At 56.0% G+C, this 56,350-nt stretch carries 58 protein-coding genes and 1 tRNA gene (1 of these 59 cut by a window edge); 33 read left to right on the top strand and 26 right to left on the bottom strand.

Annotated elements, in window-relative coordinates:
* Together tcuB and ACR0AJ_RS00605 are read left to right on the top strand one after the other, a co-directional pair.
* Positions 1-339, top strand: the final stretch of a protein-coding gene (gene tcuB, locus ACR0AJ_RS00610; RefSeq protein ID WP_480739816.1) for a tricarballylate utilization 4Fe-4S protein TcuB. 741 nt of this gene lie to the left of the window's left edge; 339 of the gene's 1,080 nt are visible here — the last part of the coding sequence; its start codon lies off the left edge, out of view; its stop codon occupies positions 337-339.
* Between the two features lie 159 nt (positions 340-498).
* Positions 499-756 (top strand): hypothetical protein, encoded by a 258-nt coding sequence (locus ACR0AJ_RS00605; protein ID WP_170348678.1) that lies wholly within the window; start codon positions 499-501, stop codon positions 754-756.
* A 31-nt stretch (positions 757-787) separates the two neighbouring features.
* Here the strand turns inward: ACR0AJ_RS00605 and ACR0AJ_RS00600 are convergent, their stop codons facing one another.
* Positions 788-2,857 (bottom strand): oxidoreductase, encoded by a 2,070-nt coding sequence (locus ACR0AJ_RS00600; RefSeq protein ID WP_170348679.1) that lies wholly within the window; start codon positions 2,855-2,857, stop codon positions 788-790.
* Between the two features lie 59 nt (positions 2,858-2,916).
* Positions 2,917-4,269 (bottom strand): aminotransferase class III-fold pyridoxal phosphate-dependent enzyme, encoded by a 1,353-nt coding sequence (locus tag ACR0AJ_RS00595; RefSeq protein WP_480739814.1) that lies wholly within the window; start codon positions 4,267-4,269, stop codon positions 2,917-2,919.
* Positions 4,270-4,422: 153 nt separating this feature from the next.
* On the opposite strand from ACR0AJ_RS00595, the gene ACR0AJ_RS00590 reads away from it, so the two are divergent.
* The 7 genes from ACR0AJ_RS00590 (at position 4,423) to argE (ending at position 11,782) form a co-directional block, all read left to right on the top strand.
* Positions 4,423-5,250 (top strand): helix-turn-helix transcriptional regulator, encoded by an 828-nt coding sequence (locus ACR0AJ_RS00590; RefSeq protein ID WP_480739812.1) that lies wholly within the window; start codon positions 4,423-4,425, stop codon positions 5,248-5,250.
* Positions 5,251-5,537: 287 nt separating this feature from the next.
* Positions 5,538-6,818, top strand: a complete 1,281-nt coding sequence (locus ACR0AJ_RS00585) for a flavin-containing monooxygenase (protein WP_480739810.1) — start codon at positions 5,538-5,540, stop codon at positions 6,816-6,818.
* 17 nt (positions 6,819-6,835) lie between these two features.
* Positions 6,836-7,252, top strand: coding sequence for a RidA family protein (locus ACR0AJ_RS00580; RefSeq protein WP_480739808.1), 417 nt, complete (start codon positions 6,836-6,838; stop codon positions 7,250-7,252).
* An 89-nt stretch (positions 7,253-7,341) separates the two neighbouring features.
* Positions 7,342-8,016, top strand: coding sequence for a DUF1028 domain-containing protein (locus ACR0AJ_RS00575; RefSeq protein WP_425080652.1), 675 nt, complete (start codon positions 7,342-7,344; stop codon positions 8,014-8,016).
* Positions 8,017-8,031: 15 nt separating this feature from the next.
* Positions 8,032-9,528, top strand: coding sequence for an aldehyde dehydrogenase (locus ACR0AJ_RS00570; RefSeq protein ID WP_170409851.1), 1,497 nt, complete (start codon positions 8,032-8,034; stop codon positions 9,526-9,528).
* A 25-nt stretch (positions 9,529-9,553) separates the two neighbouring features.
* Positions 9,554-10,492, top strand: a complete 939-nt coding sequence (locus ACR0AJ_RS00565; RefSeq protein ID WP_170348685.1) for a LysR substrate-binding domain-containing protein — start codon at positions 9,554-9,556, stop codon at positions 10,490-10,492.
* A 141-nt stretch (positions 10,493-10,633) separates the two neighbouring features.
* A complete protein-coding gene (gene argE / locus ACR0AJ_RS00560) occupies positions 10,634-11,782 on the top strand; it encodes an acetylornithine deacetylase (protein ID WP_170348686.1) in 1,149 nt (382 codons plus the stop codon).
* A gap of 74 nt (positions 11,783-11,856) precedes the next feature.
* Here argE and ACR0AJ_RS00555 read toward each other — a convergent pair whose 3' ends face one another.
* From ACR0AJ_RS00555 to ACR0AJ_RS00535, 5 genes are all read right to left on the bottom strand, one after another.
* Positions 11,857-12,894 carry an extracellular solute-binding protein gene (locus ACR0AJ_RS00555; protein ID WP_170348687.1) on the bottom strand — a complete coding sequence of 346 codons (1,038 nt, stop codon included), beginning with the start codon at positions 12,892-12,894 and terminating at the stop codon, positions 11,857-11,859.
* Between the two features lie 19 nt (positions 12,895-12,913).
* A complete protein-coding gene (locus tag ACR0AJ_RS00550; RefSeq protein ID WP_170348688.1) occupies positions 12,914-13,723 on the bottom strand; it encodes an ABC transporter permease in 810 nt (269 codons plus the stop codon).
* 3 nt (positions 13,724-13,726) lie between these two features.
* Positions 13,727-14,656 (bottom strand): ABC transporter permease, encoded by a 930-nt coding sequence (locus ACR0AJ_RS00545; protein ID WP_170409855.1) that lies wholly within the window; start codon positions 14,654-14,656, stop codon positions 13,727-13,729.
* Complete coding sequence (locus ACR0AJ_RS00540) at positions 14,656-15,747, bottom strand: ABC transporter ATP-binding protein (protein WP_170348690.1); 1,092 nt, start codon at positions 15,745-15,747, stop codon at positions 14,656-14,658. Before ACR0AJ_RS00540 ends, ACR0AJ_RS00545 begins: the two co-directional genes overlap by 1 nt.
* A 1,035-nt stretch (positions 15,748-16,782) precedes the next feature.
* Positions 16,783-16,872, bottom strand: a tRNA-Ser gene (locus ACR0AJ_RS00535).
* A 123-nt stretch (positions 16,873-16,995) separates the two neighbouring features.
* Between ACR0AJ_RS00535 and ACR0AJ_RS00530 the strand changes: the two genes are divergently transcribed.
* The 9 genes from ACR0AJ_RS00530 (at position 16,996) to ACR0AJ_RS00490 (ending at position 24,460) form a co-directional block, all read left to right on the top strand.
* On the top strand, positions 16,996-17,838 hold the full coding sequence (locus ACR0AJ_RS00530) for a DUF2059 domain-containing protein (RefSeq protein ID WP_170348691.1): 843 nt from the start codon (positions 16,996-16,998) through the stop codon (positions 17,836-17,838).
* Entirely contained in the window at positions 17,838-18,638 is an 801-nt protein-coding gene (locus ACR0AJ_RS00525) for a DUF2059 domain-containing protein (RefSeq protein WP_480739804.1), read from the top strand. The genes ACR0AJ_RS00530 and ACR0AJ_RS00525 overlap by 1 nt, the downstream gene beginning before the upstream one ends.
* Before the next feature lie 210 nt (positions 18,639-18,848).
* Positions 18,849-19,469, top strand: a complete 621-nt coding sequence (locus tag ACR0AJ_RS00520) for a 50S ribosomal protein L21 (RefSeq protein WP_170375320.1) — start codon at positions 18,849-18,851, stop codon at positions 19,467-19,469.
* 11 nt (positions 19,470-19,480) lie between these two features.
* Positions 19,481-19,750 carry a 50S ribosomal protein L27 gene (rpmA, locus tag ACR0AJ_RS00515; protein WP_010440093.1) on the top strand — a complete coding sequence of 90 codons (270 nt, stop codon included), beginning with the start codon at positions 19,481-19,483 and terminating at the stop codon, positions 19,748-19,750.
* A 93-nt stretch (positions 19,751-19,843) separates the two neighbouring features.
* A complete protein-coding gene (locus ACR0AJ_RS00510; RefSeq protein WP_480636634.1) occupies positions 19,844-20,452 on the top strand; it encodes a LysE family translocator in 609 nt (202 codons plus the stop codon).
* On the top strand, positions 20,449-20,985 hold the full coding sequence (locus ACR0AJ_RS00505) for a GNAT family N-acetyltransferase (RefSeq protein WP_170358452.1): 537 nt from the start codon (positions 20,449-20,451) through the stop codon (positions 20,983-20,985). The genes ACR0AJ_RS00510 and ACR0AJ_RS00505 overlap by 4 nt, the downstream gene beginning before the upstream one ends.
* Positions 20,986-21,022: 37 nt before the next feature.
* Positions 21,023-22,057, top strand: a complete 1,035-nt coding sequence (obgE, locus tag ACR0AJ_RS00500) for a GTPase ObgE (protein ID WP_170348696.1) — start codon at positions 21,023-21,025, stop codon at positions 22,055-22,057.
* The gene (gene proB, locus ACR0AJ_RS00495) at positions 22,045-23,151 is read left to right on the top strand and encodes a glutamate 5-kinase (protein WP_170358454.1); all 1,107 of its coding nucleotides are present in this window, start codon (positions 22,045-22,047) and stop codon (positions 23,149-23,151) included. Before obgE ends, proB begins: the two co-directional genes overlap by 13 nt.
* 46 nt (positions 23,152-23,197) lie before the next feature.
* Positions 23,198-24,460 (top strand): glutamate-5-semialdehyde dehydrogenase, encoded by a 1,263-nt coding sequence (locus ACR0AJ_RS00490; protein WP_480739801.1) that lies wholly within the window; start codon positions 23,198-23,200, stop codon positions 24,458-24,460.
* Here ACR0AJ_RS00490 and ACR0AJ_RS00485 read toward each other — a convergent pair.
* Positions 24,457-25,053 (bottom strand): histidine phosphotransferase family protein, encoded by a 597-nt coding sequence (locus ACR0AJ_RS00485; RefSeq protein WP_480739799.1) that lies wholly within the window; start codon positions 25,051-25,053, stop codon positions 24,457-24,459. The two genes, ACR0AJ_RS00490 and ACR0AJ_RS00485, sit on opposite strands and share 4 nt — an antisense overlap.
* 42 nt (positions 25,054-25,095) lie before the next feature.
* Between ACR0AJ_RS00485 and ACR0AJ_RS00480 the strand changes: the two genes are divergently transcribed.
* The 5 genes from ACR0AJ_RS00480 (at position 25,096) to tsf (ending at position 28,892) form a co-directional block, all read left to right on the top strand.
* Positions 25,096-25,278, top strand: a complete 183-nt coding sequence (locus ACR0AJ_RS00480) for a DUF3553 domain-containing protein (protein ID WP_170348700.1) — start codon at positions 25,096-25,098, stop codon at positions 25,276-25,278.
* Between the two features lie 98 nt (positions 25,279-25,376).
* Positions 25,377-26,132, top strand: a complete 756-nt coding sequence (olsB, locus tag ACR0AJ_RS00475; RefSeq protein ID WP_170348701.1) for an L-ornithine N(alpha)-acyltransferase — start codon at positions 25,377-25,379, stop codon at positions 26,130-26,132.
* Positions 26,119-26,973: a lyso-ornithine lipid O-acyltransferase gene (gene olsA, locus ACR0AJ_RS00470; protein WP_170348702.1), complete on the top strand. Its 855-nt coding sequence runs from the start codon at positions 26,119-26,121 to the stop codon at positions 26,971-26,973. The genes olsB and olsA overlap by 14 nt, the downstream gene beginning before the upstream one ends.
* A gap of 166 nt (positions 26,974-27,139) precedes the next feature.
* A complete protein-coding gene (rpsB, locus tag ACR0AJ_RS00465) occupies positions 27,140-27,940 on the top strand; it encodes a 30S ribosomal protein S2 (protein WP_170348703.1) in 801 nt (266 codons plus the stop codon).
* Positions 27,941-28,016: 76 nt separating this feature from the next.
* On the top strand, positions 28,017-28,892 hold the full coding sequence (gene tsf, locus ACR0AJ_RS00460; protein ID WP_170348704.1) for a translation elongation factor Ts: 876 nt from the start codon (positions 28,017-28,019) through the stop codon (positions 28,890-28,892).
* A 386-nt stretch (positions 28,893-29,278) separates the two neighbouring features.
* On the opposite strand, the gene ACR0AJ_RS00455 is transcribed toward tsf, so the two are convergent.
* The 3 genes from ACR0AJ_RS00455 to ACR0AJ_RS00445 form a co-directional block, all read right to left on the bottom strand.
* Positions 29,279-30,034 (bottom strand): helix-turn-helix transcriptional regulator, encoded by a 756-nt coding sequence (locus ACR0AJ_RS00455; RefSeq protein ID WP_170348705.1) that lies wholly within the window; start codon positions 30,032-30,034, stop codon positions 29,279-29,281.
* Positions 30,031-30,480 (bottom strand): type II 3-dehydroquinate dehydratase, encoded by a 450-nt coding sequence (gene aroQ, locus ACR0AJ_RS00450; RefSeq protein ID WP_170348706.1) that lies wholly within the window; start codon positions 30,478-30,480, stop codon positions 30,031-30,033. The genes ACR0AJ_RS00455 and aroQ overlap by 4 nt, the downstream gene beginning before the upstream one ends.
* A gap of 93 nt (positions 30,481-30,573) precedes the next feature.
* A complete protein-coding gene (locus ACR0AJ_RS00445) occupies positions 30,574-31,587 on the bottom strand; it encodes an NADPH:quinone oxidoreductase family protein (RefSeq protein WP_170348707.1) in 1,014 nt (337 codons plus the stop codon).
* Positions 31,588-31,704: 117 nt separating this feature from the next.
* On the opposite strand from ACR0AJ_RS00445, the gene ACR0AJ_RS00440 reads away from it, so the two are divergent.
* Together ACR0AJ_RS00440 and ACR0AJ_RS00435 are read left to right on the top strand one after the other, a co-directional pair.
* Positions 31,705-32,523 (top strand): SDR family oxidoreductase, encoded by an 819-nt coding sequence (locus tag ACR0AJ_RS00440; RefSeq protein ID WP_170348708.1) that lies wholly within the window; start codon positions 31,705-31,707, stop codon positions 32,521-32,523.
* Between the two features lie 14 nt (positions 32,524-32,537).
* Entirely contained in the window at positions 32,538-33,560 is a 1,023-nt protein-coding gene (locus ACR0AJ_RS00435; RefSeq protein WP_480739795.1) for a phosphotransferase family protein, read from the top strand.
* On the opposite strand, the gene ACR0AJ_RS00430 is transcribed toward ACR0AJ_RS00435, so the two are convergent.
* Entirely contained in the window at positions 33,557-34,162 is a 606-nt protein-coding gene (locus ACR0AJ_RS00430; protein ID WP_480739793.1) for a DsbA family protein, read from the bottom strand. The two genes, ACR0AJ_RS00435 and ACR0AJ_RS00430, sit on opposite strands and share 4 nt — an antisense overlap.
* Before the next feature lie 164 nt (positions 34,163-34,326).
* On the opposite strand from ACR0AJ_RS00430, the gene ACR0AJ_RS00425 reads away from it, so the two are divergent.
* Complete coding sequence (locus ACR0AJ_RS00425) at positions 34,327-35,547, top strand: serine hydrolase domain-containing protein (protein WP_480739792.1); 1,221 nt, start codon at positions 34,327-34,329, stop codon at positions 35,545-35,547.
* Between the two features lie 48 nt (positions 35,548-35,595).
* Complete coding sequence (locus ACR0AJ_RS00420; protein ID WP_170394098.1) at positions 35,596-36,465, top strand: acyl-CoA thioesterase; 870 nt, start codon at positions 35,596-35,598, stop codon at positions 36,463-36,465.
* On the opposite strand, the gene ACR0AJ_RS00415 is transcribed toward ACR0AJ_RS00420, so the two are convergent.
* The 12 genes from ACR0AJ_RS00415 to ACR0AJ_RS00360 form a co-directional block, all read right to left on the bottom strand.
* Positions 36,462-37,229, bottom strand: coding sequence for an SDR family oxidoreductase (locus ACR0AJ_RS00415; protein WP_480636648.1), 768 nt, complete (start codon positions 37,227-37,229; stop codon positions 36,462-36,464). The genes ACR0AJ_RS00420 and ACR0AJ_RS00415 overlap by 4 nt on opposite strands.
* 112 nt (positions 37,230-37,341) lie before the next feature.
* A complete protein-coding gene (locus ACR0AJ_RS00410; protein ID WP_480739791.1) occupies positions 37,342-38,571 on the bottom strand; it encodes an acyl-CoA dehydrogenase in 1,230 nt (409 codons plus the stop codon).
* 111 nt (positions 38,572-38,682) lie between these two features.
* A complete protein-coding gene (gene phoB / locus ACR0AJ_RS00405) occupies positions 38,683-39,372 on the bottom strand; it encodes a phosphate regulon transcriptional regulator PhoB (RefSeq protein WP_480739790.1) in 690 nt (229 codons plus the stop codon).
* 12 nt (positions 39,373-39,384) lie between these two features.
* Complete coding sequence (gene phoU, locus ACR0AJ_RS00400) at positions 39,385-40,086, bottom strand: phosphate signaling complex protein PhoU (protein ID WP_058281268.1); 702 nt, start codon at positions 40,084-40,086, stop codon at positions 39,385-39,387.
* 16 nt (positions 40,087-40,102) lie between these two features.
* Complete coding sequence (gene pstB / locus ACR0AJ_RS00395) at positions 40,103-40,900, bottom strand: phosphate ABC transporter ATP-binding protein PstB (RefSeq protein WP_480739789.1); 798 nt, start codon at positions 40,898-40,900, stop codon at positions 40,103-40,105.
* A 12-nt stretch (positions 40,901-40,912) separates the two neighbouring features.
* Positions 40,913-42,274: a phosphate ABC transporter permease PstA gene (gene pstA, locus ACR0AJ_RS00390; RefSeq protein WP_480739788.1), complete on the bottom strand. Its 1,362-nt coding sequence runs from the start codon at positions 42,272-42,274 to the stop codon at positions 40,913-40,915.
* On the bottom strand, positions 42,271-43,743 hold the full coding sequence (gene pstC, locus ACR0AJ_RS00385) for a phosphate ABC transporter permease subunit PstC (protein ID WP_480739787.1): 1,473 nt from the start codon (positions 43,741-43,743) through the stop codon (positions 42,271-42,273). The genes pstA and pstC overlap by 4 nt, the downstream gene beginning before the upstream one ends.
* Positions 43,744-43,827: 84 nt before the next feature.
* Positions 43,828-44,868, bottom strand: coding sequence for a substrate-binding domain-containing protein (locus ACR0AJ_RS00380; RefSeq protein ID WP_170348719.1), 1,041 nt, complete (start codon positions 44,866-44,868; stop codon positions 43,828-43,830).
* 194 nt (positions 44,869-45,062) lie between these two features.
* Complete coding sequence (locus ACR0AJ_RS00375) at positions 45,063-46,109, bottom strand: sensor histidine kinase (RefSeq protein WP_170375361.1); 1,047 nt, start codon at positions 46,107-46,109, stop codon at positions 45,063-45,065.
* A gap of 22 nt (positions 46,110-46,131) precedes the next feature.
* Positions 46,132-46,656 carry a gamma carbonic anhydrase family protein gene (locus ACR0AJ_RS00370; RefSeq protein WP_170358490.1) on the bottom strand — a complete coding sequence of 175 codons (525 nt, stop codon included), beginning with the start codon at positions 46,654-46,656 and terminating at the stop codon, positions 46,132-46,134.
* Positions 46,653-47,294 (bottom strand): guanylate kinase, encoded by a 642-nt coding sequence (gene gmk / locus ACR0AJ_RS00365; RefSeq protein ID WP_170348722.1) that lies wholly within the window; start codon positions 47,292-47,294, stop codon positions 46,653-46,655. The genes ACR0AJ_RS00370 and gmk overlap by 4 nt, the downstream gene beginning before the upstream one ends.
* A gap of 17 nt (positions 47,295-47,311) precedes the next feature.
* Positions 47,312-48,202, bottom strand: coding sequence for a YicC/YloC family endoribonuclease (locus tag ACR0AJ_RS00360; RefSeq protein ID WP_480646666.1), 891 nt, complete (start codon positions 48,200-48,202; stop codon positions 47,312-47,314).
* A 231-nt stretch (positions 48,203-48,433) separates the two neighbouring features.
* Between ACR0AJ_RS00360 and ACR0AJ_RS00355 the strand changes: the two genes are divergently transcribed.
* The gene (locus ACR0AJ_RS00355) at positions 48,434-49,108 is read left to right on the top strand and encodes a PAS domain-containing protein (protein ID WP_170394114.1); all 675 of its coding nucleotides are present in this window, start codon (positions 48,434-48,436) and stop codon (positions 49,106-49,108) included.
* Positions 49,109-49,160: 52 nt separating this feature from the next.
* Here the strand turns inward: ACR0AJ_RS00355 and ACR0AJ_RS00350 are convergent, their stop codons facing one another.
* On the bottom strand, positions 49,161-50,531 hold the full coding sequence (locus tag ACR0AJ_RS00350; protein ID WP_170348725.1) for a class II 3-deoxy-7-phosphoheptulonate synthase: 1,371 nt from the start codon (positions 50,529-50,531) through the stop codon (positions 49,161-49,163).
* A 169-nt stretch (positions 50,532-50,700) separates the two neighbouring features.
* On the opposite strand from ACR0AJ_RS00350, the gene ACR0AJ_RS00345 reads away from it, so the two are divergent.
* Positions 50,701-51,705, top strand: a complete 1,005-nt coding sequence (locus tag ACR0AJ_RS00345; RefSeq protein ID WP_170348726.1) for a GlxA family transcriptional regulator — start codon at positions 50,701-50,703, stop codon at positions 51,703-51,705.
* A gap of 1 nt (position 51,706) precedes the next feature.
* Here ACR0AJ_RS00345 and ACR0AJ_RS00340 read toward each other — a convergent pair whose 3' ends face one another.
* Positions 51,707-52,801 (bottom strand): PQQ-dependent sugar dehydrogenase, encoded by a 1,095-nt coding sequence (locus tag ACR0AJ_RS00340; protein ID WP_480646668.1) that lies wholly within the window; start codon positions 52,799-52,801, stop codon positions 51,707-51,709.
* Between the two features lie 166 nt (positions 52,802-52,967).
* Here ACR0AJ_RS00340 and ACR0AJ_RS00335 point away from each other — a divergent pair, with 166 nt between their 5' ends.
* The 4 genes from ACR0AJ_RS00335 to ACR0AJ_RS00320 all read left to right on the top strand — a co-directional run bounded on the left by ACR0AJ_RS00335 (position 52,968) and on the right by ACR0AJ_RS00320 (position 56,341).
* Entirely contained in the window at positions 52,968-54,149 is a 1,182-nt protein-coding gene (locus ACR0AJ_RS00335) for an ABC transporter substrate-binding protein (protein ID WP_170348728.1), read from the top strand.
* Positions 54,150-54,255: 106 nt separating this feature from the next.
* On the top strand, positions 54,256-55,044 hold the full coding sequence (locus ACR0AJ_RS00330) for an ABC transporter ATP-binding protein (protein ID WP_170348729.1): 789 nt from the start codon (positions 54,256-54,258) through the stop codon (positions 55,042-55,044).
* Positions 55,041-55,883: an ABC transporter ATP-binding protein gene (locus ACR0AJ_RS00325; protein WP_170348730.1), complete on the top strand. Its 843-nt coding sequence runs from the start codon at positions 55,041-55,043 to the stop codon at positions 55,881-55,883. Before ACR0AJ_RS00330 ends, ACR0AJ_RS00325 begins: the two co-directional genes overlap by 4 nt.
* The gene (locus ACR0AJ_RS00320; RefSeq protein ID WP_480646670.1) at positions 55,880-56,341 is read left to right on the top strand and encodes a hypothetical protein; all 462 of its coding nucleotides are present in this window, start codon (positions 55,880-55,882) and stop codon (positions 56,339-56,341) included. The genes ACR0AJ_RS00325 and ACR0AJ_RS00320 overlap by 4 nt, the downstream gene beginning before the upstream one ends.
* Positions 56,342-56,350: the final 9 nt, after the last annotated feature.

Genomic DNA, 56,350 nt, shown 5'->3' with positions numbered 1-56,350 from the left:
CCTAAACTGCTTGGAATTTCTGGCGGCGTTTTGCTGACAGTGGGGTGCGGCGCCATGGTGTACCTGAAACAAAAATCCGACCGCAATCTCGGTGATCCCTCCGCGTGGGGAGGGGAGATCGCTTTTACCCTGTTGCTTGGGTTTGTGGGGTTGAGTGGGCTCGGTCTTTATGCCCTCGGATCAACAACCATGATGCCAGCGCTGCTTGCCGTCCATCTTGGATCGGTCCTGACGTTCTTTGTTTTGATGCCGTATACCAAGATGGCGCACGGTTTTTACCGGCTTGCAGCTCTTGTCAGGGATGCGCAAAGGAAAAGAGTTTTGATGTCAAACAGTTAAAAACCAATCGCAGCCGGGCGTGGGACAAACCGTATCGCATCATTGGTCTGAGAGTACCGTGGCCAAGGGTGTCATGGCGAAGAGACAGGAAATCGAACCCTGGGTGGGCTTACACTCACAACGGTTTGCGAGATCTATTTCGACATCAAACGGAAGTCCTTGGATCGATACAACAAGGGCTTTGTGACGGCAAAAATAGTCAAGCACGGCGGGGAGGGCAGTCATTCGCGGCCATTGCATACGGCTATCAGTTTTAAAGATAAAGCAGGCAAACAGGCTATTACGAGTTTGAGAAAAACAGCGAGTAATTTGTCACCGACCGGAGAAGGCGACCATTGGGGCACACCGAATACGGTTGTAACCGTTGAAGCATCGCAGATGGCAGTTGGTGTTGAAATGTTACGGGCGGCGAAGTGAGCACTTTACCGCCCGTTACGCGGTCACGACCTCAGTCCACCGCAAGCTCCGTGATTTCGCGGCGGAATGGCAGGTCGTCACCAATGTCTTTACCGTCAAGCTCACGCGCATAGCGGTGGCCGGCATAGGTTGCCCAGGCGATTGGGCCCGGTGCGTTGGCATCCCCAATCAACTTGACCGACTTGATACCTGCATCCGCCCATTCGACCTCGCGGGCTTTCAGGTCATTGAAAACGGCGTTGTTTTCAAGGCGTGACGCCACCACCACAACCGCATCCGCCTCAATCTTCCAGGTTCGGTCAGTGTAGACGCAGTTCGAGACCACGTGATCCGGGTGGACTTCGGTGACACCCTGGTTGAGGACGATCTCGACACCTGCATCCACCAGTCGCGGGTGGATTGCGATTTGCTCGAGCGTGTTGTTCGTCCAGTCACTGACATAAGCCGACGGAGTAACCAGTGTCACCTGCGCACCGTTCTTGGCTAGAAGTTCGGCAAGAACGCCGCCCATGTAATAGTGGTCATCGTCATACACCACCACGCGGCCCGATGGGATTGTGCCACCCATCAGATCGTCCGGTGTATAAACCTTGGCGCCTTCGGCAATCGGCATTGGCACGACGTGCTGACGCGAGACCCCGTCCTTGCGCCATGTGGATCCCGTGGCGATGCAGACATTTTCAAAACCGAACTCCAGAATGCTCTCGGCACCCAACTCGCTTTCGCGATAGATTTCCACGTTCGGACGTTGGCTAAGTTGATAGTCGCGATAGTCCACGACACGGCCCCAAGCCGACAGCCCCGGAAGCAGACGTTCGCGGGCCACGCGACCGCCGATCACATCACGCGCCTCGGCCACGGCGACGTCATACCCCCGGCGACAAAGAGCCCAGGCAGCCTCAAGCCCGGCGGGGCCAGAACCTACGACAAGCACGTTCGAGCTATCCCCCTTGTCGTTCATCTTCTCCGGGTGCCAGCCTTTGCGCCATTCTTCCATGAAGGTCGGGTTTTGGGTGCAGCGGCTGATTGACATGGTCATATCGCCAGTGATGCAGATGTTACACCCGATACACTCTCGGATGTCCTCGATCCGGCCCTCTTCGATCTTTTTCGGCAGAAACGGGTCAGCGATCGACGGTCGGGCGCAGCCGATGAAATCCAGTGTGCCAGACTTGATCATCTTGGCCATAACATCGGGCGAAGTGAACCGTCCGACCCCAACGATCGGTTTTTCGGTCAATTCATGAATGCCACGCACCAGTTGTTCCTGGGCAGCCTCTTCTTTGAACCGCGAAGGGCCAGAGCAATCCTCCCAAGTACCCTGCGCAAGATCCCAGAGGTCGGGCAGGTCTTTGTTCATTTCGATGTAGTCACGCACCTCGGCATTCGAGAAACCCAGATCGCCAATGGTCTCGTCCAACGACACCCGAAGCGTGATCGCCATCGTATCGCCCACGGCGTCGCGCATATCGGCGATAACCTCCTGGCTGAAACGGGCGCGGTTTTCCAGTGAGCCACCATATTCGTCGCTGCGCTGGTTGGTTGCCCTGCTGAGGAAGTGTTGGAAGATACCAAACCCATGCGCGCCATACAGGCAGATCACGTCGAAACCTGCTTCTTTCGAGCGTTTTGCGGCATTCACGAACCACCGGCGCAAATCCTTGATGTCCTGCTTGTCCAATGCGCGTGCCTGCACCGGATCATTGGTAAAGGTCCGGATCGGCATGGCAGAAGGGGCCAGTGGCACCTCTTTGGTATAAAGGTTGGGACCGTTGATGCCTGAATAGGCAAGCTGAATGCCAGCCAGGGCACCATGGGTTTTCATGCGCTCGGACATCTTGCGCAATTGGGGGATGTCTTTGTCTTCCCAAAGGCGCAGCTCGATAAATGGGGTGATTTCAGATGTATGGTGCATTTCGCACTGTTCGGTGAAGATCACGCCCCAGCCACCCTCAGCCTTGATGCCTCGCATCGCAGCCGCCGCCGATGGGTCGCGATATCCACCACCGTTGCAGTGAGGCACCTGATAGAACCGGTTCTTGGCTGTTAGGGGACCGATTTTTGTCGGTTCAAACAGGATGTCATAGCGTGGATCGCGCATAGCTGGCTCCTTATGGATGGCTAAGATGATGACGGGGCCGTGCCGCCCCAAATGCGGGATTACAGACCAGCGGCGACTTCGGTGATGGCGTCGCGCAGGATGGCTTCGATACGGTCAATCATCGGCTCGTCCATGATCAGCGTCGGAGACAAGATGAGAACGTTGCCGAGCTGACGAGCAATCAGACCGCGTTTCTGACAAGCGCGTGCGACTTTCAGACCAACTTGCGCCTCTGCCGGATGGCCTTCCTTTGTGTCGCGATCCTTGACGAATTCGACCCCCATCATGAAATGGCTGCCACGCACTTCGCCGACCATTTCGATATCGGTCAGGCCGCGCAGGTTGTTTTCAAACTGCTTCCCGGTTGTCTGCACACGCTTAGGAATTTCTTCACGCTCCATAATTGCGATATTGGTCAGACCCGCTGCCGCAGCTGCTGGATGGCCCGAATAGGTCATGCCGTGCAGGAACATTCCGTCGGGGCCTGAGATGACCTCATGAATATCGTCGGAAACGATCGTAGCAGACAGCGGCTGATAGCCTGAGGTCAGACCTTTGGCCGTGGTGATGACGTCGGGCACCATGTCAAACACGTCTTCTGATGCAAAGAAATGCCCAAGGCGACCAAAGGCGGTAACGACCTCATCAGCAACGTATTTGATGTCGTTAGCTTGACAGACCTGCCACGCGCGCTTGTGGTAACCAGCTGGCGCGGTCACGACACCACCCGCGCCCTGGATCGGTTCGGCGATGAAGGCACAGATGTTCTCGGCACCAATACGCTCAATGCTTTGCGTCAGATCGTCGATCAGGGCGTCGAGGAATTCGGCCTCGGTAATATCACCGCCTTCGCGCCAGTAATGGGGAGAGCGCAGATGATGCACCAATTCACTGGCCGCGTGCCAGCCTTCGGAATAACCGGGCGTGGTCATCGCCATCGCCAGATGGGTCGAGCCGTGATAGGCCCCGTGTCTTGACAGAACCAGTTTCTTTTCCGGCTTCCCTTTGCGGATATTGTAGTGATGCAGCATCCGAATGGCACTGTCATTGGCGACGGAACCGGAATTGCCAAAATACACGGCGTTCAAATGACCCGGTGCAAGTTGCGCAATCTTATCAGCCAGTGCTGCCGCTGCCGGGTGCGTGAAGTTGTAAAAGGTGGAATAATAGTCCAGCGTTTTCAGCTGATTGGAAATCGCCTCAATCATTTCATCATTACCGTGGCCGATATTGACACACCACAACCCGCCGATGCCGTCGATCAGTTCATTTCCATCGCTGTCGTAAACATATGCGCCCTTTGCGCGCGAGATCACGGTGCGCGCGCCTTGTTGCTTAAGTGCGTTTAGATCAGCGAAGGACTGAATCAGGTGTTCGTCCTGTGCAAGAATGTCGAGTGTATCTTTGGCCATGATCAACCCCTTTGTTTTCGCGATGCAATTCCGCTGATCCGGTGAGGCTTGTTAGGAACCACCAACGTGTTGGCGACTGCATACCACCTATATTCACATCAAAGGTTACTTAGGCTCATTTGAGGGGTATATACCCCCAGGGGGGTATTCGAAATGTCAACTGTTGAAGCACCAGACGCTCTATCAGCCGCTATAATGGCAATCGGATCAGAAGGGTTCAGCGATACGCTCTACAGGTGGCTGGATGTAACCTGTTCCTTCGACAACTTCGCTATCATCGCATTTTTTCGGCGCAGCAGCCCGATGGTACTAATGACCCATGCCCGCGACAGCCGCGTTTTTGAACGGATCGACAGCCACTATGTCAAAGGCGCTTATCTGTTGGATCCGTTTTATGGCCTGCATCAAAGCCGTGCAGCGGACGGTCTTTACAGATTGACCGATGTTGCCCCGGATCAGTTTCAACGGAACGAGTACTTTAAATCCTATTACACAAACACGACGCTGACGGACGAGCTGGCCTTTTACGCCGGTCTCAACCCCATGAGTTCGATCACTGTTTGTCTCGGCAGGGACGCAACCACCGCATCGCGTTTTTCCAGCAAGGATTTTGCCATCGCAAAAAATGTCGCGCCGATCGTCAATGCGCTGGTGAGAAGGAATTGGCCTGATCTGAAGCCCTCGAATGAAAAAAAGCCGGAAGATATCGTCGCGCAACTGCGTCAGCGTTTGTCCGTTGAACAAGATATCGGTTTAAGTCCGAGGCAGGCGCAGGTGGCGTTGTTAATCCTGCAGGGTCATTCATCGATTTCTATTGGACTAACACTGGGTATCAGCCCTCAGACCGTCAAGGTTTTGCGTAAGCAACTCTACCGGAAATGTCAGATCTCTTCTCAGGGTGAATTATACTATCTGATCGCGCCGTATCTGTCGGAAAGCGGACAACCGGCTGGGAAACAAGGGCAATTCCCGGCGGGTTAGTCAAAGCCTAATTAAGAGTAAGTTAGACAGTAATTTCGTCTGTTCCCAACTTGTGAAACCTTTACCCGGAAACGTGCAAAACGTGCTGGAGTGGCACAGGAAACGGAACGCCAAAGCGGCCCTTGTTCGGTGTTGGTCGATGCGATGGCTCCGCTCTGATGTCTTCTGTTTTGAATGTGCAAGGTCTTCGGCCGGTTGTGGTCGTTCGTCCGTCCAGGCAGCGCAAGATGCACGCGCACAACGACCTTTTCAGGTCAATTCGAGATGCAGGAATAGGGAACCGACACATGTCCATTGAGAAAACGGATACGCTGGTTGTTGGCGGCGGGCAGGCGGGTATCGCGCTAAGCGAGCACCTTGGAAACAACGATGTGCCCCATATCATTCTGGAAAAGAACCGAACTGCCGAGGCGTGGCGCACCGGCCGTTGGGATGCATTGGTTGCGAATGGACCATGCTGGCATGACCGTTTTCCCAGCCTCCAGTTCAACGGGGATGACCCGGATGCGTTTGTGCCAAAGGACCGTGTCGCCGAATACCTGGTAGAATACGCAGAAATGGTGAATGCCCCAATCCGCGAGGGTGTTGAGGCGCTGAACGCCGAACGTTTGCCCGGCGAAGGTGGGTTCCGTATTAAGACGACCGCCGGTGAAATCCATGCCAAGCGCATTGTCGCCGCAACAGGCGCTTTCCAGCACCCGGTTATTCCGCCCATTGTGCCGGAAACGGCCGGCGTCGAGCAACTTCATTCTTTTTACTACAAAAACCCCGAGCAACTGCCCGAAGGGGCGGTGATGGTTGTGGGCGCCGGCTCGTCCGGTGCTCAGATTGCGGATGAGTTAAATCGCGCCGGTCGCAAGGTGTTCCTGTCTGTTGGTCCTCATGATCGCCCCCCGCGTCGCTATCGTAGCCGCGATAATGTTTGGTGGCTGGGCGTTCTGGGACTCTGGGATATGGCTGCACAGAAACCAGGTACTGAACACGTCACGATCTCGGTCAGCGGCGCGCATGGCGGCCACACGATGGATTTCCGCCGCTTGGGAAATGAAGGGGTGACCCTTACCGGGATGACCAAAAGCTTCGAGAACGGTATTCTCAGCTTTGCCGATGATCTCCAAGGCAACGTCGCTGCGGGCGATGCCAACTACCTTGAAATGCTGGACATGGCGGACGCCTACATCGCTCGTACTGGTATTGATTTGCCCGAAGAGCCAGAGGCACGAGAGCGGTTTGCTGATCCCGATAGCCTAACCAATCCCCTGACTTCAGTCGATTTTGCTAAGGAAGGCATCACGACAATTATCTGGGCGACAGGCTTCCGTCAGGATTTCAGTTGGATCAAGGCCGACGCCTTTGACGCCAAAGGCGCACCGATCCATCAGCGAGGTGTGTCTGTCGAACCCGACATCTATTTTCTGGGCTTGCCATGGCAATCGCGACGCGGTTCAACCTTCATTTGGGGTGTCTGGCACGACGCGAAATACATCGCCGATCAGATCGCTATTCAACGCGCTTATGCCGAATACAACGGCGAAGCTGCGATCATCGCCCCCGCCGCGGCGGAATAAGTAGTCAGGACTTCGAAATGGCCCATACACGCATTCGCAAATTCAACACCAAAGAAACCTATCCTGAGCAAAACCTGGACAACGATCTGTGTCAGGCCGTTGTGACACAGGGCGGCAAAACGGTTTACTTGCGCGGTCAGTGCCCGCAAAATTTGGATAATGCGGTAAATATCGACAGTCATGATCCGGTCGAACAGACCCACAAAGTGATGCAGAACATCAAACAGTTGATCGAAGAAGCCGGCGGCTCGATGGAGCATCTGGTCAAGGTGGTCGTCTACATCACCGATGTGCGCCACCGTGAGGCTGTTTACCGCACTATGGGCGAGTACATCAAAGGTGTTCATCCTGTTTCGACAGGGTTGGTCGTACAGGCACTGGCGCGTCCCGACTGGTTGGTTGAAATCGACGGAACCGCCGTTATTCCCGATTGATCCACCAGATCAACCACCTTAGCCGGACCGCGCCACTTGTGCTCTTCCAAACAGGCGCGGTCCGGACTTTCTATTTTCAGGAGATCCGAATGACTTTTTCACTGGTCGCCCGCTGCGCTGAAACCGGTATGTTCGGTCTGGCGATTTCGTCATCGTCACCCGCCGTGGCTGCGCGCTGTTCTTTTGTGCGGGCAGGTGTTGGCGCGGTTGCATCGCAGAACGTTACAGACCCAAGCCTCGGTCCGTTGACGCTGGACCTGATGGAGCAGGGCAAGACAGCACCTCAAGCAATCGAGGCCATGACCGCAAAGGCAAAATTCATCGAATACCGGCAGGTTCTGGCGGTGGATACCGCCGGGCGCACGGCGATCCATTCCGGTCCCAACAGCCTTGGTATCTGGACGCAAGCACAGGCTGAAAATGTTGCCTCGGGCGGCAACCTTTTGGCCAATGACGGGGTCCCGCAGGCCATCGTCGATGGCTTTCTGTCGGCCTCGGGCCATATCGGCGACCGTCTGATCGCCGCCATGCGCGCCGGATTGGCCGCAGGGGGCGAGGCTGGCCCGGTGCATTCCGCAGGCATGAAGATTGTCGACAAAGTCAGTTGGCCCGTCGCCGATCTTCGCTGTGACTGGACCGAGGATTGCCCCATTGAGGCCATCGCGACCGCCTGGGACATCTATAAGCCGCAACTTGACGCCTATGTCCAGCGTGCGCTCGACCCGCGCGAGGCACCGTCTTATGGCGTCCCCGGCGACGAATAATCAGGGAGAAACAAAATGTTGGACAATACCCACGCGGATTGGAAAAGCCGTGCCGCCGGTCTGTCATTTCGGGGGCAAGCCTTTATCGACGGTAGATTCACCGATGCTGCGTCAGGCAAGACCTTTGACAGTATAAACCCGGCCACAGGTGCGGTTCTGACACCGGTCGCCGAATGTGATGAAGAAGACGTCAATCGCGCAGTTGCCGCAGGTCGTGTTGCCTTTGAGGATGGCCGCTGGTCGCGTATGGCTCCGGGTGACCGTAAGGCAGTGATGCTGAAACTGGCTGACTTGATCCGGGAAAATCTGGAGGAGATGGCGCTGCTGGACAGTCTTGATATGGGCAAGCTGGTGACTGATGCGGCGACTATCGACGCGCCGGGCTCGGCACATTTCTTTCAGTGGTACGCCGAGGCCATCGACAAGGTCTATGATGAAGTGGCCCCAACCGGCCCCGGCGATCTGGCGTTGGTCAGCCGCGTGCCGCTGGGCGTTGTTGGTGCCGTGACCCCTTGGAACTTTCCGCTGGACATGGCGACTTGGAAAGCCGCCGCAGCGCTGGCTGCGGGAAACTCGGTTGTGCTTAAACCCGCGGAACAATCCCCCCTGTCAGCGCTTCGCCTGGCAGAGCTTGCGGCTGAAGCCGGTGTTCCGGATGGCGTATTCAACGTTGTTCCCGGTTTTGGGGTGACTGCGGGCAGGGCACTTGGCCTGCATATGGATGTCGACTGCCTGGCCTTCACTGGTTCTACCGCGATTGGAAAAATGTTCATGCAATATTCGGGCCAGTCGAACCTGAAACAGGTCTGGCCGGAAACGGGCGGCAAAAGCCCCAATCTGGTCTTCGCCGACTGCGAGGATCTGGACGCCGCCGCGGACATGGCTGCCTTTGGCATCTTTTTCAATCAGGGCGAAGTGTGTTCGGCCAACTCTCGGCTTTATGTGGAGCGCTCGATCAAGGATGCGTTTGTTGAAAAGCTGATTGCCCGCGCGCAAGCAATGCAGCCTGGCGACCCGCTAGACCCGGCATCGAAGATGGGAGCGATCGTCGATGAGAAGCAAACACAAGGCATCATGCGCTTTGTGGACGAAGGTAAGAACACGGCCAATCTGGTGACAGGGGGTGAACGTGTCACCGTGGACGGTAAAGGTTGTTTTGTTCAACCGACCATCTTTGACGACGTGACCCATGACAACCCATTGGCTCGGGATGAGATTTTCGGCCCCGTCTTGTCGGTGATCCCGTTTGACACAGAAGAGCAGGCGGTCACGATGGCAAATGACTCGATCTATGGGTTGGCCGCGTCAGTCTGGACTGACAACCTGTCTCGCGCTTGCCGGGTGTCTGACAAGCTGATGGCGGGAACCGTCTCGGTCAACACGGTGGATGCATTGTCAGCCATGACACCATTCGGAGGCATGAAACAGTCAGGTTTTGGACGCGATTTGTCATTGCACTCACTTGAAAAGTATACTGCTTTGAAGACCACGTGGATCAAGTACAAGGCTTAATCCACGGCCAAGCGGAGATGTACCATTGCCTTTCAGATACACGCTGCGACAGCTTGAGTATTTTGTTGCGGTCGGGAAGGCGGGCAGTATCGCTGCGGCCAGCGACAAGCTGAACGTGTCGTCGCCGTCGATTTCGGCGGCGATAACTCAGCTTGAGGTCGAATTCGGCGTTACGTTGTTTGTGCGCGAACATGCGCGCGGTCTGTCGCTGACGAAGGCGGGACACAAGATCATGGAACGAACCGAATTCGTTCTGCGTGAAGCCGAACTGCTGGCCACGCTTGCTGGGGAAATCACGGGTAAGGTTCAGGGCATTCTGTCCGTAGGGTGTCTTGTGACTTTCGCTCAGATCGTCTTGCCGGGCTTGCGGCGCGAATTCGAGGACAGCTACCCTAATGTACAAATTGAACAACGTGAATTGAATCAGGCTGACATCTTTAGCCAATTGCGCCGGGCCGAACTGGACATTGCACTGACATACGACCTGGACATTCCCACTGATCTTGAATTCCAACCTCTGCACGCGCTCCCGCCCTATGTGGTTTTGGGAGAAGACCATCCCTTGGCGAAGCAGGTCGAATTAACGATTCCAGACCTGCAGGACAGCCCGATGGTTCTGTTGGACCTTCCATTCAGCGGTGAGTACTTCTTGTCGTTTTTCCGCGAGGCCAATATTAAGCCCAATATCGCGGAACGCACCGCAGATATGTCGGTGATGCGCTCACTGGTTGCCAACGGATTCGGCTTTTCCATTGCGAATATTCGCCCCTTGAACAGCTTGTCACCGGACGGAAAGAAACTGATTTTTGTGCCTTTGGCTGGAGAGGTGCGCCCCATGCGCCTTGGTCTGCTGCGCGCCCGGGCCGAGAATGAAACAAACACTTTGAAAACCTTTGTCGATCATTGTGCGCACGCCGTAAAATCGGGAACCCTCCCGGGTTTGTGCATTCCAGAGAAAGAGTGACCGCAGGTCCTTAGAAATCTCCTAACCTCTGCTTCGTCATTCCCAGATTTAAGTATTCTGCCTGTCGTATAGGCTAATCTACAATCCCCAACGCAGAGGGGATCAAACCGGTCGGCAATCCGAAAAGCAGGTTCAAGTCGCATGACGTCTACACTGGGTATTCTCGATAAACTGGTTGGCTTCGATACTGTCAGCAAGAACTCGAACCTCGAACTTGCCGCTTATGTCGAAGAGTTTCTAGAGGCGCGCGGCTTTGCGGTTCATCGCATCACCGATCCCGGCGGCGACAAAACTGGGCTCTATGCAGAAAAAGGCCCCGACGGTGACGGAGTTCTGCTGTCTGCGCATACGGATGTTGTCCCAGTCGAAGGCCAAAGCTGGACCAAAGACCCGTTTTGCCTGACGCAAGAAGGTAACCGTGTCTACGGTCGTGGCACCACAGATATGAAGGGTTATGTGGCGTCGGTTATGGCTTTGGCAGACCGGACTGCCGGGGTTGACCTGCGAGAACCCCTTAAGATCGCGTTGTCATATGACGAAGAGGTGGGATGCGTCGGTATTCAACACATGCTGGATCGGCTCGCCCCAATGCTGGGTCAGCCCCGCGCGTGTTTCGTCGGCGAACCGACAGAAATGCAGGTCGCTATCGGGCACAAAGGCAAAGCTGCGCTGCGCGCTGTTTGCCACGGTCAAAGCGGGCATTCCGCGCTGGCCCCTAAATTTGTCAATGCACTGCATCTTGCAACCGATTTTGTGGCCGAGTTGCGTGCGCTACAAGACGTTTACGCCAAAAGTGGTAACAGCGACCCGGCTTACTCGGTGCCCTATACGACCTTCCACGTGGGTATACTGTCGGGCGGCAGAGCCCTGAATATTGTGCCCGACCGCGCTGAGTTGACCTTTGAATACCGTCATCTTGCTTTGGATCATGGCAAGGATATTCTGTCACAGATACAAGACGCAGCGGTCAGGGTAGGGGCCCGGTATCAGGCCCTATGCTCGGAGGCGCGCATTGAGGTCGAACAGTATAACGCCTATCCCGGGCTGGATGTTGTCGAGACCGAGGGTGTCATCGCTTACGCCCAGAAACTTGCGCAAAGTAACGCCACCACCAAAGTCGCCTTTGGCACCGAGGCCGGGTTTTTCAGCGAGTTGGGGATTCCAACTGTTGTCTGCGGGCCGGGTTCCATGGAACGTCAGGGACACAAGCCGGATGAATACCTTGAAATCGAACAGCTGAACGCGTGCGACGCAATGATGGATCGCATCCTCGAAGACATCAGCCGCTAAAAAACAGACACTTACTGAAACCGAAAATGCCCCCGGAAAAACCGGGGGCTTTGGCGTCAGGAATAAGGCCTGAATTATTTCTTCAAGTTGGTCCAGATCTGGTCATAGACCGCCTGGGTTTCCTCATCACATACTTCGATGAACACGCCCGAGCCTGCATTGGCATGAGGGTTCTTTTCGGGTTGTTCAGCCAGCTTCGGGTCTAGGAATTCACCCACACCGTTCACACCGGCGTTGTACTGCGCAAAGTTGGACACAGCTGCGATATTCTCGGGCTCCAGCAGAAAATCCATGAATATCAGCGCGTTCTCGCGGTTGGGTGCGTCTTTTAGCAGAACGACATTGTCCATCCAGGCGATGTAACCTTGTGTCGGAAAGGCGTATTCCACATTGGCGCCTTCCTCGCGCGCCTTGGCAGAGAACCCGTCATAGATCTGGCCTACGGCTGCGTCACCGGAAACCAGAACCTCTTTCGCGGTATCCGAATTGAACGACGCCCAGTGCTGCTTAGCTTCTTGCAGCATGGCATTCAGCGCCTTCAACTGCTCGCGGTCAGTGGAACATTGCGGGATACCCATATGCAACGCGGCCATGGCCATCACTTCGCCCTGGCTGTCCAACATGTTGATACGACCTTGCAGCTCAGCTGGCGGATTGAACAGAATATCGGTGGTTTGAATATCGCCGTCAAACGCATCACGGCTGACTGCAAAACTGGTCGAGCCCCACTGATACGGGATCGAGGACTGCCGACCGGGATCAAAACCGGGATCGGCCCATTCCTCGGCGATGTTGCCCTTGTTCTTCAATTCACCGTCGGCGATTGTGTCCAACATGCCTTCGCCGGCCATGATCGACACCATGTAATCACCCGGAACCGATACGTCATAGGTTCCGATACCACCGGCCTTGAGCGAAGCCAGCATCGCCTCGTTCGAGTCGTAGGTGTCCATGGTGACATTGATGCCGGTTTCTTCGGTGAACTTGTCCAGCAGCTCTTGCGGGATGTACTCAAACCAATGGTACAGAACCAGTTCACCATCGGCGGCGGCAGCGTTCGCGCCAATAGCCAAAGCAATGGCAGCAACGCCGCTTCTCATCATATGTTTCATGTGTCTCTCCATCTGTTGGTTATTTTGTGTTGTCAGACTTGCTGACGAAATAGCTGATCGTGACCATGAGGATGGACACACTCAGCAACATGGTCGAAATCGCCATGATATTCGGTTTGATCCCTTGTTTGACCGAGCCAAAGATCGCCGTTGGCAAAGTCTCGACCCCGGCACCTTTCACAAAGTTGGTGATGATGAAGTCATCCAGGCTGACGATGAAGGCCAGCAGAAAACCTGATATGATGCCGGGCATCATCAGCGGGAGGAGGATCTTAGTGAATGCTTGCCGTTTAGTAGCATAGAGATCCAGTGCGGCCTGCTCATAACTGTCCTCGATCCCCTGCATACGGGCCGAGATCGGCAGATAGGCAAACGGAATACAAAAGGCGATATGGGCAAGTAGGATGGTAAGTAGCCCGCGTTCGAATCCGATCGAATTGAAGAAGATCAGGGTCGCGACGGCCAGAACGATCTCGGGCACCATCAGCGGCAGGCTGATCAACCCAAAGGACAATGTGCGAAAGCGGAACTTGCCACCTCGAACCATGCCAGTTGCGGCCAACGTTGCAATTGCGGTTGCCGTGGTTGAGGCAATGATCGCAATGATAAAGCTGTTCCTGGCAGCCGTCTTGAACTTACCGCTTTCAGGCCCGGTGAAAACATCCGCATACCAACGGAGCGAAACGCCTTCCCAGTTGGTTAGTGATTGGGATGCGTTGAAGCTGTAGATCGTGACCACAACCAGCGGCGCATAGAGAATGACCAGACACAACAGGGTGATCCCCTTGAAGCCAGTGTAAGACTTGATGTCGAATTGTTTGCTTGCCATGGATCAGCCCCCCGCCTTGTCGGCTTTGGCCTGCTGACGGGCCGACAACATCAGGATGATCAAAACCATTGTCAGCAGGATCATCGACGCGGCCGCGCCAAACGGCCAGTTGCCGGCGTTGCCTTTGAACTGCTCTTCAATCAGCGAGCCGATCATAAAGTTTTTGGCGCCACCCAGAAGATCGGGTGCAAGAAACGACCCCATCGACGGAACAAACACCAAAATACAACCCGCAAATACTCCGGGTTTGACCGCGGGAAGCAGCACGCGGCGCAGTGTGGTCCATTTCGACGCGTAGAGGTCGGCCGCGGCTTCGGACAGGGCAAAGTTGTACCGCTCTACCGCTGCATAGATCGGCAACACCATGAAGGGCAGGTATGAATAGAACAGGCCGAGCTGCACCGCAAAATTGGTGTTAACGATATGCAGGGGGCTGTCGATCAGGCCGATATTCATCAGAAAGTCGTTCAACGGCCCCTGATCGCGCAGAAGGAATTTCATCGACACGGTCCTGATCAACAGGTTCACCCAATAGGGGATGGTAATCAGGAACACCCAAACCGGACGCATGCCTTCGGATCGGGTGGCGATGAAATAGGCCGTTGGAAAGCCGATCACGAGGCTGAGCAATGTAGCAGCACCTGCCTGCCAGATCGAGCGCCAGAAAATCGTGATATAGGTCCATTCTATCTTAGGGGGGTCGTCACCGAACAATCCTCGATCAAAGAAGAACTGATCATAAGCCGCCAGCGAGAATTCCCAAATGACGCCGCCCCGGAACTCTTTTGTCAGGAAAGAGTAGATCAGCATCATGATGACCGGCGCCAGAACCAGAATGGCCAGTGTCACCCATGCGGGCAGCAGAAGCCAGGTTCGCGCCTCTTTATAAGTATCTGTCGTTGCGCTGCCGCCGCTTGCCGCACCCGCCGCCATTAGTCGACCAGGAGGCGACCAGCCCCCAGCTCCATGTTGACATACATTTCGGTGCCCGGCTCAAAAATCCGCTTATTGCCGCGGTCTGAGTTTGAGGTGCGTACGACAAAATCTGGGCCATCCTGCAAGTCCACGATGGTTGTGATATCTGTGCCGACAAAGATGTTTTCCTTGATCCGCCCTTTCAGGCTTTCGGTTTCGGCAGGGCTGTCCGACATAAACAACCGCTCTGGCCGGATTGACATGTGAACCTTGGAGCCGACGCCGACCCCCTCAACCGAGTTGCAGGTCAACTCATGCCCACCGCCAAGGTGGCAGGTCGCACGGCCATTCGAGATATCGTCAACGGAAACCTCCAATAGGTTGGTCTCGCCAATAAAATCAGCCACAAACATGTTGTGCGGACGCTCGTATATGTCCGTCGGAGACCCCAGTTGCTGCAGTTCGCCAGCGGACATAACCGCGATGCGATCGGACATGGTCAACGCTTCTTCTTGGTCGTGGGTCACGAAGATAAAGGTGATCCCGGTTTCACGTTGCAGATGCTTCAGCTCAAGCTGCATTGCTTTGCGGAGCTTCAAATCCAGTGCAGACAGGGGTTCGTCTAACAACAAAACCTTGGGCTGAGGCGCCAGGGCACGTGCCAGCGCAACACGCTGTTGCTGGCCACCTGACAACTGGCTGGGCTTGCGGGCCGAGAATTGAGAGAGCTGTACCAATTCCAGCATCTCACCCGCTTTCTTACGCGCTTCGGATTTCGAGGCCCCGCGCATTTCCAAGCCGAATGCAACATTGTCCAAAATGGTCATATGCGGAAACAAAGCATAGTTTTGGAAAACTGTGTTCACCGGGCGCTTGTTGGGAGGCAGGTTCTCGATTTCATCTCCGTATAGGTAGATCGCACCTTCGGTTACGGCCTCGAACCCGGCGATCATTCTGAGGAGAGTTGTCTTGCCGCAGCCAGACGGACCCAGAAGGGTAAAGAACTCATTGTCCATGATCGACAGCGAGATCTTCTTGAGTGCCGTAAAATCGCCATAACGTTTTACCGCGTCCCGCACGTCAATCGCGATATTTTCTTTGCCAGACAATTGCGCCTCCCCTGAGCATCGCGAAATTCCATTCAGGTATATACGGGCTGCGTTGCCGTCCTAAGAATTGACTTCCTCACTAAACATTAGGATTTGCCTAATCATTTCAATTATCGCCTATAAATCAATGCGCTATCGTGGTTCAGCAGCTTTTTCAGCAAAAAGAAAAGCCCAGTGAACATATGTGAAGCGTCGCATTTTTCCCTGCGGTGATCTCGTCAACAATGGGAGCAACCGCTATTTAACGCGAAAGATTTTCAGTGTCCTAAATTTCGGAGCTTTTGTTCTCCACCTTCAATTTCGCGTCTGATGGCTGAATGAAGTTTGTCTGATTGGTGCGTATCCTGCGGCTTGGGGCAGAGCGTTTCACGCACCTAAACGTAGTTTTATGAACTGTCTGGCAAATTAGCTTTCAGGACATTTCTGGCGGTTGCCAAGGTTCCCTTAACTAATATTGGTCGGGAAGGGGAGTTAAACAAGTAACGCCCGCCATGCGCCTTCGATCACACCGGTCTACACGCCCAGACGTATTGGTGACATCGCAAAGATCTGTGCGGATGTCAGCGCTCTTAAACTAGCCACGGGATAGGAGCCAGTTCACAGCGAGCTTGACAGGATTTTGGTGTCTATATCGGATCCTTCGTAAAGAGTGACAACTCAGACCGCTCTACGCGAGGCATGTCTTACTGCAGCGGTCACAAACGAATTGCCACAGGCCGTTACTACCTGAGATATCTGACACAGGAAAAAGTCGCTCAGGTTAAGGCAGAACAGCGACAACGGCTTTCGCTGAAGCCTTTAACCCCGCAACATTCAAAAGGGATTCCGCAGACGCAGGATCCCTATTTCGTTTGCCTGATTGCGGCTTGGAAGGGTGTCAATGTGTCATAGTCTGCGCCAAAGGGCCGTAATTGGCATGGCCGGAAGTCCTAAAATGGGGCGCAGTAGGACACCTATGGCCGTACCTGTCGACTAGGGCAGAAAGCACACTACACCCTGAATTTCTATTATTAGCTTTCCATTTCAAAAAGATAGTGGCGGAGAGACAGGGATTCGAACCCTGGGTGGGCTTGCACCCACAACGGTTTTCGAGACCGCCCCGTTCGACCACTCCGGCACCTCTCCGCGGGGGTCTGTGAGGGGGGGATTTAGTGAGGAACGCGCGGGGGTGCAAGCAGAAAATTCCCGAAATTCACTATGACGGGATTTTCCATTGCCAGACGGCACAAAACGCCTAGGCTTTGAAGTATGACTTATTCTCTTCGCCGCTCCGCTCAGACCCTATTCTTGTTGCTTCTGGCACTGGCCATGGCGCCTGTGTCGTCCTTTGCCGCCGGGCGAGACAGGATCGAAGCGTTTCTGACTACAACTGGTTTTGACGTGGCGCTGGAAAGTATCGCGCTCTCTTCTGCGTCGGCGCCGCAGATGCTGGGCATAGACCCGGATGGTTTCGGCTCCGATTGGGCCCGACTGACCGAAGAAGTATTCGACACTGAAGACATGCATGAAACCGCCGTGTCGATTCTGGAGCAGACACTCAGAGACGAGGCGCTGCTTCATGCAGTGGAATTTTACGCCTCGGACCTGGGGCAGCGTCTGGTCGAAGCGGAAAACGCCTCGCATATGCTGGATGATGACGAGGCCAAGCAGCAGCAGGGTCAAGAGATCGTGGCCGAGTTGATCAAGGACGGTTCGCATCGTGTTGAAAGCCTCAAACGCATGAATAGGGCCATTGATTCAAGCGGGACAGCCTTGCGAGCCCTGCAAGAGATTCAACTGCGGTTTCTGTTGGCCGCCAGTGCTTCGGGGGTAATTGATCTTCAGTTGGATGCTGATCAACTGCGCCTCATGATGCGCCAGAACGAAACAAGCATGCGACAGGCGTTGCAGTTATCGGCCCTGGCCGGGGCTGCCTATACGTATCAGAATTTTTCCGATGCCGATGTGAACGCTTATGCCGATGCGCTAGAACAGCCGCTTATGCAAGAGGTCTATGAACTGCTGAATGCCGTTCAATATGAAATCATGGCCATGAAATTCGAAATTCTTGCCACTCGGATGGCGGACTTGCACCCGGCACAGGATATCTGATGCGTTTTATCGCGACGTTCCTGGCGTTGTTCGTTTGGACCACGCCTTTGCAGGCCGAGGAAAAGGTCGAACAACTTATGCAGGCCCTGCAAGTGGACGCGGTCATCGACATCCTGCGGGACGAAGGCAATACACTTGGGCAAGACCTTCAGCAAACCTTTCTGAACAACAATGGCGGCCCGGTCTTTCTGGATCAGGTAGACCGGATTTACGACGCGGACAGAATGCGTGATCAGGTCGAAAGTGTATTCGCGGAAACCCTGACCGAAAGCCAGATGGACCGCGCCATCCTGTTTTTCGAAAGCGATTTAGGGCAGGTTATCACCTCGCTGGAATTATCCGCCCGTGTCGCCTTGGCAGATGAAGCCATCGAAGAAATGGCACAGGACGTCTACAGAAACGGTGATCGCAGCACGGAACTATATCGTCTGGTCGACGAGTATATTCAGGTCAACAACCTGATTGACGAGAATGTGCATAACTCCATCAGTGCAGACTACAATTTTTTCCGTGGGATGAGCCTGGGGGTTGGTGGGGACGACGGGGAACTTCTGGCACAGCTGCTTGAGGAAAAAGACAGTATGACCGAAGACACACGAATGTGGCTGTATTCCTTTTTTCTGCTGGCATACAAGCCACTGACCGACAGTCAAATGCGCGAGAACATCGCCTTTTCACGCACTGAAACGGGCAAAGCGATCAATACGGCACTGTTTGAAAGCTTTAACCGGATGTTCGACACGATCTATTATCAGCTGGGTCAGGCGGTCGCTCAGGTGCTGAAAGGATCGGACCTTTAGCGTCGCATTTGATGTTGACTTTCCCCCGCAATCTTTGGATAAGCGCGCATCCCGGCCGGTTCTTCCGCGCCGGGTCTCGTTATTATTGACCCAAAGGGCTTTTCCCACGGGTCGTCACACAGCCCGGAAAAAGGGCGCGCTGTTCGAGGTGGCGAAAGCCAAAACACCCAAACGGGGACCACAGAACGCGGTTTGGAAAAGGAAAGACGCATGTTTGCGGTCCTCAAGACTGGCGGCAAGCAGTACAAGGTTCAGGCGGGCGATGTGCTCCGTGTTGAAAAGCTGGCTGCCGACGCAGGTGAAAAAGTTCAATTCAACGATGTTCTGATGCTGGGCGGTGACGCACCGGTTGTTGGCGCACCTTTCGTTGAAGGCGCAGGCGTTCAGGCCGAAGTGATCGAACAGATCAAAGGTGACAAGGTCATCAACTTCGTCAAGCGTCGTCGTAAGCACAGCTCGAAGCGTACCGTTGGCCACCGTCAGAAACTGACTCTGGTCAAAATCACTGACATCCTGGCATCGGGCGCTGACAAATCGGGCATCAAAGCTGCAACTGGTTCGGCACCTGCTGGCGAAGCTGCTCCGGCGGCGAAAAAGCCTGCCAAGAAAGCTGAAGCCAAAGCAGAGGCACCTGCCGCTGCTGCTGCTGCCGCTGATGATCTGACAGCCCTGAACGGTGTCGGTCCCGCCGCCGCCAAAAAGCTGGCCGACGCCGGTATCGAGAGCTTTGCCGCTCTGGCCGCCTTGTCGGACGAGCAGATTGCTGCTATCGACACCATCAAAGTGAAACCCGAATGGGTTGAGCAGGCCAAAGAACTGGCCAAAGGCTAAGGAGAGAGAGAATGGCACATAAAAAAGCTGGCGGTTCCTCCCGTAACGGTCGCGACTCAGCTGGTCGCCGCCTTGGCGTGAAACTGTATGGTGGCCAGGCCGCCATCGCAGGTAACATCATCGTGCGTCAGCGCGGCACCAAGTTCTGGCCGGGCGAAGGCGTAGGCATGGGCAAAGATCATACAATCTTTGCAACTGTCGACGGCGCTGTGAAGTTCCACAAAGGCCTCAAAAACCGCACCTTTATTTCGGTCCTGCCAGTGGCGGAGGCCGCAGAGTAAGCCGAAACCCATAAGGTTTGAAAATTCTTGGGGGACCGGCAGAAAATGCCGGTCCCCTTTCTCGTTTTAACGTAGTTTTGATTGAACGCACCTATGCCCGTCGCAACCACAAGTTTCCTGATTTTCGCCGCCAGTCAGGTCGGCACCCCAGGACCCGCCAATATGGTCCTGTTGGGAACTGGTGCGCGCTATGGTTTTCGGGCGGCACTTCCGTTTGTCGGGGGCGTCATTGTAGGGAAGCAATTGATCATCTGGCCTGTGGGCTTTGGCCTGCTGCAACTGGCCGATCAGGCTCCGGGCGTATTTACAGCGCTGAAATACGCGTCAGCAGCCTATATCATGTGGCTGGCCTGGAAGATCGCCAACACACGCCTGTCGCGTCAGCAGGCTGATGGCAAAGCACCCGGGTTCTTGGCTGGTTTGATCGTTCATCCCTTAAATCCAAAGGCTTGGGCGATGATCATTGCAGGGTTTACCGGGTTTGTGGCGGCAGGGACGCCCAGTATTGAGGCCACAGTAACGATTGCTCTCTGTTTGTTGTTTTGTCAGGTCATTCTTCATCCAATTTGGACATTTGCGGGCGATAGAATTGCTTACGCGGTTGAAGGACGGCCAATTGAAAAATATCTGATGTGGACGTTAGCCAGTCTCACCGTTGCGTCCGTATTATTCGTGTTGTTCGGAGGAGGAACGCACTCATGAAGCTTGAGGCAATAATAAACCAGCCGGTCATTGAAACCGAGCGGTTCGATCTGCGACCATTGCGCCGGTCGGATTTGGGTCTCATTGAACATTATGCAGGTGATGAGCGCGTGGCGCGCATGACCACAGCAATTCCACATCCGCTGCCACCGGGTTCGACCGAAGCTTTTGTGACGCGCGCGATGTCCGAAGAACGCGATGAAGACGTCTGGGCAATGGATGCCACCAAAGATGGCGGCCCCGAGCTGATCGGCCTGATCTCGCTGACGCGCCTGGATCGCAACCAGTCCGAGGTGGGCTATTGGGTCGCGCCGGTCTATTGGAACACGGGCGTTGCCTCGATGGCGGTCGAAGCGCTGGTCAATGCCAACCCGTTGGAAAACGCCACTATGTTTGCCAGCGTTTTTCAGGACAATCCGGCCTCGGCGCGGGTGTTGACCCATTGCGGGTTTGAATATCTGGGTGATGCCGAAACCTATTCGGTGGCGCGTGATGCGAATGTGCCCACCTGGACGTATACTAAGAAACTCTGACTTGTGGCCGATGGGGCCTTTGCAGTAGGGGACACACATGAAATTTCTCGATCTTGCAAAGGTCTACATCCGGTCCGGTGCCGGAGGTGGCGGCTGCGTCAGCTTTCGGCGCGAAAAGTACATCGAATACGGCGGTCCCGATGGCGGTGATGGCGGTAAAGGCGGATCTGTCTGGGCCGAGGTCGTTGACGGGTTGAACACCCTCATCGACTTCCGCTATCAGCAGCATTTCTTTGCCAAGAACGGTCAACCCGGTCGGGGTCAGCAGCGCACCGGCAAGGACGGCGACGACATTGTCTTGCGGGTGCCGGTTGGTACCGAGATTCTGGACGAAGACGAAGAAACCGTCATCTGCGATCTGACTGAGGTCGGTCAGCGGGTTTTGCTGGCCAAAGGCGGCAATGGCGGCTTCGGCAACCTGCACTTCAAATCTGCCACCAACCAAGCCCCGCGCCGGGCCAATCCGGGGCAGGCGGGGATCGACCGCACCATCTGGCTGCGGCTGAAACTGATCGCCGATGTGGGCTTGCTGGGCATGCCCAATGCTGGAAAGTCGACCTTTCTGGCCGCAACATCCAACGCCCGTCCGAAAATTGCGGATTATCCCTTTACCACGCTGCACCCGAACCTGGGTGTGGTCGGCGTTGATAACGTCGAGTTTGTCGTGGCTGACATTCCCGGCCTGATCGAAGGCGCCCACGAAGGCCGTGGGATCGGAGATCGTTTTCTGGGTCACGTGGAACGCTGCGCAGTTCTGCTGCATCTGGTCGATGGAACGTCTGAGACCGTGGCTGATGACTATCGGACCATTATTCACGAGCTTGAGGCTTATGGCGGCGAACTGGCTGAGAAACCTCGTATTACGGTGCTGAACAAGGTCGACGCACTGGATGATGAAGAACGCGAAGCGGCTAAGGCCGAGCTGGAAGAGGCCGTCGGCGGCCCCGTCATGACCATGTCCGGTGTGGCGCATCTGGGCGTGACCGAGGTTCTGCGCGCATTGCGTACCCAGATTGACGAAAACCGCCTGCGGCAAAAGCCCGTTGAGGAGGCGAAGACGTGGCAACCCTGACCTCAGCCAAGCGTCTGGTGGTCAAGATCGGGTCCGCCTTGCTGGTGGATCGGGACACGGGCCTTTTGCGCTCGGACTGGCTGCACTCCTTGGCGCAGGACGTAGCTTGGCTAAAGGGGCAGGGAACGGACGTCATTTTGGTGTCATCCGGGTCTATCGCGTTGGGTCGCGGGGTCTTGGGCTTGCCGATGGAGGCTTTGCCGCTGGAGAAATCTCAGGCTGCCGCTGCTGTAGGTCAGATCCGGCTGGCTCGCGCGTACGAGGAGGCGTTAACGCCGCACAAGATCACTACCGCGCAGGTCTTGGTGACGTTGGAGGACAGCGCCGACCGCCGGCGTTATCTGAACTCACGCGCGACGCTTGAAACTTTGCTGGGTTTGGGTGTCGTGCCTATCGTCAACGAAAACGATACGGTCGCGACGGATGAAATCCGCTATGGCGACAATGACCGCCTTGCCGCACAGATCGCTGTCACAGTGGGCGCGGATCAGTTGATCCTGCTATCCGACGTAGACGGTTTCTATACCGGCAACCCGAATGAGGACGCCTCGGCCACGCGTTACGACGTGATCGAAGAAATTACGCCTAAGATCGAACAGATGGCGGGTGACGCAGGGTCAGGCCTGTCCAAAGGCGGAATGAAGACAAAGCTGCTGGCTGCAAAGATGGCGACAGCCGCCGGGTGTGATATGGCGATTACTGAAGGATCGCCGCTGAACCCTCTGAAATCACTTGAAAACGGTGCGAATTGCACTTGGTTCACCGCGACCCTGGACCCACATGCGGCCCGGAAACGGTGGATCTCGGCGATGAAACCGCGTGGTGAAATCGTGGTGGACGCCGGCGCAGCCCGGGCACTCGGCAACGGTAAAAGCCTGTTGCCTGCCGGGATCGTCGAAGTGACCGGAGACTTTGGCCGTGGCGATCCTGTGGCCATTCTGGACCCGGAAGCGCGACGCTTGGCACAGGGCCTCAGCCGCTATACCGCGCAAGAAGCAGACGCGATCAAGGGGCGAAAATCCTCGGAAATCGAGGCGACTCTGGGTTATCCGGGCAGGGCAGTGCTGATCCATCGAGACGATTTGGCGCGGTAGCCGAGCGATGTTAGAACACCAAAAGACCGACTGAAAGGCATCTGAGATGAAGGATTTCGACAGCATCCCCACACTGATGGCCGATCTTGGAAAACGCGCCAAGAAAGCCTCGGCCGAATTGGCTTTTGCCAGCGCCGAACGGAAACATGCAGCCCTGATCGCCGCCGCTGATGCGGTTTGGGCCAACCGTGCCAGAATCATCGAGGCCAACAAGAAAGACCTCGAATTCGGTCGTGAAAAAGGTCTGAACCCGGCAATGATGGATCGCCTGATGCTGGACGAGGCGCGCATTCAGGGCATGGTTGACGGGCTGCGCACGGTCGCGGATCAGGCTGATCCTGTGGGCGAGGTGCTGACTGAATGGGACATGCCCTCGGGACTGCATATCCAGCGTGTGCGCACGCCTTTGGGTGTGATCGGCGTGATCTATGAAAGCCGCCCCAATGTGACAGCAGATGCCGGCGCGCTGTGCCTGAAATCGGGCAACGCGGTGATCCTTCGTGGCGGGTCCGAGAGCTTTCATTCTTCGGGCGCCATCCACGCTTGTCTAGTCCAAGGGCTAAAGGCCGCAAACCTGCCCGAGGATTCCATCCAACTGGTGCCGACGCGAGACCGCGCTGCGGTTCAGGAATTGCTTACCCTGACGGATTATGTCGATGTTATCGTCCCGCGCGGGGGTAAAGGCCTGGTGGGGCTGGTGCAGCGAGAGGCGCGCGTACCTGTTTTCGCGCATCTTGAAGGCATCGTGCATATCTACATCGACAAAGCCGCCGATCCGCAGAAAACGCTGAACGTGGTGATGAACGCCAAAACCCGGCGGACCGGAATCTGCGGCGCAGCCGAATGCCTGTTGATCCATCAGGATGTGGTTGAAACACTGGGACGCGACGTTATCGCTGCGCTAATGGCCGCAGGTGTTGAGGTTCACGCCGAAGGCGCGCTGGCCCAGAATGGCACCGTGGCTGCGACGGTCGATGATTGGGGAAAGGAATTCCTCGACAGTATCATCGCGGCGAGACCGGTCGCTGATATTGACGAAGCCATCGCGCATATCCGCCTCAATGGCTCGGACCATACCGACTGCATCATGACCGAGGACGAGACCGCTGCTGCGCGGTTCTTCGAACGGCTCGACAGTGCAATCCTGATGCACAATGCCTCAACCCAATTCGCCGATGGGGGTGAGTTTGGTATGGGCGCTGAGATCGGCATTGCGACCGGTAAAATGCATGCGCGTGGCCCGGTGGGTGCGGCGCAGCTGACCAGCTTTCAGTATCTTGTGCGCGGGAATGGAACGACCCGGTCTTAAAACCGGATCACAACGCGGGTTGAGGTGGTTTCCGCCACAACCCGCCGCCCCACCGACGTGGCAGTCTTTGGCAAAAGAGCAAACTGCACCTGTGCGGGCGTGACTTTATTGGGGTATCGCCCTGTCGGCAGATTCTTCCAAAGGTCATTATCCACATTCAGCTTGTCGGCTGATCCTGTGACCGTCCAGCTTTCAACATTTTGATCGATGGTCACTTCGCCCCCAAAAGGCATGGCGTTTTCGCAGCACATCAACGCCAGAAATGCCAGTTTGACCTGATTACGCGGCACCGCCTCGGTCAGGTGCCAGTTGACGCGCACGCGGCCTGCGCGTTCGACATCCTTTAACAGTTCCGAGACCTCGGTTCGGCCCAAAGGCTGATCGCTGGCTGAACCAAACGCCACGCGGAAAAACCGAATCCGCGCCCCGGCACTGCCAACACTGCCCGAGATAAGTTCCATCTCAGGCCCCTGGACTGCGCCAACCATCTCAAGCAGCTCCAGACCGTTGGTGATCGCCCCGATGGGGCTGATCAAATCGTGACAGATCCGGGACCCGATCAACTCGGCCAGGTTGACTGTGGTGTCGCTCATGCGTACCTCCTGCTGCATCTGCCGCCGGACCGGAGCCCTCGCATGACAGACCTTAATGCTATTCTTGCACCGGGCATGTACGTCCGCCACCCCGATTACCCCGATTGGGGCGTTGGACAGGTGCAGTCCAACATCGGGGGCAAGATCACCGTGAACTTTCGCGAGCAGGGGAAAGTGGTGATTGACGGAACGCGCATCGCCCTGATGCCGGTCTTTGATCTGTGAAACTGGTTTAGGAAAGGTTAACGGCCCCGCAAATCCGCTCTTGTTGCCATCCCTACGGAAACTGCGGTATCAGCGCGCAAACAAGAACGGAACCATCAATGCCGGACGCAGGCCCTTCCTTTACCGTCAAACTTGCACAGACCGAGGACGAACTGCGCGCTGCCCAACGGCTGCGCTATGACGTGTTTGTTCGCGAACTGGGCGGTGGCGGAGAGATGGTGGATCATGACGCCGGACTGGAGCGCGACAAGTTCGATCCGTATTTTGATCACATGCTGGCGATAGACGACCTGACAAGCGAAGTTGTTGGCGTTTACAGGCTATTACCGGGCGAACGTGCTGCAGAACTGGGGCAGTTTTATTCCGAAGATGAATACGATCTGACTGTTTTGAAGCAAAGCGGTCGCAAGCTGTTGGAGCTCGGCCGTTCATGCGTCCACCGTGACTATCGCGGGGGCACTGCGATGTATCATCTGTGGAACGGATTGGCGGCCTATGTAAATGAGCGTGAGATCGAAGTTCTGTTCGGTGTCGCCAGCTTTCACGGAACGGATGTTCAGGAATTGGCGCAGCCCTTGTCGATGCTGCATCACAACCATCTCGCGCCGCCTGATTTGAGGGTGAGGGCACAACCAGAAGTATTTAACTCCATGGATCTTGTTGCGCCCGCCGATCTGGATCGCCGAGCTGCGATGGTTCAGGTTCCGGCATTGATCAAGGCCTATCTTCGCCTAGGGGGTTTCGTGGGAGAAGGCGCGTTCATCGACCATTCATTCAACACCACTGATGTTTGCCTGATCCTCGATACGGCCCGCATGAACGAGCGGCAGAAACGCATCTATGGCGGGGCATAAATTGGTGAACGAACCGCTTTGGAACAGCGAGGATGAACCAGACCCCATCAAACTGGGGTTGGTGGGGTGGATGTTGGTTTTTCTCCGCGGATTACCACTGGCCGTATTGGTGTTTGGAGGTTTGCTAGTTCTATTGGTGGTGCGCTTGATCGAGCGTCCGTTGTACGGCGTGCGCCGCCCCGTAACGCCGTTTATTTCGCAATTTGTCTGCCGCAATGCGTTTCGGATCCTCGGGATACGGTTTCGAACCTCGGGCGAATTGATGCAACAGCGCGGCGCTGTGGTTGCAAATCACACGTCATGGCTGGACATTTTCGCCTTGAATGCGCGCAAGCGCGTCTATTTCGTGTCCAAGGCCGAGGTGGCCAAATGGCCCGGTATCGGCTGGCTTGCCCGTGCAACAGGAACCGTGTTCATCGAGCGGGACCGCAAGAAAGCAAGAGAACAGACAAGAATATTCGAAACTCGCTTGAAAGCTGGTCATAAGCTGCTGTTTTTCCCCGAAGGGACGTCGACCGACGGGCAGCGTGTTTTACCTTTTAAAACAACTCTTTTCGCCGCGTTCTTCGCAGATGAATTGCGAGATTTCATGTATGTGCAGCCAGTCTCGGTTGTGTATCACGCGCCCAAAGGGCAACCCGACCGGTTTTATGGCTGGTGGGGAGATATGGATTTCGCCCCACACCTTTTGAAAACGCTGGGTGCGCGCGGGCAGGGTGCGGTTGAATTGATTTATCATGCACCGGCCAAGGTTAGCGATTTCGAAAGCCGCAAGGCGCTGGCCGCATATTGTGAAGAGGCCGTGCGCCACGCGCACGCACTGGCAGGGCTTGAAAAATAAGGGCGAAAAGCCCTTGCGCTAGCCGAAAACCTGCCGTATACGCGCGCCATTCAAACCCGCAGGCGGGGTTTGGGCTTTTTGAGGGAGACATCCTCATTAAGACCGCCGGTTGGAGCATCTGCTTCTTTCACCCCCGCCCAGGCGTAAACCGGAAAAGGAAAATAGCATGGCTCTTCCCGAGTTCACCATGCGTCAGCTGCTGGAAGCTGGCGTTCACTTTGGTCACCAGACACAGCGTTGGAATCCCCGCATGGGCCCGTTCATCTACGGCTCGCGCAATGGTATCCACATCATGGACCTGACTCAGACCGTTCCGATGCTGGATCAGGCTCTGCAAGCCGTTCGTGACACCGTCGCAAAAGGTGGCCGCGTTCTGTTTGTCGGCACCAAGCGTCAGGCAGCTCAGCCCGTCGCTGAAGCAGCTGAAAAGTCGGCTCAGTACTACATGAACCACCGCTGGCTGGGTGGCACGCTGACCAACTGGAAAACCGTTTCTCAGTCGATCAACCGTCTGAACCAGATCGACGAAGCCATGGAATCGGGTGCCGAGGGCCTGACCAAGAAAGAGCGTCTGGGCATGGAACGTGACCAGGGCAAGCTGCAGGCTTCGCTGGGCGGCATCCGCGAAATGGGCGGCGTCCCTGATCTGCTGTTCGTCATCGACGTCAAAAAAGAAGCACTGGCCATCGCCGAAGCCAACAAACTGGGTATCCCGGTTGTGGCCGTTGTCGACACCAACTGCTCGCCTGACGGTGTTGATTACATCATTCCCGGCAACGACGACGCGGCGCGCGCGATTGCGCTGTACTGCGATCTGGCCGCACGGGCCGCTCTGGACGGTATGACCGCGCAGATGGGTGCAGCAGGCGTTGATCTGGGTGCGTTCGAAGAAGCTCCGGTTGAAGAAGCCGTTGCGGAAGAAGCACCCGCAGAAGAAGCCGCGCCGGAAGCCAAAGCCGAAGCGTAAGCTGCCCGTCACCTAAATGACATATGGGGCAGGGTAGACCTGCCCCAATTCCGTTTGAATTGAGGAGAGCCAAGAGATGGCAATCACAGCAGCAATGGTTAAAGAACTGCGCGACTCGACCGGCGCAGGCATGATGGACGCGAAAAAAGCGCTGACCGAAACCGAAGGTAACATGGACGAAGCCGTTGACTGGCTGCGCACCAAGGGCCTGGCCAAGGCGGCCAAGAAATCGGGCCGTACCGCTGCAGAAGGTCTGGTCGCTGTTCACGTCAACGGTGGCAACGGTGTTGCTGTCGAAGTGAACTCGGAAACCGACTTTGTCGCGAAAAACGCCGAGTTCCAGGAAATGGTTGGCAAGATCGCGTATGCCGCAGAAGGCGTCGACAATGTCGAGGCGCTGCTGGCTGCTGATCTGGGTGGCAAGAATGTTGCGGACACCCTGACCGACAAAATCGCCACCATTGGTGAGAACATGTCGGTCCGTCGTATGGCCAAGCTGTCGGGCGACACTGTTGTGTCCTATGTCCACAATGCGGCCACCAACGGCATGGGCAAAATCGGTGTTCTGGTTGCTCTGTCTGGCGGCGATGAAGCCATCGGCAAACAAGTTGCAATGCACATCGCAGCCGTGAACCCGGCGGCCCTGTCCGAGGCAGACATGGACCCGGCTGTTGTTGAAAAAGAAAAGCAGGTTCAGATGGACATTGCCCGCGAATCCGGCAAGCCGGAGCAGGTGATCGAAAAGATGATCGTTGGTCGCATGAAGAAATTCGTCGCGGAATCCACATTGCTGAACCAGTCTTTCGTTGTGAACCCTGACCTGACCGTTGAAGCAGCGGCGAAAGAGGCAGGCGCAACCATCACCGGCTTTGTCCGTCTGGAAGTTGGCGAAGGCATCGTTGTCGAAAAAGAAGACTTCGCAGCAGAAGTTGCCAAAGCCGCACAAGGCTAAAAAAGCACTCCCGAACTTTGCAGAGTTCGGGGAGCCAAAGAAACCGGTCGCGCTAGTCGTGGCCGGTTTGTTTAGGCCACTCAAGCCATTAGCCAATAAAAAAGGACGCACTCGCGTCCTGAACCTTTCTGAAAAGGTATGAGGGGCCCCGCATGATGGGGATGGTCGAGGCCCCTCAAAATTCCGACAAACTGACGCGGACAAATAGGCGCCTTTATGTCAGAGCGATTGGAGAGCCTTGGTATTACAAAGATCCAACCAAATGTTCCCTGGCTAAAGCCACCACTCACGGAACACTCTCACTTTGCAACCAGCCCCCCAGATTGGAAAGTCATGATTTCCTTACCTAGGGTAAATTGACGCTCCTAAGCGTCAATTCTCGGACCTTAGACCTCCATAACGAACATCTGATTCTGTAGTGACGCCTTCAGAACGGCCTGAGCGGTGGTTTCCACCGACAACGCCTCGCGCGCCAATCGCAAATGTTTTTCGACCGTAGCCGATGTCAGCCCCATCAATAGGGCAATGTCCTGGGTGGTCTTGCCGTCACCGACCCATTGCAACGCTTCACGCTGGCGCTTGGTCAGCGCTCGGTTCGGCGCGTTATAGGGCAGGGTGAGGATTTTAAGATGCGCAACATTGTTCATCAGCAGGATATCGTCACCATGCTCATCCCACATCGCATCCACTTCGTCCTGGCTGGTCGCATTTCCGGCGGAAAGGGAAATCGCCCCCTTGGAACGCATCGAAACCGAGGTGAAACTGACCGTATATCCGAACGCAACGCCGTGCTTTCGATTGAATTCCAGAACGTCCAGTTCTTGCTGCGTTAATCCGCGGTTGGACACCAAATCCTGGGCGATATTCCAACTGGCGGCACCTTCGTTGCTTAGCGCCCATTTCAACATCGGAGCATGAAAATACAGGCCACCACGAAGGAATCCATCCAGATAGGACTTTCCATGATTGGTCAGAATCACGAAATCCTCTGGATCACCCAGCGATGTCTCGGTGCGGTATTGGGTGTAGCCATAGATCAGCCGATCAAACCCGTATTCGGCCATCTGACGGCAATGGGCGTCCCAAAGCTCTTCCAAAGTTTTGGTATAGCTGAGAAAGTGCAGGTATTCGCTCAGCTTCATGCAGTCGACCCGCCTTTCAGATGCGCCGCCAATCCGTCCAGAGCCATCACATAGCCTTGCGGGCCAAAGCCACAAATCTGGCCGATCGCCACCTTCGAGATATAGGACACGTGCCGGAATTCTTCGCGGGCATGGATGTTGGACAGGTGGACCTCGATCATTGGAAGTTCAACGGACGCAATCGCATCCATCAGGGCGATTGAGGTATGCGTATAAGCACCTGCATTCAGAACAATGCCGTCCTGATCCCCCTTGGCCGCGTGGATGGCATCAATCAGGGCACCTTCGTGGTTTGACTGAAAGCACGACACGTCCAGACCGATGGAAGATCCGTGGCTTACGCACAGATTCTCAACCATCTCCAGCGTGGTGCTTCCATAAACCTCGGGTTGTCGGGTGCCCAAAAGGTTCAGGTTCGGGCCATTCAAAATCAGAGCTTTGTGCATTATTTCACTGTTCCCATACCAGTTTCTTAAACGCGAACAGGTGGGAATGTCCACCGGCCAACGCGCGTATAGGGCGAGCGATTAAAGAAACCGTCAATCATGTTCAGCCCTTGCAGGCATTGTCACCACGATTTTACCAAGGGCAGAACGGTTGGCCAGATGAGTCAGAGCTTTGGAGGCAAGGTCGAACGGATACTTGGCGCTGATCCGCGGTTTTATACGAGCATCGACGTATAACTTGAACAAATCACTCACATTTTTTGAATGGCCTACAGGATCGCGCAGCACCGATGCGCCCCAAAAAACCCCTACAATTTGGCAGCTTTTCAGCAATGGCAGGTTCAGAGGTATTTTGGGAATGCCCGCCGGGAAACCGATCACAAGATATCGCCCGGCCCAGGCCATACTGCGCAGCGCAGGTTCCGCATAATCTCCACCCACAGCATCATAAACGACATTTACACCTAACGGCCCTGCCAAATCTTTGATTCCCGATGAGAATTCTTTTTGTGCCTCTTTGTTCATCTCAAGGGAATAGATAAGCGTTTCATCCGCCCCCAAATCTCGGCAAAAATCCGCTTTGTCGGACGAGGAGACTGCGGCGATCACACGTGCGCCCATGGCCTTGCCCAACTCGATCGCAGCAGACCCGACCCCCCCGGCAGCGCCCAGCACCAACAGGGTTTCCCCGGGCTGCAGGGCAGCGCGGTCTTTCAACGCGTGATAAGACGTGCCGTAGGTAAAGACAAAGCAGGCCGCATCCTCGTATGGCATCGAGCCTGGGAATTTAATGGCGGTTGCAGCGGGGATTGTTAGATGTGTTGAAAACCCGCCATGCCCGGTCAGCGCCAGAACACGGTCTCCAACGTTGAACCCGGTCACACCTTCGCCAATGGCCAGAACGTCCCCGGCGATTTCACCGCCCGGCGCAAAGGGGCGGGGTGGCTTGATCTGATAGAGGTCCTGAATGATCAGTGTGTCGGGGAAATTAACGCCTGCGGCCCTAACCCCGATCAGCAATTCGCCTTTACCCGGTACCGGATCAGGCAGGCTGGTCAGCTCTAGTGTATCTGGCCCGCCCGGCGCGACGCTGAGTAAAGCTTGCATATTAATCCCGTTATCCCTGTTATTCGGATATGAGGAGCTTTGGCGCGGACCAATGAGTTGTCAAGAAATCAACCATTTCTCCAACGTGTCGACAACTACTGTACTGAGGAGCAGACCATGACCCCTGACACGCTATTCTCATTGCTAGGCAAAACCGCGCTTGTCACCGGCGGCGCAACAGGCATCGGGCGAATGGCGGCCGAGGCTTTGGTGCGGGCAGGGGCGCGTGTTCTGATCGCATCCCGCAAGGCAGACGCCTGCGAAGCCGTTGCGGCTGAGCTGAACGCTTTGGATGCGCCCGGTCATGCCGAAGGGTTCGGCGGTGATGTTGCAACCAAAGATGGAATCGCGGCGCTTGTATCCGAGGTTAACAAGCGAACAGATCGCCTTGATATCCTGATGAATAATGCAGGCGTAACCTGGGGTGCGCCGATGGGACAATTCCCACATGAGGCCTGGGATAAAGTTATGTCGGTCAATGTCGCGGGCTTGTTCGAGCTGACCCAAAAACTGTTGCCGATGCTGATGCAGTCTGGCTTAGTTGACGACCCGGCGCGAGTGGTCAATGTCGGTTCGGTCATGGGTGAGGTGCCGATGGGCGATGGGGCCTATAGCTACTCGGCTTCGAAAGCGGCAGTGCTGCACCTGACCAAGATCATGGCCAAGGAGTTTTCGCCCTACCACATCACGGTCAACGCGCTGGCACCGGGGCCGTTCGTCTCGAAGATGACTGCCTTTGCCACGGCCGATGAAGAGACACGCGAAAGGGTTGGTAACTCGGTTCCTTTGGGTCGGGTTGGGCGTGATGAGGATATTGCCGGCTGTATGCTGTTCCTATGCGGTCGTGGCGGCAGCTATGTCACCGGTGCAGTGATCCCGGTGTCCGGTGGGATCAACGTCGAGACGGCCGGGAACATATTTGCCGAAGCTTTGTGAGGATTCAGGCGTAGATGGACAGCACGAGTTTGGATCTGGCAGCTGTGGATGCGTACCTCAAGTCGCATCTTCCGGGCTATTGTGGGCCGTTGCAGGCGAGGAAGTTTGCGATAGGGCAATCCAACCCGACCTTTTTGCTGAAGACCCCCGATCAGTCTTATGTTCTGCGTCGCAAGCCTCCGGGTGCGTTATTGAAATCTGCCCATGCGGTGGATCGGGAATTCCGTGTTCAAAGCGCGTTGGCCAACAGTGCCGTACCGGTCCCGAAAATGTACCTGCTGTGCGAGGATGGCGATGTCATCGGGTCGGATTTTTATGTTATGGAGCATCTGGAAGGGCGCGTATTTCTAGAACCTACATTGAGCGGGGAAACCGATGCCACTCGCAGCGCCGTGCTGGATGAAACGAACCGTGTACTGGCCGACCTCCACGAGGTGGATATAGATGCCGCCGGACTATCTGACTATGGCCCGCCCGGAAACTACTTTGAACGCCAGATTGCGCGCTGGATCAAACAGTACCGCGCCTCTGAGACCGCAAATATCCCCGAGATGGATGCGCTGATGACCGCCCTTGAAGGTTCGATACCCGCAGATGACGGCCAAAGAACGCTGGTGCATGGTGATTACCGTATCGACAATCTGATGTTTGAGAAAGACGGCACACAGTGCATCGGGGTTCTGGATTGGGAATTGTCGACGATCGGGCATCCGTATGCAGATTTGGCGGCAGTGATCATGCAGTGGCAGATGCCGCCGGGTGCCGAGGGCAGGGGGCTGGCCGGAATTGATCGGGCAAGTCTAGGCCTGCCCTTAGATCAGGCATTTATCGATCAGTATTGCCAGCGTCGTGGCCTTTCCGGGATCGACAATTTCGGGTTTTATCTGGCCTTCAACTTCTTTCGTATGGCCGCGATTTTGCAGGGGGTCTTCAAACGCGCGCAGGACGGAAATGCTTCCGACCCGGAACGGGCGATGATACTTGGTTCGTATGTTCCAATATTCGCACGCCACGGGCTGGACGCCATAGAAGGCTAAGGGGTTTTTGACAGCTCCAACCCTAGATTTCCAAGACTATTCTTGCCAAAGAACATTTCGGACCCCGCAAACATGCTGGGAACGCCGAATACACCGCGTTTTACGGCGGCCTTGGTCTGGTCTTTCAATTGTTGCTTGATGTCGACGCTGGTCATCGCCTCGCGTATTTTACGCGCTGGCAGATCGTTCTCTTGCATGATTTCCGACAGAACACCCAGTTCATCGACCTTCTGACCATGCACCCAAATCGCATCGAAAACAGCGTTCATATATTTGCCTTCCCAAGGTTTTCCGGACGCAAACACAGCCCCACGCATGGCAAATTTGGTGTTAATCGGAAAATGAGGACTCATGTGAAAGCTCAGGCCCCGCGTGCGCGCAAATCGATGCAGATCATGAGTCAGATAGGCCGATTTCTGACGGTTTTCCGAAAAAGCCTGAAACGGGCTTTGGTTGTTGGTCACCTTGAAAACCGTCGACAGCAGGACCGGCACATTGTTCACCTGCACACCGTGTTCGCCTGCCAAGTCCGGCAAGGTCTTAAACGCCAAAAATGCATTGGGACTGCAAAAATCATAAACGAAATCTATATGTTGCGCCATGTTGCTCCTCCGAGAATTTGAACACTGGAAATGAACCAACTCGTGACAAGCGAATCCGCTACGACCCTAGTGTAACAGGCTTGCAGTCCGTGTGGTCGATTTCCCTGTCAATTCAGCACGTAAGCCCGCAAGATCGCGCCCATGTACCAAAGGGTTAATCATCAATGACAAACTTCGACGCGAACCGCCTGAGCCGCATTGCCGACTGGATGCAGCGTTATGTCGATAAGCGAAAATACGCGGGCAACTCCCTGTTGGTGAAACACAAGGGTTCCGAGGTGTTTTTCAACGCCTGCGGCAAAAGAAGCGTTGAAGATGATCTGGATTTTCAGCGCGATACAGTTGTGCGCATTTATTCAATGACCAAACCGATCACCACTGTCGCTCTGATGATGCTGGCCGAGCGGGGTTTGTTTCACCTCGATGCGCAACTATCAGAATTTCTGCCAGAATTTTCCAAAATGCAGGCACTGATTCCGGGGGCCGCGCGGTTAGATCAAACCGAAGACGCACCTACGCCGACGCTGCATCAACTCCTGACGCATACAAGTGGGTTCAGCTATCCCTTCAACCCCGGAGTGCTGCCGCTAGCGATGGATGAACAGGACCTTATGTTCAAACCAGATCAAGGTCTTCTAGCCGATCGCGTCCGCGACCTCGCTGCTCTGCCTTTGGCATTTCAACCGGGCACTCGCTGGGAATATTCCGTGGGCATCGACGTAATTGGTCGCGTGATCGAGGTTGTTTCGGGCCAAACCCTGGATCAGTTTTTCGCGACGGAAATTCTTGAACCGCTTGAAATGAAGGACACCCGGTTTTCAGTACAGAAAGGAGCAGGGGATCGATTTGCGTCGCTGTACACTCCGTTGGCCGGGGACGCGATGGCATTGAATTCAGCAGAAACCGGCGCCGAGACCCTGAGGCTGGTTGATCAGGCCAAAGGTTCTCCGTTCGAGAACGCCACGACCTTTTCGGGTGGTGGTGGCTTGGTTGGCACGATTGACGACTATTCACGGTTTGCGGAGATGTTGCGAAATCGCGGGCAGGGCGCGGGACACCGCATTTTAGGTCCCAAAACTGTGGACTACATGATGCGCAACCATTTGCCAGGCGACATCGCCGCGATGGGTCCGCAAAGTTTCGCAGAACAGCCCATGGAGGGTACCGGATTCGGCTTGGGCGGTGCTGTGGTGATAAACCCCGGTCGAACCCGAGTGCCAGGCTCATTGGGGGATTTTGGCTGGGGCGGCATGGCGTCGACATACTTTTGGATCGACCGGGTCAACGACCTGACCACAGTCTTCTTCACCCAGTTGTCACCCTCCAGTTCATACCCATCGCGGGCAGAGCTAAAGGCGCTTGTCCTCTCGGCATTGATTGAATGACGTTCTGACCGCTGATACCCAAGACTTAAAACACCCGGAGACCGCAACATGACCGAAGCAGAACGTATCCTTCTGGACCTTTTGGACATCGAAAGGCTTGAGGTTGATCTGTTCCGTGGCACAGGATCCGGAGGTGAAACACCAACACGCATATTCGGAGGTCAGGTGATCGCTCAGGCCCTAGCAGCGGCTTATCGAACTGTCGAAGATCGCCTGTGCCACTCACTGCACGCTTATTTCATTCGCGCTGGTGATCCGTCTATTCCTGTTATTTATCAAGTTGATAGAGCGCGTGATGGAGGTTCCATGACCACACGTCGCGTCGTTGCGATCCAACACGGCAAACAAATCCTCAACATGTCAGCCTCGTTTCATGTTCAGGACGAAGGATGGGATCACCAGCACGCCATGCCGCAGACCAAAGCACCCGAAGCTTATCCGGCCCGCGAGGAATTGCGCCAAAGATACGTGGACCAGGTTCCCGAAAAATTACGCGACGAACTGCTGCGAGAACGTCCAATCGAGGTGCGCGAAGTGGATCACCAAAATCCATTTTCCCCCGAAAAATCAGACGACCGAAACCAGATCTGGTTTCGCATGAAAGCTGCCGCCGGAACTGATCCGGTGACGCAACATCTGATTCTGGCTTATGCGTCTGACATGTACCTGATGACGTCCGGCCTGCGCCCGCATGGGCTTAGTTGGTTTGCCGGAGACGTCAACGGAGCAAGCCTGGATCACGCTTTGTGGTTCCACGCGCCGATACATTTCGAAAACTGGCATCTATACGCAATGGATTCTCCCTGGAGCGGGCAGGGACGTAATTTCAATCGTGGGTCCATTTATGCGCAAGACGGCACGCTGGTCGCTTCGGTGGCGCAGGAAGGTTTGATGCGCAAGGTGCGGCACAAACCTTAGGTGTCTTCGATAAACCGCTGATTTAGCTTTTGCATTCCGGACAGCCAGCGATCGTAGTCACCAGCTTTAAGTTGCATGTAATCCCGAACTTCGGGATGCGGCAGGACCAGAAATTGCTCGGACTGAATAGCTGAAAGACAGGCATCAGCCACTTCTTCAGGCTCTAACATGCCGTCTATTGCAGCGACCGAAGTTTCATGCCCGCGCGTCATTTCGGAGCGAACCGCCTGTGGGCATAGAACAGACACACGCAAACCTTTCTGGCCGTATGTAATTGACAGCCACTCGGCAAATCCGACTGCCGCATGCTTTGTGACGGCATACGGTGCGGCGCCGGGTTGATTTAGCAAGCCAGCCGCAGACGCCGTGATCATGATATAACCACCGCCACGCGCAACCATACGCGGCACCATATGGCGCGCGGTCCAGACGTGGGACATGACATTGATCTTCCAGATGCGATCCCAATCCTGGTCATGAACATCCAGACCGCCAAGTGTCAGAATACCGGCATTGGCACAGAAAAGATCAATGGGTCCAATTTCGTTTTCAACAGTGTTGATCAGAGTTTTGATATCGTCTTCGCTCGACACATCGCATGCCAGTCCGTGACCTCCGATTTGTGAGGCCACGGATTTTGCGCCGCGCTGGTCGATATCTGAACAGACAACAGTGGCACCGTCTTTGGCGAACCGCTCAGCCAGACCTTTGCCAATACCCTGAGCGGCACCGGTGACAACCACAGTTTTTCCGCGCAGTTCCATTCAGCTTATTCAAACGACGGTTCAGTGAACCGTCGTAATCCATTGTTAAAATGGTGTAATTTGCATATCAGGCATATCATCTTTTTACCATAATACCAATTACACGCTAACCTCAATAGAATGCCTGCAACCCGGTTTGAGCCCGCCCCAGGATCAGCGCATGCACATCATGGGTCCCTTCATAGGTATTCACAGTCTCAAGATTGACCATGTGGCGAATGACATGGAACTCCAGCGAGATACCGTTACCGCCGTGCATATCCCGCGACATCCGCGCGATATCCAGCGCTTTGCCGCAGTTGTTGCGCTTGACGATCGAAATCATCTCGGGTGCGGCATTCGCTTCGTCCATCAGACGGCCAACGCGCAGGCTTGCCTGCAAGCCCAATGAGATTTCGGTCTGCATGTCTGCCAGCTTGCGTTGAAACAGCTGCGTCTGCGCCAGCGGACGATTGAATTGTTTTCGATCCAACCCGTATTCGCGCGCGGTGTGCCAGCAGTTTTCAGCCGCCCCCATCACGCCCCAGCTGATGCCATAGCGTGCACGATTCAAACAACCAAACGGACCTTTCAGCCCCTGTACATGCGGCAACAGCGCGTTTTCGTCGACCTCGACGCCGTCCAAAACGATTTCGCCGGTGATCGACGCCCTTAGGCTCAGCTTGTTCCGAATTTTCGGAGCGCTCAGTCCCTTAAGACCTTTGTCCAAGACAAAGCCACGGATCTTACCGTCATGGGCATCAGACTTGGCCCAAATCACAAACACATCCGCAATCGGAGAGTTCGAGATCCACATCTTGCTGCCGGTCAAACGGTATCCGCCGTCTATTTTCTCGGCCCGGGTTTTCATACCGGCCGGATCCGATCCTGCATCAGCCTCGGTCAGACCGAAACACCCGATCCATTCACCGCTGGCCAGTTTCGGCAGGTATTTCCGGCGCTGTTCTTCACTGCCATAGGCATAAATTGGGTACATCACCAATGAGCTTTGCACCGACATCATCGAGCGATAGCCCGAATCTACACGCTCGACTTCGCGCGCGACCAGACCGTAGGACACGTACCCTGCCCCCAGTCCGCCGTATTCCTCGGGGATCGTGGTGCCCAGCAGGCCCATTTCACCCATTTCGCGGAAAATCTCGGGGTCGGTTTCTTCGTTCTGATAAGCCTCGGTCACCCTTGGTTGCAGCTTTTCCTGCGCATAAGCGTTGGCGCTGGCGGCGATCATACGTTCGTCTTCCGTCAGTTGATCGGACAAACGAAAAGGATCATCCCATGTGAATTTACCCATATCAGGCGCATCTTTGGCGCGCAGAGTTGGCTTGGTGTCAGGGGCGTTCATGGTGCTTCTCCGCTCAATCAACTTCGCGGCAAACTAACCCGGCCTTTCAGCAAAAGACAGTAAGAGTTTGGCATCTGACTATGAGCAAAACTCATACCCCTGCCCCGACCTTCAACCCAGAGCGTAACCGGCGCCGCGAACGGTTCGAACCGGGTCCTTGCCGCCATGCTGCGTCAGTGCTTTTCGCAACCGACCGATGTGGACGTCTACGGTGCGCGTATCGACATAGATATCGCGGCCCCAAACCCGGTCAAGCAGTTGCTCGCGGCTCCAGACGCGGCCGGGTTTTTCCATGAATGTGCTCAGCAGGCGAAACTCGGTCGGGCCAAGCTTTAATGGTTTGCTGTTACGGCTCACCTTGTGCGTTTCCGCGTCCAGAATGATGTCGTCAAATTCAAGACGTATACCAACAGTTGCCGGGCGGACCCGGCGCAGTTGCGTGCGCACCCGCGCCATTAATTCTACCACCGAATAAGGTTTGACCACGTAATCATCTGCGCCGGTTTCCAGACCGCGTACCTTGTCGATCTCTTCCGTACGCGCCGACAGCATGATGATCGGAATTGCGCGTGTATCAGGGCGCATTTTAAGACGGCGACAGACCTCAATCCCGCTGAGATTCGGCATCATCCAATCCAACACGATGATGTCAGGCTGTTCCTCATCGACCAACAGTATGGCTTCGTCGCCATTGGCGGCCTTGGATACGCGGAACCCTTCAGCTTCGAGGTTATAGGCCAGCACTTCACGCTGGGCCGGTTCATCCTCGACCACCAGAACGGTTGGTTGATCAGCGGACATTCGTCTGAACTCCTAGGCGGATTGAGAGGTTATATCGGCTTTCGGGCGCGCCTCGGTCGGGCGCTCGCCGGTGACGAAATACACGACCTGTTCGGCAATCGCGGTGACGTGGTCACCCATACGCTCGATGTTCTTGGCGATGAAATGCAGGTGCATACAGGACGAGATATTGCGCGGGTCCTCAGCCATGAAAGTCAGCAATTCGCGGAACAGACCGTTATACATCTGGTCGACCTCTTCATCGCGGTCGATCACTTCGGCGGCCAGTTCGGCATCACGCTGAATATATGCGTCCAGTGCGTCGCGCAGCATGCGTTCAACCTCGCGTGCCATACGACGCAAGGCAGCCGCGCTGCCGTTGATATCCCCCCCACTGGCCAGAACCGTGGTGCGCTTGGCGATGTTTTTGGAATAGTCGCCGATGCGTTCCAGGTTGGCAGATACCTTCAGAACTGACAGCACCAGACGTAAATCGCTGGCGGTCGGCGCACGCAGCGCGATCAGGCGGGCGGTTTCTTCGTTGATCAACTCTTCCAGAGCGTCGATGGCCTTGTCACCCTGACGGACCTGCTGGGCCAGTTCCTCGTCTCGTGTTTCAAGGGACCGGGCCGAGTTCATGATGGCGGCTTCGACCAGACCGCCCATCTTCATGATATGGGCCTGAATGGCTTCTAGGTCGCGGTCGAAGGCGGATGCAATATGTTGTTCGCTCATATCTGAATACCTGTGTTCAGCCGATCCGGCCGGTGATGTAGCTTTCCGTGCGGGGGTCGAAGGGATTGGTAAAGATTTGCCCGGTTTCCCCAAATTCCACCAGATTGCCCAGATGGAAAAACGCGGTCTTCTGGCTGACCCGCGCGGCCTGCTGCATCGAGTGAGTGACGATCACCACCGAATAGCGCGCGCGCAGGTCGTCGATCAGTTCTTCGACCTGTGCTGTTGCAATCGGGTCCAGGGCTGAGCATGGCTCATCCATCAGCAGAACCTCGGGCTCCGTCGCCACAGCGCGGGCGATACACAGCCGCTGTTGTTGACCGCCGGACAGACCGGTGCCAGGGGCGTCCAGGCGGTCCTTGACCTCGTCCCAGATCGCACCGCGGCGCAGGGATTTTTCTACGATTTCATCCAGTTCCGCCTTGTTCTTCGCAAGACCGTGAATGCGCGGACCGTAGGCCACGTTGTCATAGATCGACTTGGGGAACGGATTGGGTTTCTGAAACACCATGCCCACTTTTGCACGCAGTTGTACTGGGTCGACGCGCTTGTCATAGATATCCTCGCCATCCAGCAGGATATCGCCCTGCACCCGGCAAATGTCGATCGTGTCGTTCATCCGGTTCAAGCACCGCAGAAAGGTGGACTTGCCGCAGCCCGACGGCCCGATGAATGCCGTGACGGTTTTGTCCTCGATTTCAACATTCACGTCTTTGATGGCGTGCGTATCGCCGTAATGGACCTGAACGTTATTCGCGGCGATCTTGATGTTTTTGGAGTCCACGTTTCTCTCCACATTTGTCATCTGGTTCATCTTGGGCCCCTTTTACCAGCGGCGTTCAAAGCGGCGGCGCAGAAGTACCGCGATGGTGTTCATTGTCACAAGGAAGATCAACAGAATGATGATGCCCCCCCATGCGCGTTCATAAAAGGCCGGGTCGGCGCGCTTGGACCATTCATAGATCTGCGCCGGCATGGCCGAGTTTGGCGACAGGAAGCCAGCGACGATGCCATCCGGTGGGTTCGAGGCAATAAAGCCCACCATTCCGATCAGCAGTAGGGGCGCAGTTTCCCCCAGCGCCTGCGCCAGGCCGATGATCGTGCCAGTCAAGATGCCGGGCGCGGCCAGAGGCAGAACGTGATGGAACACCGCCTGCATTTTCGAGGCCCCTACCCCCAACGCTGCATCACGGATCGACGGCGGAACCGCCTTCAGCGACGCGCGGGTCGATATGATGATCGTCGGCAAGGTCATCAGCGTCAGCACCAGACCACCGACCAGCGGAGCGGATGTCGGCAGGTGCATATAGTTGATGAACACGGCCAGACCCAGAATACCAAACACAATGGACGGCACGGCCGCGAGGTTCGAAATGTTCACCTCAATGATATCAGTCAGCCGGTTCTGCGGTGCGAATTCCTCAAGATAGATTGAGGCAGCAACGCCAATCGGAAGCGCTAGCGCAAGCACCACAAACATCATGAACAGCGAACCCAGCATCGATACACCGATCCCCGCAGCCTCGGGCCGTTGATCGGATGCGTCCGAGCCAAAGATAAATTCAGGGTTGAAGGCTTTGTACAGCACTCCCGCATTCCGCAACTGATCAACGAAATCAAGTTGTTCGACCGTGATGCTTTTATCGTTGGCAATCGACTCACGTGTGACGCGGCCCTTCAAATAGCCATCGACGCGGCTGTTGGTCAAAAAGCGGAAACTGACCGTTTTGCCGATCTCATCTGGGTTGGCGATGACATAGTTCCGCAGCTCGGCTTGCGCTGCCTTGGACAGGATTTTACCCATAGCCTTGGATTTCAGATCGGTCTTAATACCCAGCTCTTGAACTTCGGCTTCCAGAGCCGATGCAATTAGGGGCGCGTAACCGAAGGTCGAAACCTTCTTGATGTCCTCAATATTGCGGTTGCCCTTCTTATCAAGCTTGTCGGCCTTTAGCTCGACATTCAGTTCAAGATAGGTCTGCTGGAAGGCCCCGGTCCCAGCGGTCACAATATTCGTGACCAGCACGACCAGCATCAGCAACCCGATACCGATTGCGGCGACACCGTACATCTTGAACCGACTTTCAGCCGCATTGCGCCGCTTGGTGCGCGCGTCCTTTTCAAACAGCGAACCGCCCTTGGGTTTCGCCGCAGGAGCAGCGCCAGGTGTTTGGGAAATATCGGTCATTCGTACTGCTCCCGGTATTTGCGTACGATGTAGAGGGCAAAGATGTTCAGCCCCAGCGTTATGATAAACAGTGTCAGACCCAGTGCGAAGGCCACCAGAGTCTCGGGGCTGGCAAAGTCGGTGTCGCCGGTCAGCTGGCTGACGATCCGGGTTGTAATGGTGGTCATTGCCTCGAACGGGTTGCCCGAGAACTTGGCGATTGCACCGGCGGCCATCACCACGATCATCGTCTCACCAATGGCGCGGCTGGCGGCCAGCAGGATCGCGCCCACGATCCCCGGCAGCGCGGCGGGCAGAACCACCTGACGCACGGTTTCAGATTTCGTCGCACCCAGTCCAAGCGAGCCATCCCGGATCGACTGCGGCACCGCGTTGATGATGTCATCAGACAGCGATGAGACAAACGGGATCAGCATGATGCCCATCACCAAACCAGCGGTCAGAACGGCATTGGAACTTGCCATCCACCCCAGCCCCAACGCGCCGCCATTTCCGAACAGGGACACCAGCGCAGGCCCCACGGTCAGCAAGGCAAACAGGCCGTAAACGATGGTTGGAATACCCGCGAGGATTTCCAGCAAAGGTTTCGCGACCGACCGCGTCACGGTCGAGGCGTATTCTGACAGATACACAGCCGCAAACAGGCCAATCGGCACCGCCACCAACAGGGCAATCACCGAGATATAGAGCGTACCCCACAAAAGCGGCAGGATCGACAGCTCACTCCCACCGCGGAAATTCGGGGCCCAGGTGCTGCCGAAGAAAAAGTCTTTCCACGAGTGTAGTTGGAAGAATTTCAGCGTCTCGAAGAACATCGACAAGACGATGCCTACGGTGGTCAGAATAGCAATCGACGCGGCCAGTAGCAGCAAGGCCAGAACGCCTTGCTCGACCACGTTGCGCGCGCGGAATTCCTTATTCGTGCGAACATAAGCAAAGGCCGCACCCAAAAAGGCCAGCGCCAGCACTACGACCTGCATCGCCACAGACCCGCTGCTGGTCATGCTGCGGTATTTCTGAGCGGCCATCAAGATTGGCTGGGTGATATCTTGCGTCAGAACCTGGCCCGCGTCCTTCAGGGCCGCGGTCAGTGTATCAATATCCGCATTCGCGTTCTGCGCTTGCGCCTCGGTCATCGTGCCAGCGGCAACAGCACCGTTCAGGCCGTCAGCCACGCGGCGCACCTCGCTCATAACAAGGCCGCGATCCGACCCTTCGGCGATCGCGTTGTCAGGGATCAAACCGGATATTGCGTTGTCGATGATCATTGGCTGCACCAAAAGCCAGATGATCAGTACGCCCAAGGCCGGAACAAGCGCCGTAAAGGCAACATTGTAGCCGTAATAAGACGGCAACGAATGCAGTTCGCGGGCGTTACCCCCCGCGCTAGCCAGGGCTCGGGAACGGCCCGTGAAATATCCGATCACTGCCAGCGCAAGCAGGATTAGCAACAGCCAGGATAACGCCATGAGAACTCCGTGAGGATGGCAGTGAGTGGAGTCAAGAAGAACCGGGGCGTGAAGAAAACGCCCCGGTTCGGTCTTCGATATGGATTAGGAACCACCGCCTAGAACGGCTTCGTTTGCAACAGTTTCCTGAACCTTGCCCAGCTCCGGGTCAGAGACCAGGCCGTACTCGGCCAGCGGACCATCGGGGCCTGCAATCTCATCCGCGACAAAGAACTCAGCATATTCTTTCAGGCCGGGAACCACGCCAATATGCGCTTTCTTCACGTAGAAGAACAGCGGGCGCGACACCGGGTATTCGCCCGATGCGATGGATTCGGTCGACGGAACAACGTCTGACATGGTCGCAACCTGCAGCTTGTCAGTGTTGTTTTCGTAGAACGCCAGACCAAAGACGCCGATGCCGTCCTTGTTGCTGTCGATGCGCGCCAGGGTCTCGGTATAGTCGCCGTCGATGTCGACCGAAACGCCGTCGGTGCGCAGAGCGATACAGGCTTTCTCAGCCGCCTTTTTGTCGTCGCCGTTGGCCGCTTTGTAGACGTCAAAGTCGCCCAGATGCTCACAACCGGCCAGGATCACCTTGTCTTCGAACACTTCACGGGTGCCGTGCTTGGTGCCCGGGATGAAAGCCGCGATGGGTTGCGCCGGGAAATCCGGGTTCACGTCGGCCCAGGTTTTGTTCGGGTTGTCGACCAGCTCACCGTCCACAACGATCTGCGCGGACAGGGCTTTGTACCAATCTTCCGGCGTGAACTCGAACGTGTTGCCGTTAATGTCGGATGCGAACACGATGCCATCATAACCGATCTGCACTTCGATGATGTCGGTCACACCGTTTTCGGCACAGGCTTTGATCTCTTTTTCACGGATCGCGCGCGATGCGTTTGCCACGTCGATGGTGTTTTCGCCAACACCTTCGCAGAACCGCTTGAGGCCCGCTGACGAACCACCCGACTCGACAACTGGTGTCGGGAAGTCAAAGTTTTCACCGAAGGCTTCTGCAACGATCGAAGCATAAGGCAGCACGGTCGAAGAACCCGCGACCTGAACCTGGTCACGCGCAGCAGCAGCGGTGGCCGATACGGCAGCGATAGCAAGCGCCGAAGCCGACAGTTTTACAAAGGACATTCCAGTCTCCTTGATCATATCAGTTTGTGATCATCCCCATGATGATCTTGCGCCAACGTCTAAAAGTCGCGCGTAAGCCTTTTGTGACAGGTATGTAACAGCTTTATGACAGATCGCATGAAAACAGGCCGTTGGAACGCAAAGCTGCAATGCGCTTTTTACATGACAGGCAGACCACGTCTGGCAAGCTTTTGTTATCGCGGCAATATTACGGTAAAGGTTGAACCCTTTCCAACTTCGCTTTGCATCCGCAAACGCCCGCGATGGCGGTTGATTATGTGTTTTACAATCGCAAGGCCCAGCCCGGTTCCGCCCAGTTGTCGCGATCTGTGGCTGTCGGCGCGGTAGAATCGCTCGGTCAGGCGGGGCAGGTGTATCGCGTCAATGCCGGGCCCCTTGTCACTGACCAAAACCCTGACAGCCGGACCACGCATGACGGAATCGCGTTCGGATGATTCCACCCGAATGTCGACGCTGCCCCCACTGCCACCGTATTTGATGGCGTTCTCGATCAGGTTGGTGAAGACCTGACGCAGCTGGTCGCCATCCCCGATCAGCGAGACAGGCCCTTCTGGCGCGTTCAAGCTCACCTCGACGTTGGCGCTCTCGGCCAGCGGGCGCAGTGAGTTCAGCGTTGATTGCAACAGCCCCGTCAATTCAAGCTGATCTTTGGGCCGCACACGTTCTTCGCTTTCGACACGGTTTAGTGACAGCAGATCCCCCACCAATCGGTTCATACGATTGGCTTCGTCGGCCATGATCTCAAGAAACCGCGCGCGCGCGGCGGCGTCATCACGCGCCGGACCACGCAACGTTTCGATGAAGCCCATCAACGCTGTCAGCGGTGTGCGCAACTCATGACTGACATTCGCCACGAAATCCCGCCGCATCTGGCTGGCCTGCTCGACATGCGAGACATCTTGGAAAGTCGCCAGCATGGCACCGCCGGACACCGCCCCTACACCGTTCAGATAACGGCATTCAACCTCGAACGTGGTGTCCTGCGCTCCGTCATTGGACAGGTGGCGCGCCTTTGCCGGACCATTGGTATGCAGGCACTGTTCAATTGCATCAATCACCCCAGGTTGCCGCAAAATTGTCGCGAAATGCCGACCGACGATATTCTGCGTCAGCAGGGTTTTGGCATCGTCATTGGCGGCAATGATCCGTTCGGTCTGGTCGACCATCAAAGCCGGCATCGGAATGGCCGAGACAAGTTCGGCAAGCAGGTCGTCTGACATTCTTCAGACCCTTCCCGGCAAGTTAGGACACAGGCTTCATCTCGTCACGGAACCGGCGCATATTCTGTTGATAATGTAACGCGCTGAGCGTGATTTTCTGCGCCGCGGCTTCGTCCAGTTCCCGCACAACCTTGCCCGGCGTTCCCATGACCAGCGAGTTGTCGGGGATTTCCTTGCCTTCGGTGATCAAGGCCCCTGCCCCGATCAGACAATTCTTACCAATCTTTGCCCCGTTCAACACGATGGCTCCCATGCCGATGAGCGTGTTTTCCCCGATCGTACACCCATGCAGCATCACCTTGTGGCCGATGGTACAATTCTTACCGATGGTCAGAGGATAACCGGCGTCGATATGCATGATGCAATCTTCCTGCACATTGCTGCCTTCGCCCACGCGAATCTCTTCATGATCAGCGCGGATGGTGCAGCCGAACCAAACCGAGGCCCCTTCTTCCAGCACTACTTTGCCAATCAAGTTGGCATCGGGTGCAACCCAAGTATCGTCGTGGATCTGTGGTGCGTGTTCGCCCAAGGCATAGATGGTCATGACAAACCTTCAAATTCGTTCTGCAAGGTGCGTACGTGGTCTTGCAGTCTTGGTTGTTGGATACGGCGCATACGCTCTGCGCTGACGATGGTTTTCAGCTTTTCCTCGGTTGTATCCAGGTCATCGTTGACCAGTACATAGTCGTAATAGCCCCAGTGGCTGATTTCATCCCAGCTTTTGAGCATCCGCTTGGCGATCACGTCCTCGCTGTCCTGCCCGCGGGTTTCCAGGCGGCGGCGTAATTCGGGGATCGAGGGTGGCAGGATGAAAATCGACAATGCGTGCTTACCCAGATCCGAATTGCGGATCTGAACCTCACCCTGCCAATCCACGTCAAAAAGAACATCGCGGCCCGCATTTATCGAGTCCTGCACCGGGCCTGCCGGAGAGCCATAGAAGTTCCCAAACACGTGCGCATGTTCCAGCATCTGACCCTTGGCAACCTGCTGTCTGAATTCATCCTCTGACAGAAAGTAATATTCCCGTCCGTGTTCTTCCCCCGGACGAGGTGCGCGGGTCGTGGCCGAAACCGAGAACTCCAGACCTTCATCCCAGGCCATAAGCCTGCGGGCCAAAGTGGATTTCCCCGCCCCGGAAGGCGAAGACAGGATGATAAGTAGGCCGCGGCGATCTGCCATGTCAGTTGTTCCCATCGTCATTCAACATTTTGCACCTGTTCGCGCATCTGATCTATTACGGCCTTCAGCTCAAGCCCAACCGAGGTCAGCTCGGCGCTTTGCGCCTTTGAACACAGCGTGTTGGCCTCGCGATTAAACTCCTGCATCAGGAAATCCAGCTTGCGCCCCACGGCCCCATCCTGCGACAGCAGATCGCGTGCGGCGTTCACATGCGTTTTCAGGCGGTCAATTTCTTCGGTGATATCGGATTTGACCGCGATCAGCGCCAATTCCTGCGCGACCCGGTCCGGGTCAGCCCCTTGCGCATTGTCCAGCACACGGGCCAGATTTTCGCGCAATGCCTCGGCGGTCTTGTCCTTGCGTTGTTCTGCAAGCTCGGCCGCTTGCACCGTTAAGTCGGCGACCTGAGCAAGCTGACCGTCCAGAATGTCTGCCAGAGCCTTGCCTTCTGTCTGGCGCATGTCGACGAAAGCTGCCAACAGGTCGGCAAATTCGTTCGTCAATTCCTTGACCAGAGGCGCGGGGTCGTCCACTTCACTGCCAGCCTCCAACATTCCTCTCAGCCCTATCAGGTCCGCCGCGGTCGAAGGTGCCAGCGCGACGCCGCTTTCTGCCGCCATTTCCTGCGTACGGGCCAGCGCAGCAAGTGCCGCGCCCATGGCGTCTTCATTCAGAACCAGATCAGGGGCAGTTTCTTCGCGGCTTAACCGTAAGGACAAAGTGACATTTCCCCGGCTCAGTGATTTGGACAGCTGGCCGCGCAAGGCGGTTTCGAGCCCGGTCAGCCACTCGGGCATGCGCAACCGTATGTCCAGACCCTTGCCGTTCACGCTGCGCAGATCCCACGTCCAGCTATGGGGTCCATACGCCCCTTTGCCTGCGGCGAATCCGGTCATGGATCTGATCATGTTGGCTGTCCTTGTCTGCTCGGTTGTCGCACCTAATGCCATCGGCGGGCGCAGGGCAAGAGTTTGCTGGTTTTCGGCCTTCGTCCAGAAGTTAACCATTCGTTAAAGAATTCCTCCAAAATTGACTCAACTCGTGTCAATTTGGCTTTGGTCAGGGATGATCGGACCTGAAGGGTCCCGATATCTTGAATTTTAGATAAATGACGGGCGATTGACGCTAGGGTGATGTAAATGAAAACGTTTTTCGGTAACAGGTTCGGATCAAACTCTGGAAAGATCGTCGCAATGGATCGTTTTGACAGCGGGCGCAGCCTCTCGCCCATCCGACAGGTCGAGGCGTACTGGACCGCGCTGTTAACCGGCGACGGTGTCCCCAAACGTGCGCAGATCGATCCGCGCGGGCTTGAGAACGTTCTGGAATACACGTTCATTCTGGAACGTATCGCGCCCGGTCTGGCCCGGTTTCGTCTGGCTGGAAGCCAACTAACACAGCTGGCAGGCATGGAAGTGCGCGGCATGCCGTTAACCGCGTTTTTCGAACCCAGCGCTCGTGGCCAGATATCGGACGTATTGGAGCAGGTCTTTGCCCAGCCGGCAATTGCCGAGCTTGGATTAGTCGCCGCCGGCAAACTGGGCCGCAACCAGTTGCAGGCACGTATGATCCTGTTGCCCCTGAAAAGCGATCTTGGCGATGTCAGCCGCGTGTTGGGTGTCATGATGTCCGACGGTGCAATCGGCGCGACGCCTCGCCGTTTCTCAATCCCCGACACCAGAGTGCGGGCTGTTTCAGACGTTCAGGCACCGCAACAACCGGCGCAGCAAATCTCGGCCGGGTTTGCGGAAGAGCAAGCAGAATTCAAGAAACCCGGATCACATCTACGGCTGGTTGCGTCACGGGACGACTGACAAAAAAGGCGGGCCAGTGCAGCCCGCCTTTTAACCTTAAAGACAGCAAATCTTAGCTGGCTTCACGTTTGTTGCGATCGCGGCGCAGGTTGGTCAGTTCTTCGGCAACCAAAAAGGCCAGTTCCAGCGATTGCGTCGCGTTCAGTCGCGGGTCGCACGCAGTGTGGTAACGATCCGAGAGGTCCTCTTCGGTCACGGCACGCACCCCACCGGTGCATTCGGTCACGTCCAAACCGGTCATCTCAAAATGCACGCCCCCAGGGATGGTGCCTTCGGCCTGATGCACACCAAAGAAGTCGCGCACCTCGCGCAGGACTGAATCAAACGGACGGGTTTTGTAGCCCGTCGCCGATTTGATCGTGTTGCCGTGCATCGGGTCGCAGACCCATGTGACCTTGGCGCCCTCTTCCTTGACGGCCTTGACCAGACGCGGCAGATGCTCACCCGCCTTGCCCGCACCAAAGCGCGCGATCAGGGTCAAGCGACCTTCCTCGTTTTCCGGGTTCAACTTGGACATCAGAACCTTGAGGTCTTCTGCCGTGGTCGAGGGACCACATTTCAGACCAATCGGGTTCAGGACACCGCGGCAAAATTCTACATGCGCCCCGTCCGGCTGACGGGTGCGGTCACCGATCCAGATCATATGGCCCGAACCGGCCAGCCAGTTGCCAGAGGTGGAATCAAGACGGGTCAGCGCCTCTTCGTATTCCAGCAGCAGGCTTTCATGGCTGGTGTAGAACTCAACGGTCGAGAACTCATGCGTGGTGTCCGCCGTGATCCCCGCCGCACCCATGAAGTCGATAGTGTCCTGAATACGGTCGGCGATTTCCGAGTATTTCTGCACGTCCTGTACATCGGTGAAGCCCAAAGTCCAGGAATGCACCATGCTCATATCGGCGAAACCACCGGTCGAGAAAGCGCGCAAAAGGTTCAGGGTCGCAGCCGCCTGAGTGTAGGCCTGCAGCATCTTGCCCGGATTCGGAATCCGTGCTTCGGGTGTGAAGGCCAGTTCGTTGATGATGTCACCACGGTAGCTGGGCAGCTCAACGCCATCCACCACCTCGGTCGGGGCGCTGCGCGGTTTGGCGAATTGGCCTGCCATGCGGCCCACTTTGACCACCGGTACCTTGGCGCCATAGGTCAGAACCATTGCCATCTGCAGCATCACCTTGAACGTATCACGGATCGCATCCGCGCTGAATTGTTCAAAGCTTTCCGCACAATCCCCGCCCTGCAACAGGAAGGCCTCGCCGCGACCGGCGGCACCCAAATGTTGCTTTAGACGCCGTGCTTCGCCCGCAAAGACCAGCGGGGGATACTGTGAAAGCTGAGCCTCGACTTTGGCCAGCGCGGCCGCGTCGGTATAGTCTGGCATTTGAACCCGGGGCTTGTTGCGCCAGTTCGTTTTTTGCCATTCAGTCATAGCTTTGATCTCCGCTGAAGTATTCAGGTTGCTTCTATACAAAATGCATTGAAGACTGACCATATACGATTTGGCCCTCTTGACGCAGCAAACAAGCTTTGATCAAGGTGGCTGCCAAATCTGACGTCGGACAAAAAGTCGCCGGGCGCCGAATCAAGGACACCTCGCCATGCAAGAGCAACGCCAAGTTGTCACGGTGGAAGACACTGCGGCCAACTCCCGCAATTTCGTATTTGTCCTTTTGGACAAATTTTCTCTGCTGTCGTTTGCTTCGGCACTGGACAGCCTGCGCATAGCCAACCGTATGGCGGACAAAACGCTGTATACGTGGACATTGATGGGTGAAGGTGGCGAAACAGTCAGCTGTTCGGCCGGAACTACCTTTGCGCTGGATTCAGACCTGGTTGAGCTGCAGCGCGACGATGTTGTCATGATCTGCGGTGGGGTCGACGTTCAGGCGGCGACCACCAAGAAGGTGTTGAACTGGGTGCGCCGCGAGGCAAGGCGCGGCTTGCGCATCGGTGGCCTATGCACAGCGGCCTATACTTTGGCCAAGGCCGGGCTGTTGGATGGCAAACGCGCAACCATTCACTGGGAAAACTCCGACAGCTTTGTCGAGGAATTCGACGAGGTTGAACTGACCAAGTCCGTCTTTATCGTCGACGGCAACCGGATGACGACTGCAGGCGGCACGTCTTCCATCGACCTGCTGCTTAAAATCATTGCTGATGACTTCGGCGAGGATTTGGCGAATGCCGTTGCGGATCAGATGATCTATTCCTCGATCCGCACCGACCAAGACACCCAGCGTCTATCGACACCAACTCGGATTGGCGTGCGTCACCCGAAACTGAGCCAGGTCATCCTGATGATGGAAAAGAACATCGAGGAACCGATCTCACCCTCGATTCTGGCCAAGGATGTCGGCATGTCGACGCGGCAGTTGGAACGTCTGTTCCGCCGCTACCTGAGCCGTTCGCCCAAACGGTATTACATGGAGCTGCGCCTGCACAAAGCGCGCAACTTATTGATGCAAACCGATATGAGTGTGATCAATGTGGCGCTGGCCTGCGGGTTTGCCTCGCCCAGCCATTTCTCGAAATGCTACCGGGCGCATTACAATACCACGCCTTATCGCGAGCGTGGAGCGCAGGGCGACCGGTTGTCGGTGTAAGTTACTCAGGGGTCATACGATAGACGGCCCCTTCACCCACGGAAATGAACCAGATTGACCCGTCAGGGGCCTCGACTATGTCGCGCACCCGAATCGTTTCAGGGCCCTTGATCTGTTCAACCTCGCGCAGCGGCGATCCCGCCAGCCGCGCGATATAGTCGAATTTGAGCGACCCAACGAAGATATCCCCTTTCCAGTCCGACCAAAGCTTGCCGGAATAAACCATCAGACCCGAAGGGGCGATGGAAGGGTCCCAATAATGCTCTGGTTGTTCCATACCCGGCTTCGCGGTGCCTTCTCCTATTTTGTCGCCGGAATAATGCACGCCATAGGAGATGACTGGCCAACCGTAGTTCGACCCTGGCTGAACCAGATTGACCTCATCCCCACCTTTTGCCCCGTGTTCCGATATCCAAAGGCGGCCCCTTGCGTCCAAACCGGCCCCTTGCGGATTGCGATGGCCATAGGACCAGATCTCAGGCTGCACACCGCTTGCCTGAACAAAGGGATTGTCACCGGGAACCGATCCGTCACGGTTCACGCGGATCACCGTGCCATTATGATTGGACCTGTCTTGCGCCTTGGGGCGTTCCCCCCTGTCGCCGATTGTGACGAACAAAGTTCCGTCCTTAGCTTCCACCACGCGGGAACCGTAGTGACGCCCTGATGAACCACCCGGGACAGCCTCGAAGATCACACGCAGGTTGGTCAGCCGATCACCGCCTTCAGACAATCGGGCCACCGCAAGGGCCGTTCCGGTGCCGCCGCGCTGTGGTTTGGAAAAGGTAAGGAATATCTCGCGTGTTTGGCTAAAATCACGGGCGACCGTCACGTCCAACAAACCGCCCTGCCCTTTGGCCAAAACGTCGGGCACACCTTTGACGGATTTGGCTTTCCCATCCGCAACATAAAGCAGTTTGCCATCCCGTTCGGTGATCAATACCCCCTGGTTCGGCAAAATACCAATTGCCCACGGGGCATCCAATCCTTCGACCATCGGCGTCACTCGCACAGGGCCAGAAGAAGTTTGCAGTACGTCGGCACTGAGCAGCCCCGCCTTAAAGACAAGAAACAGAATCGTGAAAACTCTCAACATTCAGCTCTCCACCTGCAGCATGCCAGCCGCCAGAAACGGGACAAACCCAACAAAACAATCAGAACTTCAGGTGGCAACCACACAATTGCGTGAGGACTTTTCTTTTCCGAACAGCTTGCCTAGGGTCGTGCCCAGAACGAACACGTTCCAATTTGGGAGTAACCACATGAAAAAGCTGCTTACTGCAACCGCAGCAACCGCACTGTTGGCCGGCACCGCCATGGCCGAAGACGTTAAACTGGGCATTATGTTCGGTTTCACCGGCCCGATTGAATCGCTTTCGCCAGCAATGGCGTCCGGCGCTGAGCTGGCGATGAAAGAGGTTTCGGAATCCGGCAAACTGCTGGACGGGTCCACCGTAACGCCCGTACGTGCTGATACGGGCTGCGCTGACAATGCTCTGGCCACCGCTAATGCGGAACGTCTGGTTGCCGAAGGCATCAACGGCCTTGTTGGCGGAGACTGTTCGGGCGTAACCGGTGCCATTCTGCAAAACGTCGCCGTGCCGAACGGTATGGTCATGATCTCACCTTCGGCCACCTCTCCGGGCCTGTCAGTTATGGAAGATAATGGCCTGTTCTTCCGCACGTCCCCATCGGATGCGCGCGAAGGCGAAATCATGGCCGACATCCTGAAAGAGCGCGGCGTCAACTCGATCGCTCTGACCTATACCAACAACGACTACGGCAAGGGCCTGTCCGAGGCGATCAAATCCTCGTTCGAGGCGCTGGGCGGTGAGGTAACCATCGTTGCCGCGCACGAAGACGGCAAAGCCGACTATTCGGCCGAAGTCGGCGCGCTGGCATCGGCAGGTGGCGACATTCTGGTCGTTGCGGGCTATCTGGATCAGGGCGGTCTGGGCATCATTCAGTCCTCGCTGGACAGCGGCGCATTTGACACCTTTGGTCTGCCGGGTGGCATGATCGGTGACTCGCTGCCTGAAAACGTCGGTCCGGATCTGAACGGCTCGTATGGTCAGGCCCCAGGATCGAAAAGCGAAGCTGCGGATTCGTTCTTTGCCATGGCCGAAGCCGAGGGTTTTGACGGCTCGTCCATCTTCGTGCCCGAGTCCTATGACGCAGCGGCGCTGTTCCTGCTGGCCATGCAGGCGGCGGGTTCCAGCAACCCGGCGGACTATGGCGGCAAGATCATGGATGTTGCCAACGAACCGGGTGAAAAGATCTATCCGGGTGAGCTGGCCAAGGGTCTGGAGCTCCTCGCAGCGGGCCAAGACATCGACTATGTCGGCGCCTCGGGCGTTGAGCTGATCGGCCCCGGCGAAAGCGCCGGTGCATACCGCGAAATCGAAGTCATCGATGGTGAGATGAAGACGGTTAACTACCGTTAAATCCTCATCTGACAGAGCAAAACCGAACAGCCCGGGCCTTGTGTCCGGGCTGTTTCAGTGACAAAAGGCTGCACCTCTGTTTTCGGGGAAAAGGCAAGGGAAAACCATGATCGTCGTTGAGGACGTGCATAAGCATTTTAGCGGGTTCCACGCGGTGGACGGTGCTTCGCTGGAAATCCAAAAGGGCTCGATCACCGGCCTGATCGGACCGAACGGTGCGGGCAAGACAACCCTGTTCAACGTGATCGCGGGTGTGTTGCCGCCGACCAGCGGCAAGGTTTTCATGGATGGCGAAGATATCACTGGCCTGCCTCCGCATAAGCTGTTTCACAAAGGGCTGCTGCGCACGTTCCAGATCGCGCATGAGTTTTCGTCAATGAGTTGCCGCGAGAACCTGATGATGGTGCCCGGCGCGCAATCGGGTGAATCACTGTGGAACACTTGGTTTGGCCGCAAACGCATCGCCGACGAGGAACGCGCCCTGCGCGCCAAGGCGGACGAGGTGTTGGAGTTCCTGACCATCGAACACCTGGCCGACCACAAGGCAGGTCAGGTTTCGGGCGGGCAAAAGAAACTGCTGGAACTTGGTCGCACCATGATGGTCGACGCCAAGATCGTGTTTCTGGACGAGGTTGGCGCGGGTGTGAACCGCACCTTGCTGATGACCATAGCCGACACCATTCTGCGTCTGAACAAGGAGCGCGGCTATACCTTTGTCGTCATCGAGCATGACATGGATTTCATCGGCAAAATTTGCGACCCGGTGATCTGCATGGCCGAGGGCAAAGTGCTGGCCGAGGGCACTCTGGACGAGATCAAGGCCAACGAACACGTGATCGAGGCTTATCTGGGCACCGGCCTGAAGAACAAAGACAAGCTGGAGGCCCAGACATGACTGCGGGCGCAAGCGACAACCCCTATCAGGACGATCACGGCAACAAGGACGCAACAATTGCCAATACCAAGGGCATTGGCACAATGACCCCCGCGCATCCAACCAGCGGAGAAACCTACAAGGTCAGCGGCGGCCCCTTCCTGATCGGAGATACCATGACCGGTGGCTACGGCAAGGGTCCCGACATTCTGCACGACTGTACCATCGCCGTGGATAAGGGTGAAATCGCCGTCATCGTTGGTCCCAACGGTGCCGGTAAGTCCACCGCGATGAAGGCCGTGTTCGGAATGCTGGATGTCCGTGCCGGGTCGGTGCGGCTGGATGGCGAGGACATCACCAAACTGTCGCCACAGGATCGGGTGATCAGGGGGATGGGCTTTGTGCCGCAGACCTCGAATATCTTCACGTCCATGACGGTCGAGGAAAACCTAGAAATGGGTGCCTTCATCCGGCGCGACGATATCAGTCAGACGATGGAGCAGGTCTATGACCTCTTCCCGATCCTGCGCGACAAACGCAACCAGGCGGCCGGAGAGCTGTCGGGCGGTCAACGCCAGCAGGTTGCCGTGGGCCGAGCGCTGATGACCCAGCCCAAGGTGCTGATGTTGGACGAACCCACTGCCGGTGTCTCACCCATCGTGATGGATGAACTGTTCGACCGGATCATTGAGGTCTCACGCACCGGCCTGCCAATCCTGATGGTGGAACAGAACGCCCGTCAGGCTTTGGAGATTGCGGACAAGGGATATGTCCTGGTGCAGGGGCGGAATGCGTATAGTGGCACGGGTAAAGAATTGCTGGCCGATCCCGAAGTGCGCAAGAGCTTCTTGGGGGGATGAGTGCTGTGTTTCCTCAGCGAGGACTGAAACACTTTCTTTTCTTAACTGTCGCTGGGTTCGGTGCAACTGGTGTAGGATATGCCGAAATCGTTCCCCAAACTTACTGTCAGGTAAAAATGTGTGAAGTTCGTGCGCATTGCATCTCGAACGACTGTGATGCCGTCGAGTGTCTAGAAGGCGGCTTTACTATGGAACTTTCTTCTATCGGCAACCAACTGAACACTTTTGCCGTCGGGCCAGATAAGGACTCCAAATTTCCGTTAGCTGGCTTTGAGTTCGAACCGGAACTTTCGAAAAATGGCCGACTTGTCGCACGCCGCACCGACGACAGAGAAATGGCGATCATGCAGATCGAGTTGGACAAGGGTCAGCCAACTGACGTCACTATCACAACACAAACCAGAGGTTGGATGGTCGACGTGTCGGTACTTCATGGCCACTGCGGAGAAAACAACTAATGGACGTCT

It is taken from the genome of Ruegeria sp. CJ9 (assembly GCF_056536625.1).
The sequence above is the reverse complement of the archived record's forward strand: the minus strand, read 5'-3'. Positions and strand labels throughout refer to the sequence as shown.

Coding starts and splice junctions, on each gene's coding strand:
- ACR0AJ_RS00600 (WP_170348679.1), bottom strand. CDS start 2,857: ATGCGCGATCCACGCTATGACATCCTGTTTGAACCGACAAAAATCGGT.
- ACR0AJ_RS00595 (WP_480739814.1), bottom strand. CDS start 4,269: ATGGCCAAAGATACACTCGACATTCTTGCACAGGACGAACACCTGATT.
- ACR0AJ_RS00590 (WP_480739812.1), top strand. CDS start 4,423: ATGTCAACTGTTGAAGCACCAGACGCTCTATCAGCCGCTATAATGGCA.
- ACR0AJ_RS00585 (WP_480739810.1), top strand. CDS start 5,538: ATGTCCATTGAGAAAACGGATACGCTGGTTGTTGGCGGCGGGCAGGCG.
- ACR0AJ_RS00580 (WP_480739808.1), top strand. CDS start 6,836: ATGGCCCATACACGCATTCGCAAATTCAACACCAAAGAAACCTATCCT.
- ACR0AJ_RS00575 (WP_425080652.1), top strand. CDS start 7,342: ATGACTTTTTCACTGGTCGCCCGCTGCGCTGAAACCGGTATGTTCGGT.
- ACR0AJ_RS00570 (WP_170409851.1), top strand. CDS start 8,032: ATGTTGGACAATACCCACGCGGATTGGAAAAGCCGTGCCGCCGGTCTG.
- argE (WP_170348686.1), top strand. CDS start 10,634: ATGACGTCTACACTGGGTATTCTCGATAAACTGGTTGGCTTCGATACT.
- ACR0AJ_RS00555 (WP_170348687.1), bottom strand. CDS start 12,894: ATGAAACATATGATGAGAAGCGGCGTTGCTGCCATTGCTTTGGCTATT.
- ACR0AJ_RS00550 (WP_170348688.1), bottom strand. CDS start 13,723: ATGGCAAGCAAACAATTCGACATCAAGTCTTACACTGGCTTCAAGGGG.
- ACR0AJ_RS00545 (WP_170409855.1), bottom strand. CDS start 14,656: ATGGCGGCGGGTGCGGCAAGCGGCGGCAGCGCAACGACAGATACTTAT.
- ACR0AJ_RS00530 (WP_170348691.1), top strand. CDS start 16,996: ATGACTTATTCTCTTCGCCGCTCCGCTCAGACCCTATTCTTGTTGCTT.
- ACR0AJ_RS00525 (WP_480739804.1), top strand. CDS start 17,838: ATGCGTTTTATCGCGACGTTCCTGGCGTTGTTCGTTTGGACCACGCCT.
- ACR0AJ_RS00520 (WP_170375320.1), top strand. CDS start 18,849: ATGTTTGCGGTCCTCAAGACTGGCGGCAAGCAGTACAAGGTTCAGGCG.
- rpmA (WP_010440093.1), top strand. CDS start 19,481: ATGGCACATAAAAAAGCTGGCGGTTCCTCCCGTAACGGTCGCGACTCA.
- ACR0AJ_RS00510 (WP_480636634.1), top strand. CDS start 19,844: ATGCCCGTCGCAACCACAAGTTTCCTGATTTTCGCCGCCAGTCAGGTC.
- ACR0AJ_RS00505 (WP_170358452.1), top strand. CDS start 20,449: ATGAAGCTTGAGGCAATAATAAACCAGCCGGTCATTGAAACCGAGCGG.
- obgE (WP_170348696.1), top strand. CDS start 21,023: ATGAAATTTCTCGATCTTGCAAAGGTCTACATCCGGTCCGGTGCCGGA.
- ACR0AJ_RS00490 (WP_480739801.1), top strand. CDS start 23,198: ATGAAGGATTTCGACAGCATCCCCACACTGATGGCCGATCTTGGAAAA.
- ACR0AJ_RS00485 (WP_480739799.1), bottom strand. CDS start 25,053: ATGAGCGACACCACAGTCAACCTGGCCGAGTTGATCGGGTCCCGGATC.
- ACR0AJ_RS00480 (WP_170348700.1), top strand. CDS start 25,096: ATGACAGACCTTAATGCTATTCTTGCACCGGGCATGTACGTCCGCCAC.
- olsB (WP_170348701.1), top strand. CDS start 25,377: ATGCCGGACGCAGGCCCTTCCTTTACCGTCAAACTTGCACAGACCGAG.
- olsA (WP_170348702.1), top strand. CDS start 26,119: ATGGCGGGGCATAAATTGGTGAACGAACCGCTTTGGAACAGCGAGGAT.
- rpsB (WP_170348703.1), top strand. CDS start 27,140: ATGGCTCTTCCCGAGTTCACCATGCGTCAGCTGCTGGAAGCTGGCGTT.
- tsf (WP_170348704.1), top strand. CDS start 28,017: ATGGCAATCACAGCAGCAATGGTTAAAGAACTGCGCGACTCGACCGGC.
- ACR0AJ_RS00455 (WP_170348705.1), bottom strand. CDS start 30,034: ATGAAGCTGAGCGAATACCTGCACTTTCTCAGCTATACCAAAACTTTG.
- aroQ (WP_170348706.1), bottom strand. CDS start 30,480: ATGCACAAAGCTCTGATTTTGAATGGCCCGAACCTGAACCTTTTGGGC.
- ACR0AJ_RS00445 (WP_170348707.1), bottom strand. CDS start 31,587: ATGCAAGCTTTACTCAGCGTCGCGCCGGGCGGGCCAGATACACTAGAG.
- ACR0AJ_RS00440 (WP_170348708.1), top strand. CDS start 31,705: ATGACCCCTGACACGCTATTCTCATTGCTAGGCAAAACCGCGCTTGTC.
- ACR0AJ_RS00435 (WP_480739795.1), top strand. CDS start 32,538: ATGGACAGCACGAGTTTGGATCTGGCAGCTGTGGATGCGTACCTCAAG.
- ACR0AJ_RS00430 (WP_480739793.1), bottom strand. CDS start 34,162: ATGGCGCAACATATAGATTTCGTTTATGATTTTTGCAGTCCCAATGCA.
- ACR0AJ_RS00425 (WP_480739792.1), top strand. CDS start 34,327: ATGACAAACTTCGACGCGAACCGCCTGAGCCGCATTGCCGACTGGATG.
- ACR0AJ_RS00420 (WP_170394098.1), top strand. CDS start 35,596: ATGACCGAAGCAGAACGTATCCTTCTGGACCTTTTGGACATCGAAAGG.
- ACR0AJ_RS00415 (WP_480636648.1), bottom strand. CDS start 37,229: ATGGAACTGCGCGGAAAAACTGTGGTTGTCACCGGTGCCGCTCAGGGT.
- ACR0AJ_RS00410 (WP_480739791.1), bottom strand. CDS start 38,571: ATGAACGCCCCTGACACCAAGCCAACTCTGCGCGCCAAAGATGCGCCT.
- phoB (WP_480739790.1), bottom strand. CDS start 39,372: ATGTCCGCTGATCAACCAACCGTTCTGGTGGTCGAGGATGAACCGGCC.
- phoU (WP_058281268.1), bottom strand. CDS start 40,086: ATGAGCGAACAACATATTGCATCCGCCTTCGACCGCGACCTAGAAGCC.
- pstB (WP_480739789.1), bottom strand. CDS start 40,900: ATGAACCAGATGACAAATGTGGAGAGAAACGTGGACTCCAAAAACATC.
- pstA (WP_480739788.1), bottom strand. CDS start 42,274: ATGACCGATATTTCCCAAACACCTGGCGCTGCTCCTGCGGCGAAACCC.
- pstC (WP_480739787.1), bottom strand. CDS start 43,743: ATGGCGTTATCCTGGCTGTTGCTAATCCTGCTTGCGCTGGCAGTGATC.
- ACR0AJ_RS00380 (WP_170348719.1), bottom strand. CDS start 44,868: ATGTCCTTTGTAAAACTGTCGGCTTCGGCGCTTGCTATCGCTGCCGTA.
- ACR0AJ_RS00375 (WP_170375361.1), bottom strand. CDS start 46,109: ATGTCAGACGACCTGCTTGCCGAACTTGTCTCGGCCATTCCGATGCCG.
- ACR0AJ_RS00370 (WP_170358490.1), bottom strand. CDS start 46,656: ATGACCATCTATGCCTTGGGCGAACACGCACCACAGATCCACGACGAT.
- gmk (WP_170348722.1), bottom strand. CDS start 47,294: ATGGCAGATCGCCGCGGCCTACTTATCATCCTGTCTTCGCCTTCCGGG.
- ACR0AJ_RS00360 (WP_480646666.1), bottom strand. CDS start 48,202: ATGATCAGATCCATGACCGGATTCGCCGCAGGCAAAGGGGCGTATGGA.
- ACR0AJ_RS00355 (WP_170394114.1), top strand. CDS start 48,434: ATGAAAACGTTTTTCGGTAACAGGTTCGGATCAAACTCTGGAAAGATC.
- ACR0AJ_RS00350 (WP_170348725.1), bottom strand. CDS start 50,531: ATGACTGAATGGCAAAAAACGAACTGGCGCAACAAGCCCCGGGTTCAA.
- ACR0AJ_RS00345 (WP_170348726.1), top strand. CDS start 50,701: ATGCAAGAGCAACGCCAAGTTGTCACGGTGGAAGACACTGCGGCCAAC.
- ACR0AJ_RS00340 (WP_480646668.1), bottom strand. CDS start 52,801: ATGTTGAGAGTTTTCACGATTCTGTTTCTTGTCTTTAAGGCGGGGCTG.
- ACR0AJ_RS00335 (WP_170348728.1), top strand. CDS start 52,968: ATGAAAAAGCTGCTTACTGCAACCGCAGCAACCGCACTGTTGGCCGGC.
- ACR0AJ_RS00330 (WP_170348729.1), top strand. CDS start 54,256: ATGATCGTCGTTGAGGACGTGCATAAGCATTTTAGCGGGTTCCACGCG.
- ACR0AJ_RS00325 (WP_170348730.1), top strand. CDS start 55,041: ATGACTGCGGGCGCAAGCGACAACCCCTATCAGGACGATCACGGCAAC.
- ACR0AJ_RS00320 (WP_480646670.1), top strand. CDS start 55,880: ATGAGTGCTGTGTTTCCTCAGCGAGGACTGAAACACTTTCTTTTCTTA.